At 69.4% G+C, this 55,178-nt stretch carries 54 protein-coding genes, 5 tRNA genes and 2 pseudogenes; 18 read left to right on the forward strand and 43 right to left on the reverse strand.

Annotation, left to right across the window (positions count from 1 at the left end; all coding sequences use genetic code 11):
- Positions 1–34 precede the first annotated feature (34 nt).
- From AC5JJ2_RS02745 to AC5JJ2_RS02760, 4 genes and pseudogenes are all read right to left on the reverse strand, one after another.
- Positions 35–1,012 (reverse strand): WD40 repeat domain-containing protein, encoded by a 978-nt coding sequence (locus AC5JJ2_RS02745; protein ID WP_495856429.1) that lies wholly within the window; start codon positions 1,010–1,012, stop codon positions 35–37.
- 140 nt (positions 1,013–1,152) lie between these two features.
- The gene (locus AC5JJ2_RS02750) at positions 1,153–2,079 is read right to left on the reverse strand and encodes a DUF1559 domain-containing protein (RefSeq protein WP_495856430.1); all 927 of its coding nucleotides are present in this window, start codon (positions 2,077–2,079) and stop codon (positions 1,153–1,155) included.
- 134 nt (positions 2,080–2,213) lie between these two features.
- Positions 2,214–2,513, reverse strand: a pseudogene (locus AC5JJ2_RS02755) (peroxiredoxin); the annotation flags it as partial.
- 18 nt (positions 2,514–2,531) lie between these two features.
- Positions 2,532–2,759, reverse strand: coding sequence for a hypothetical protein (locus AC5JJ2_RS02760; RefSeq protein ID WP_495856431.1), 228 nt, complete (start codon positions 2,757–2,759; stop codon positions 2,532–2,534).
- A 294-nt stretch (positions 2,760–3,053) separates the two neighbouring features.
- Here AC5JJ2_RS02760 and infC point away from each other — a divergent pair, with 294 nt between their 5' ends.
- The 3 genes from infC (at position 3,054) to rplT (ending at position 4,685) form a co-directional block, all read left to right on the forward strand.
- Entirely contained in the window at positions 3,054–3,767 is a 714-nt protein-coding gene (gene infC, locus AC5JJ2_RS02765) for a translation initiation factor IF-3 (RefSeq protein WP_495856432.1), read from the forward strand.
- A 311-nt stretch (positions 3,768–4,078) separates the two neighbouring features.
- A complete protein-coding gene (locus AC5JJ2_RS02770; protein WP_495856433.1) occupies positions 4,079–4,279 on the forward strand; it encodes a large ribosomal subunit protein bL35 in 201 nt (66 codons plus the stop codon).
- A gap of 46 nt (positions 4,280–4,325) precedes the next feature.
- Positions 4,326–4,685 carry a 50S ribosomal protein L20 gene (gene rplT / locus AC5JJ2_RS02775; RefSeq protein ID WP_495856434.1) on the forward strand — a complete coding sequence of 120 codons (360 nt, stop codon included), beginning with the start codon at positions 4,326–4,328 and terminating at the stop codon, positions 4,683–4,685.
- A 66-nt stretch (positions 4,686–4,751) separates the two neighbouring features.
- Here the strand turns inward: rplT and AC5JJ2_RS02780 are convergent, their stop codons facing one another.
- Positions 4,752–6,227, reverse strand: coding sequence for an EF-hand domain-containing protein (locus AC5JJ2_RS02780; protein ID WP_495856435.1), 1,476 nt, complete (start codon positions 6,225–6,227; stop codon positions 4,752–4,754).
- Between the two features lie 122 nt (positions 6,228–6,349).
- Here AC5JJ2_RS02780 and AC5JJ2_RS02785 point away from each other — a divergent pair, with 122 nt between their 5' ends.
- The 4 genes from AC5JJ2_RS02785 (at position 6,350) to AC5JJ2_RS02800 (ending at position 11,671) form a co-directional block, all read left to right on the forward strand.
- The gene (locus AC5JJ2_RS02785; protein ID WP_495856436.1) at positions 6,350–7,168 is read left to right on the forward strand and encodes an HAD family hydrolase; all 819 of its coding nucleotides are present in this window, start codon (positions 6,350–6,352) and stop codon (positions 7,166–7,168) included.
- A gap of 111 nt (positions 7,169–7,279) precedes the next feature.
- Entirely contained in the window at positions 7,280–8,521 is a 1,242-nt protein-coding gene (locus AC5JJ2_RS02790; RefSeq protein WP_495856437.1) for an ABC transporter permease subunit, read from the forward strand.
- Positions 8,522–8,794: 273 nt separating this feature from the next.
- A complete protein-coding gene (locus AC5JJ2_RS02795; RefSeq protein ID WP_495856438.1) occupies positions 8,795–10,927 on the forward strand; it encodes an ABC transporter transmembrane domain-containing protein in 2,133 nt (710 codons plus the stop codon).
- A 183-nt stretch (positions 10,928–11,110) separates the two neighbouring features.
- Positions 11,111–11,671, forward strand: coding sequence for a response regulator (locus AC5JJ2_RS02800; RefSeq protein WP_495856439.1), 561 nt, complete (start codon positions 11,111–11,113; stop codon positions 11,669–11,671).
- On the opposite strand, the gene AC5JJ2_RS02805 is transcribed toward AC5JJ2_RS02800, so the two are convergent.
- The 16 genes from AC5JJ2_RS02805 to AC5JJ2_RS02880 form a co-directional block, all read right to left on the reverse strand.
- Positions 11,655–12,101: a DUF7674 family protein gene (locus AC5JJ2_RS02805; RefSeq protein ID WP_495856440.1), complete on the reverse strand. Its 447-nt coding sequence runs from the start codon at positions 12,099–12,101 to the stop codon at positions 11,655–11,657. The two genes, AC5JJ2_RS02800 and AC5JJ2_RS02805, sit on opposite strands and share 17 nt — an antisense overlap.
- Positions 12,102–12,135: 34 nt before the next feature.
- Positions 12,136–12,336 (reverse strand): hypothetical protein, encoded by a 201-nt coding sequence (locus AC5JJ2_RS02810; protein WP_495856441.1) that lies wholly within the window; start codon positions 12,334–12,336, stop codon positions 12,136–12,138.
- A 39-nt stretch (positions 12,337–12,375) separates the two neighbouring features.
- On the reverse strand, positions 12,376–13,929 hold the full coding sequence (locus tag AC5JJ2_RS02815) for a sulfatase family protein (RefSeq protein ID WP_495856442.1): 1,554 nt from the start codon (positions 13,927–13,929) through the stop codon (positions 12,376–12,378).
- Between the two features lie 9 nt (positions 13,930–13,938).
- Positions 13,939–14,409, reverse strand: coding sequence for a hypothetical protein (locus AC5JJ2_RS02820; RefSeq protein WP_495856443.1), 471 nt, complete (start codon positions 14,407–14,409; stop codon positions 13,939–13,941).
- Positions 14,410–14,593: 184 nt separating this feature from the next.
- A complete protein-coding gene (gene nusG / locus AC5JJ2_RS02825) occupies positions 14,594–15,526 on the reverse strand; it encodes a transcription termination/antitermination protein NusG (RefSeq protein ID WP_495856444.1) in 933 nt (310 codons plus the stop codon).
- 28 nt (positions 15,527–15,554) lie between these two features.
- On the reverse strand, positions 15,555–16,502 hold the full coding sequence (secE, locus tag AC5JJ2_RS02830; RefSeq protein ID WP_495856445.1) for a preprotein translocase subunit SecE: 948 nt from the start codon (positions 16,500–16,502) through the stop codon (positions 15,555–15,557).
- Between the two features lie 140 nt (positions 16,503–16,642).
- Positions 16,643–16,715: transfer RNA gene (locus AC5JJ2_RS02835), tRNA-Trp, on the reverse strand.
- A gap of 110 nt (positions 16,716–16,825) precedes the next feature.
- On the reverse strand, positions 16,826–18,061 hold the full coding sequence (gene tuf / locus AC5JJ2_RS02840) for an elongation factor Tu (protein WP_495856446.1): 1,236 nt from the start codon (positions 18,059–18,061) through the stop codon (positions 16,826–16,828).
- A 148-nt stretch (positions 18,062–18,209) separates the two neighbouring features.
- Positions 18,210–18,281, reverse strand: a tRNA-Thr gene (locus tag AC5JJ2_RS02845).
- A gap of 75 nt (positions 18,282–18,356) precedes the next feature.
- Positions 18,357–18,428, reverse strand: a tRNA-Gly gene (locus AC5JJ2_RS02850).
- Between the two features lie 87 nt (positions 18,429–18,515).
- Positions 18,516–18,598: transfer RNA gene (locus AC5JJ2_RS02855), tRNA-Tyr, on the reverse strand.
- Positions 18,599–18,617: 19 nt separating this feature from the next.
- Positions 18,618–18,690, reverse strand: a tRNA-Thr gene (locus tag AC5JJ2_RS02860).
- Positions 18,691–18,877: 187 nt separating this feature from the next.
- Positions 18,878–19,786 (reverse strand): NAD-dependent epimerase/dehydratase family protein, encoded by a 909-nt coding sequence (locus AC5JJ2_RS02865; RefSeq protein WP_495856447.1) that lies wholly within the window; start codon positions 19,784–19,786, stop codon positions 18,878–18,880.
- Between the two features lie 71 nt (positions 19,787–19,857).
- The gene (locus AC5JJ2_RS02870) at positions 19,858–20,274 is read right to left on the reverse strand and encodes an organic hydroperoxide resistance protein (protein ID WP_495856448.1); all 417 of its coding nucleotides are present in this window, start codon (positions 20,272–20,274) and stop codon (positions 19,858–19,860) included.
- Positions 20,275–20,383: 109 nt separating this feature from the next.
- A complete protein-coding gene (locus AC5JJ2_RS02875) occupies positions 20,384–21,793 on the reverse strand; it encodes a TonB-dependent receptor (protein ID WP_495856449.1) in 1,410 nt (469 codons plus the stop codon).
- Positions 21,794–21,988: 195 nt separating this feature from the next.
- Positions 21,989–22,513, reverse strand: a complete 525-nt coding sequence (locus AC5JJ2_RS02880) for a YkgB family protein (RefSeq protein WP_495856450.1) — start codon at positions 22,511–22,513, stop codon at positions 21,989–21,991.
- A 165-nt stretch (positions 22,514–22,678) separates the two neighbouring features.
- Between AC5JJ2_RS02880 and AC5JJ2_RS02885 the strand changes: the two genes are divergently transcribed.
- The 3 genes from AC5JJ2_RS02885 (at position 22,679) to AC5JJ2_RS02895 (ending at position 26,088) form a co-directional block, all read left to right on the forward strand.
- The gene (locus AC5JJ2_RS02885; protein WP_495856451.1) at positions 22,679–23,401 is read left to right on the forward strand and encodes a DUF4058 family protein; all 723 of its coding nucleotides are present in this window, start codon (positions 22,679–22,681) and stop codon (positions 23,399–23,401) included.
- Between the two features lie 185 nt (positions 23,402–23,586).
- Positions 23,587–25,236 (forward strand): serine/threonine-protein kinase, encoded by a 1,650-nt coding sequence (locus tag AC5JJ2_RS02890; RefSeq protein ID WP_495856452.1) that lies wholly within the window; start codon positions 23,587–23,589, stop codon positions 25,234–25,236.
- A 96-nt stretch (positions 25,237–25,332) separates the two neighbouring features.
- On the forward strand, positions 25,333–26,088 hold the full coding sequence (locus tag AC5JJ2_RS02895; protein ID WP_495856453.1) for a hypothetical protein: 756 nt from the start codon (positions 25,333–25,335) through the stop codon (positions 26,086–26,088).
- A gap of 140 nt (positions 26,089–26,228) precedes the next feature.
- Here the strand turns inward: AC5JJ2_RS02895 and AC5JJ2_RS02900 are convergent, their stop codons facing one another.
- Together AC5JJ2_RS02900 and AC5JJ2_RS02905 are read right to left on the reverse strand one after the other, a co-directional pair.
- Complete coding sequence (locus tag AC5JJ2_RS02900; protein WP_495856454.1) at positions 26,229–26,738, reverse strand: DUF4274 domain-containing protein; 510 nt, start codon at positions 26,736–26,738, stop codon at positions 26,229–26,231.
- Between the two features lie 100 nt (positions 26,739–26,838).
- Positions 26,839–27,621 carry a hypothetical protein gene (locus tag AC5JJ2_RS02905; RefSeq protein ID WP_495856455.1) on the reverse strand — a complete coding sequence of 261 codons (783 nt, stop codon included), beginning with the start codon at positions 27,619–27,621 and terminating at the stop codon, positions 26,839–26,841.
- 278 nt (positions 27,622–27,899) lie between these two features.
- On the opposite strand from AC5JJ2_RS02905, the gene AC5JJ2_RS02910 reads away from it, so the two are divergent.
- The 3 genes from AC5JJ2_RS02910 to AC5JJ2_RS02920 all read left to right on the forward strand — a co-directional run bounded on the left by AC5JJ2_RS02910 (position 27,900) and on the right by AC5JJ2_RS02920 (position 30,777).
- Positions 27,900–29,129, forward strand: coding sequence for a tyrosine-type recombinase/integrase (locus tag AC5JJ2_RS02910; RefSeq protein WP_495856456.1), 1,230 nt, complete (start codon positions 27,900–27,902; stop codon positions 29,127–29,129).
- A 199-nt stretch (positions 29,130–29,328) separates the two neighbouring features.
- Positions 29,329–30,360, forward strand: coding sequence for a DUF932 domain-containing protein (locus tag AC5JJ2_RS02915; protein ID WP_495856457.1), 1,032 nt, complete (start codon positions 29,329–29,331; stop codon positions 30,358–30,360).
- A gap of 96 nt (positions 30,361–30,456) precedes the next feature.
- On the forward strand, positions 30,457–30,777 hold the full coding sequence (locus tag AC5JJ2_RS02920; RefSeq protein ID WP_495856458.1) for a DUF6166 domain-containing protein: 321 nt from the start codon (positions 30,457–30,459) through the stop codon (positions 30,775–30,777).
- 238 nt (positions 30,778–31,015) lie between these two features.
- On the opposite strand, the gene AC5JJ2_RS02925 is transcribed toward AC5JJ2_RS02920, so the two are convergent.
- From AC5JJ2_RS02925 to AC5JJ2_RS02985, 13 genes are all read right to left on the reverse strand, one after another.
- Entirely contained in the window at positions 31,016–31,303 is a 288-nt protein-coding gene (locus AC5JJ2_RS02925; protein ID WP_495856459.1) for a helix-turn-helix domain-containing protein, read from the reverse strand.
- A complete protein-coding gene (locus AC5JJ2_RS02930) occupies positions 31,300–31,563 on the reverse strand; it encodes a hypothetical protein (RefSeq protein ID WP_495856460.1) in 264 nt (87 codons plus the stop codon). Before AC5JJ2_RS02930 ends, AC5JJ2_RS02925 begins: the two co-directional genes overlap by 4 nt.
- Positions 31,564–31,649: 86 nt before the next feature.
- Entirely contained in the window at positions 31,650–31,970 is a 321-nt protein-coding gene (locus AC5JJ2_RS02935) for a hypothetical protein (RefSeq protein ID WP_495856461.1), read from the reverse strand.
- A 229-nt stretch (positions 31,971–32,199) separates the two neighbouring features.
- Positions 32,200–32,460: a type I restriction endonuclease subunit M gene (locus AC5JJ2_RS02940; RefSeq protein ID WP_495856462.1), complete on the reverse strand. Its 261-nt coding sequence runs from the start codon at positions 32,458–32,460 to the stop codon at positions 32,200–32,202.
- A 289-nt stretch (positions 32,461–32,749) separates the two neighbouring features.
- Positions 32,750–32,974, reverse strand: a complete 225-nt coding sequence (locus AC5JJ2_RS02945; protein WP_495856463.1) for a hypothetical protein — start codon at positions 32,972–32,974, stop codon at positions 32,750–32,752.
- A gap of 10 nt (positions 32,975–32,984) precedes the next feature.
- Positions 32,985–33,212 (reverse strand): plasmid related protein, encoded by a 228-nt coding sequence (locus AC5JJ2_RS02950; RefSeq protein ID WP_495856464.1) that lies wholly within the window; start codon positions 33,210–33,212, stop codon positions 32,985–32,987.
- 152 nt (positions 33,213–33,364) lie between these two features.
- Positions 33,365–33,706 (reverse strand): hypothetical protein, encoded by a 342-nt coding sequence (locus tag AC5JJ2_RS02955; RefSeq protein WP_495856465.1) that lies wholly within the window; start codon positions 33,704–33,706, stop codon positions 33,365–33,367.
- Positions 33,707–33,975: 269 nt separating this feature from the next.
- Complete coding sequence (locus AC5JJ2_RS02960) at positions 33,976–34,698, reverse strand: hypothetical protein (RefSeq protein WP_495856466.1); 723 nt, start codon at positions 34,696–34,698, stop codon at positions 33,976–33,978.
- A gap of 3 nt (positions 34,699–34,701) precedes the next feature.
- Complete coding sequence (locus AC5JJ2_RS02965; protein WP_495856467.1) at positions 34,702–35,328, reverse strand: hypothetical protein; 627 nt, start codon at positions 35,326–35,328, stop codon at positions 34,702–34,704.
- Positions 35,325–37,793 (reverse strand): type IV secretory system conjugative DNA transfer family protein, encoded by a 2,469-nt coding sequence (locus AC5JJ2_RS02970; protein WP_495856468.1) that lies wholly within the window; start codon positions 37,791–37,793, stop codon positions 35,325–35,327. The genes AC5JJ2_RS02965 and AC5JJ2_RS02970 overlap by 4 nt, the downstream gene beginning before the upstream one ends.
- Positions 37,786–38,457, reverse strand: a complete 672-nt coding sequence (locus tag AC5JJ2_RS02975) for a hypothetical protein (protein ID WP_495856469.1) — start codon at positions 38,455–38,457, stop codon at positions 37,786–37,788. The genes AC5JJ2_RS02970 and AC5JJ2_RS02975 overlap by 8 nt, the downstream gene beginning before the upstream one ends.
- Before the next feature lie 2 nt (positions 38,458–38,459).
- Positions 38,460–39,101, reverse strand: coding sequence for a hypothetical protein (locus AC5JJ2_RS02980; protein WP_495856470.1), 642 nt, complete (start codon positions 39,099–39,101; stop codon positions 38,460–38,462).
- On the reverse strand, positions 39,098–39,508 hold the full coding sequence (locus tag AC5JJ2_RS02985; RefSeq protein WP_495856471.1) for a hypothetical protein: 411 nt from the start codon (positions 39,506–39,508) through the stop codon (positions 39,098–39,100). The genes AC5JJ2_RS02980 and AC5JJ2_RS02985 overlap by 4 nt, the downstream gene beginning before the upstream one ends.
- Before the next feature lie 102 nt (positions 39,509–39,610).
- On the opposite strand from AC5JJ2_RS02985, the gene AC5JJ2_RS02990 reads away from it, so the two are divergent.
- Together AC5JJ2_RS02990 and AC5JJ2_RS02995 are read left to right on the forward strand one after the other, a co-directional pair.
- A complete protein-coding gene (locus AC5JJ2_RS02990; RefSeq protein WP_495856472.1) occupies positions 39,611–40,657 on the forward strand; it encodes a protein kinase domain-containing protein in 1,047 nt (348 codons plus the stop codon).
- Positions 40,654–42,033 (forward strand): hypothetical protein, encoded by a 1,380-nt coding sequence (locus tag AC5JJ2_RS02995; protein WP_495856473.1) that lies wholly within the window; start codon positions 40,654–40,656, stop codon positions 42,031–42,033. Before AC5JJ2_RS02990 ends, AC5JJ2_RS02995 begins: the two co-directional genes overlap by 4 nt.
- An 8-nt stretch (positions 42,034–42,041) precedes the next feature.
- Here AC5JJ2_RS02995 and AC5JJ2_RS03000 read toward each other — a convergent pair whose 3' ends face one another.
- The 3 genes from AC5JJ2_RS03000 to AC5JJ2_RS03010 all read right to left on the reverse strand — a co-directional run bounded on the left by AC5JJ2_RS03000 (position 42,042) and on the right by AC5JJ2_RS03010 (position 46,059).
- Positions 42,042–43,094, reverse strand: a complete 1,053-nt coding sequence (locus AC5JJ2_RS03000) for a protein kinase domain-containing protein (protein ID WP_495856474.1) — start codon at positions 43,092–43,094, stop codon at positions 42,042–42,044.
- A gap of 360 nt (positions 43,095–43,454) precedes the next feature.
- Complete coding sequence (locus AC5JJ2_RS03005; protein ID WP_495856475.1) at positions 43,455–44,783, reverse strand: hypothetical protein; 1,329 nt, start codon at positions 44,781–44,783, stop codon at positions 43,455–43,457.
- Positions 44,773–46,059 carry a hypothetical protein gene (locus AC5JJ2_RS03010; protein WP_495856476.1) on the reverse strand — a complete coding sequence of 429 codons (1,287 nt, stop codon included), beginning with the start codon at positions 46,057–46,059 and terminating at the stop codon, positions 44,773–44,775. Before AC5JJ2_RS03010 ends, AC5JJ2_RS03005 begins: the two co-directional genes overlap by 11 nt.
- 220 nt (positions 46,060–46,279) lie before the next feature.
- Here AC5JJ2_RS03010 and AC5JJ2_RS03015 point away from each other — a divergent pair, with 220 nt between their 5' ends.
- Entirely contained in the window at positions 46,280–47,425 is a 1,146-nt protein-coding gene (locus AC5JJ2_RS03015) for a PDDEXK nuclease domain-containing protein (protein WP_495856477.1), read from the forward strand.
- Between the two features lie 17 nt (positions 47,426–47,442).
- Here the strand turns inward: AC5JJ2_RS03015 and AC5JJ2_RS03020 are convergent, their stop codons facing one another.
- Complete coding sequence (locus AC5JJ2_RS03020) at positions 47,443–47,814, reverse strand: hypothetical protein (protein WP_495856478.1); 372 nt, start codon at positions 47,812–47,814, stop codon at positions 47,443–47,445.
- Positions 47,814–48,518 (reverse strand): AAA family ATPase, encoded by a 705-nt coding sequence (locus AC5JJ2_RS03025; protein ID WP_495856479.1) that lies wholly within the window; start codon positions 48,516–48,518, stop codon positions 47,814–47,816. Before AC5JJ2_RS03025 ends, AC5JJ2_RS03020 begins: the two co-directional genes overlap by 1 nt.
- Before the next feature lie 508 nt (positions 48,519–49,026).
- Between AC5JJ2_RS03025 and AC5JJ2_RS03030 the strand changes: the two genes are divergently transcribed.
- On the forward strand, positions 49,027–50,433 hold the full coding sequence (locus AC5JJ2_RS03030) for a replication initiator protein A (protein ID WP_495856480.1): 1,407 nt from the start codon (positions 49,027–49,029) through the stop codon (positions 50,431–50,433).
- Between the two features lie 28 nt (positions 50,434–50,461).
- Here AC5JJ2_RS03030 and AC5JJ2_RS03035 read toward each other — a convergent pair.
- A pseudogene (locus AC5JJ2_RS03035) lies at positions 50,462–51,004 on the reverse strand (3'-5' exonuclease); the annotation flags it as partial.
- A 1,504-nt stretch (positions 51,005–52,508) separates the two neighbouring features.
- Here AC5JJ2_RS03035 and AC5JJ2_RS03040 point away from each other — a divergent pair.
- Entirely contained in the window at positions 52,509–53,180 is a 672-nt protein-coding gene (locus AC5JJ2_RS03040) for a hypothetical protein (RefSeq protein ID WP_495856481.1), read from the forward strand.
- A gap of 344 nt (positions 53,181–53,524) precedes the next feature.
- Here the strand turns inward: AC5JJ2_RS03040 and AC5JJ2_RS03045 are convergent, their stop codons facing one another.
- Positions 53,525–55,153: a TolC family protein gene (locus AC5JJ2_RS03045; RefSeq protein WP_495856482.1), complete on the reverse strand. Its 1,629-nt coding sequence runs from the start codon at positions 55,151–55,153 to the stop codon at positions 53,525–53,527.
- Positions 55,154–55,178: the final 25 nt, after the last annotated feature.

The following is a 55,178-nucleotide window of genomic DNA, read 5'->3' on the forward strand; positions in this document are numbered from 1 at the left end:
CCGGCGGCTATATCGAGGAGGTCGCGGCGAAACGTTATCGCGCCGCGTCCCACACCTTGAGCGTGCCGTCGGCGCTCGCCGTCACGACCCGGTTGCCGTCGGCCGTGAACGTCACCCCGATCGCCGTGCCGCGGTGGCCCTGGAGCGTGGCCAGCACCGTCCCCGCCGTCGCGTCCCACACGCGGACCAACCCGTCCTCGTGGACCGTCGCCAGCCGCGCGCCGTCCGGGCTGAGCGCCAGGCTCATCGTCATGCCGGTCGGCCCGGCCCACTCCGGCAGGGCGGCCTTCGTCTGCGGGTTCCACAGCTTCACCTTCGTGCCGCTGCCGCCGGCGTAGACCGTCCGGCCGTCCGGGGCGAACGCCAGCGCGTTGACGTGCCCGCCGGCCGCCTTGACGCCGCCGGTCGTGTTTCCGCGCACGTCCCAGAACCGCACGGCCCCGTCGCTGCTGCCGCTGGCGATCGCCTTCCCGTCCGGCGACACGGCGACCGCGTGGACGTGCTTCGCGTGCCCCTTGAACGCCTGCACGTACTTCTTTTCCACCATATTCCAGACGTGAACCAACCGGTCCGCCCCGCCGACGACGAGCAGCTTGCCGTCCGGCGAGAACGCGACGCACTCCGTCGGCTTCGACGCCTCCGTGAAGCTCGCGACCTCCGTGCCGGCGGCCGCGTCCCACACCTTCACGTCGTGGTCGTCGGAAACCGACGCAAGGAGGCTGCCGGTCGGCGCGAACGCCAACCCGCGGATCACCTTCGCGTGCCCCGGCAGCTCGCGGAGCTTGGTCCAGGTGGCGGCGTCCCAGACGAAGATCGCGCCGTCGTCGGCCGCGGACGCGAGCAGCTTCCCGTCGCGGGACACGGCGACGCACCGCACGACCGTGCCGTGCCCCGTCAGCGTGGCAACGGAGTGGTCCGTCCGCGCGAACGCGAAGTACCCGCCGACGGTCAGGCCGACGGCGAGGGTCGCGAGAAGGAACCAGAGGGACGATTTCGAGGTCGCGGATTCCATGCTCAGCCCGAAGAATTTTCACCGCGGAGGGCACATGAGGGCACGTGAGAAAAACAGAAGAGAGTTCAAAAGACATGCTTTGAAATCTCGTCTTGGCTTTCCTCTCGTGCCCTCATGTGCCCTCCGCGGTGAAAACGGTTTTAGTCCAGTGTCACCGTCTCGCCGCCGGAGCGCGTGCCGATGGCCTCCCACGTCGCGGCCGGGATCGAGTTGCGGACGAACCGGACGCTGCCGTCGCCGAACAGCACGTTGATGCCGCCGGTGTGGAAGCTGCTCGCGTCCTCGACGTGGCCGAGGGCGTTGTTCGGCGTCCGCCCGTCGGCCGCCACGCCGGTGTTCGTCGTGCAGAGGATGTGCGACTCCTCCTCCTCGTAGGCCGGGTTGATCGGCGGGACGAGCGTGCCGGTGACCGCCCCCACCCACGTCGTCTGCGGGGAGAACTTGAACTGCCGCTCGGTCACGACCATCGTGTTGCTGGACCCGTCGGTGATGTCGGTGACGCGGAAGCCCTTGTTCTTCAGCGTCTTGTCCCGGATCATGACGCCGGTGTTCGTGTCCGGGAACCCGCTCACCTCGAACGTCCCGCCGACGCCGACGTAGTTCGCGTAGGCCACGTCGCAGATCGGCGTACCGCCGTTCTCGACGGTGAACTTGTGGTCCTGCGGGGCGATGTCCGACGGGCAGCGGTACGTCGCGAGCGTCTGGATTCGCACGTTCGCGTGGACCGGGTCTTCGATGCCGACGGCGAAGTTGATCTGCCGGTGCAGGTTGTCCTGCTCGATCTGCGGCAGGATGATCGCCGCCCACCCCCACCCCGGCCCGAGGCTCTCGCCGTCCACGCTGGTCGCGGTCGCGTTGAACCCGCACGTGAACCGCTCGAACGAGCTGTGGTGGTTGTGGAACGCCGTGCCGATCTGCTTGAGGTTGTTGCTGCACTTCATCCGGGCCGCGGCCTCCCGCACCTTCTGCACGGCGGGGAGGAGCAACCCGATGAGGATGGCGATGATGGCGATGACGACGAGCAGCTCGATGAGCGTGAACGCGGACCGACGATTCGGGGATAACATTGACGAACCCTCGCGATGAATTGCGACGACAGTTATTCAACGTATAACTTCGTCATCGGGTTCGCAAGATTCTTTTGAAAGCGCGGAGAGCCACAGGCACGGCCGTGCCTGTGGCTCTCCGCGAAAACTCTTCCTTACTTCTTCGCCAGCTCCTTCACGAACGCCAGCACCTCCTTCGGGTGGTCCTTCGGCGTCACCTTGTCGTAAATCTTCGCGACCTTGCCGTCCTTGTCGATCACGAACGTGACCCGCTGCGCGACCTTGCCCTTCGGCGACTGGATGCCGAGCGCCTGGATGAGCTTCAAGTCGGGGTCGCTGAGCAGGGGGAACGTGTACGAATTCTTGTCGGTGAACTGCTGGTTCAGTTCCACCTTGTCCGCGCTCGCGCCGAACACGACCGTGTCGGCCGGGAACTCCTTGAGGAGGTCGCGGAACCCGTTGCACTCGACCGTTCAGCCGCCGGTCAACGCCTTCGGGTAGAAGGCGATCACCGCGATCTTGCCCTTCAGGTCCTTGACGCTCACCGTCGTGGCGTCCTTCTTCACCTTGTCCAACTGCGTGCCGCCGACGGCCACGTCCGGGAACGGGTCGCCGACCTTCACCTTCAGCATCGTGTCGTCGGCCGCGGCGAACCCGACGGCGACGGTCGCGGCCGCGGCCGCGAGCAGAATCCGGAACATCCGAGAACCTCCGGGGCGGGAAACGGGTCTATCGATGGAACACCACGCCGGGTACCGAGTACCCGGTACTGAGTTTACGGAAATGCCGGCGAAAGTGCGGCAAGGGCCGGGGGCGGAAAAAATAGCACCTTCCCCGTTGACGGCCCCTGAAAACTCAGGTAAGCATGAGACATTCTCCCGTTCTTCTCGGCCGCAGACCGGCCGAGGGCCGGGCCTCCCCGCTTCCTTACCAGGAGTCTTGGCATCCCACCGTTCGATCGCAACGCCCCGTCCCGCGGCCCGACCGGCCCGCGCATGAACGAGCAAATCCGCATCAGTCCCGTCCGCTTGATCGGTGCCGACGGCGAGCAGCACGGCATCGTGCCGACGATGCAGGCCATGGACATGGCCCGCGAACTCGGCCTCGACCTGGTCGAGATCGTGCCGACCGAGCGGCCGCCGGTCTGCAAGATCATGGACTACGGCAAGCACAAGTACGACCAGTCCAAGAAGGCCCACCAGAAGACGCACCAGCAGAAGCTCAAGGAACTCCGCGTCCGGCCGAAGACCGGCACGCACGACATCGAAACCCGCCTGAACCAGGCCCGCGACTTCCTCAAGCACGGGGACAAGGTGCAGCTCAAGGTCCAGTTCCGCGGCCGGGAGATGCAGCACATCGAGGAGGGGCGGCGGATCATCGACGGGATGCTGGAGCAACTCCAGGACGTGTGCAAGGTGGAAGCCCCGCCGCGGATGGAAGGCAAGCAGATGACGGCGCTGCTCGCCCCGAAGGGGACCACGACGGCGAAGAAGCCGGAGAAGAAGCCGGACCCGAAGCCGAAGCCGCCACCGCCGCCGGCCGGCGAGGCGAAGCCGGCGGCCCCGCCGACGGCCGCCCCCGCGACGCCGGCCGCCCCGCCCGTCGCGGCGAAGCCGGCGGCCGCGCCGCCGAAGCCGGTCGTCCCGCCGGCGACCGGGAAGCCGCCGACGCTGCAACCGCCGCCGAAGCCGAAGCCGCCGGTCGCGTAACGGTCGGCCGCGGCCGCGATTTATTTATATAGCCGCCGGCTTGCCGGCGGGGTTTTGGGGATCGCAAAACCCCGCCGGCAAGCCGGCGGCTATATAGAGAGCGGCCACATAGTTTGGCGGATCGACCTACCCGTCCCGCCACCTTCTCCCTAGACTGATCTGTCCCAGTCGGGACGACCGCACGACACCTGGGCAACCGGGTGTCGTTCCGTTTTCCCGCCCGCGCCGCCGGACGGTCCGGCGACGCCCCAGTGTCCGAGGGTCCCGAAGTCAGCGGCCTAGCCGCTGCCCCTCGTCACGGAGAGTTGACCATGGCCAAGAAGAACAAGACGAACAAGTCGGTCCTGAAGCGGATCAAGCGGACCGCGACCGGGAAGCTGAAGCACGGCATCTGCGGCAAGCGGCACTTGAACGCCCACTTCAACGCGAAGCAGCGGCGGCAGCTCCGCGGCACGGCGACCACCACCGGGGCGATCGTCAAGAAGTACCTCATCGCGATGGGCGAGTACTAACCCCCGACTTGTTCCTCACCAACACATCAACACAAGGACATAAGCCATGGTTCGCGCGGGAAGTGGGAAGACGACGGCGCTCCGCCGCAAGCGGCACCGCAAGCTGACGAAGGGGTTCCGCCTCAGCCGGCACAACCTGTACCGGCAATCCATCTCGACGCTGCTGCGGGCGCGGGCGTACGCGTTCCGCGACCGCCGGGTGAAGAAGCGGGAGTTCCGCAGCCTCTGGATCGTGCGGATCAACGCCGCCTGCCGGATGCGGGGCCTGCGGTACAGCGAGTTCATCCACGGGCTGCAACTGTCGATGGTGATGCTCGACCGCAAGAGCCTGTCGGAAATCGCGATCCACGACCCGGCCGCGTTCGACCAACTCGTCGAACTGGCGAAGAAGGCGATCAAGAAGTAACGCCGGCCTGAAACGAAACGAGCCGCGACCCGTAGGTCGCGGCTCGTTTCGTTTCAGGCCGTTGGCTTACCGCCGGAACGGGTTGCCGCCGCTCGGTGGGCCGCCGCGGCTGCGGTCGCGGTCGTTGCCGCGGTCGCGCCGCTCGTCGTCCTTGCGGTCCTTCCGCTCCTCCTTGCTCGACGGACCGTTCTCGCCCCGCGAGTTGAACGGGTTGCTACCCGGCTGGGCGGCTTCGCCCCGCGTGTAGGAACTGCCACCGCTCGGCGGGCTACCCCACGGGCTGCCGCCCGGCGGGCCACCCCGCATGTCGCGGCCGCCGTCCCGCCCGCGGGGGTCGCCGCCGGGGGGCACGTTACCGCCGAAGTCCGGTTGCTTCGGGGCCAGCGACGCGAGCGTGAAGTTCGGGTTCTTGAACTTCAGGTACTCCTCGGCCGTCAGCAGGCCGTCGGCGTTCGCGTCCATCGTCACGAACTCGGCCGACTGCCGGCCGTCCTTCCGCCACTCGTACATGCCGACCTGCCCGTCCTGGTCCGTGTCGAGGCTCGTGAACCACCCCGGCAACTCCTTCGGCAGCTTCCCGTACCGCAGGACGAGCGGCTTCGGCTCCTCCTGCGGAACCGGCGGCCGGCCGTCGCCGCCGGGTTGGCCCCAGTTCGGTTGGCCCCAGTTCGGTTGCCCCCAGTTCTGGCTCATCGAGTTCTGGTCGTTGCCGCGGCTGGACATCCGGGCGGTCACGTACACCCGGTACTCGGCCGTGTCCATGAACCCGTCGCGGTTCGCGTCGTACTGCTCGAAGCTGCCCCGCAGCCGGTCGGACTGCTGGGCCTCGGCCGCGCTGATCCGGCCGTCCTTGTCCTGGTCGTACCGGGACATGAACTGGCGAATCTGATCGTCGCTCATCTGGCTCGGGTCGCTGCCGCCGGGCGAGCCGGGGAACCCGCCGGGGGAACTCGGGAACCCGCCCGGCGAGCCGGGGAACCCGCCCTGCGGCGTGACGCTCGTCGTCGTCGGCGAGGGGGACGATCCGGGCGCGCCGAACGTCATGACCGTCGGGCTGCCGCCCGGCCCGCCGCGGCTCGACCGCATCGTCTCCATCCGCTTGGCGAACTGGTCGCGGTACTGGTCCTTCGTGATGACGCCGCTCGTCGGCATCGGCTCGCCGCCGAACCGCTGGGCCATCGCGTTCGTCTGCTCGCGGGTCTGGGCCGGGATCCGGGAGTAGTCGAGCGAGTCGCCGCTGCCGCCGTAGGACGCCTGGAGCCGCGAGAAGCTGCCGTCGGCCATGGCGCTCGGGTTGAACCCGCCGAACCCGCCCGGCGTCATCCCGCCGGGCGACGTGCCGAAGCTGAACCGGCCGCGGTCGCCGCCACGATCCCCGCGGTCGCCGCGATCACCCCGGTCGCCGCGGCTGCCGCGGTCCCCGCCGGGGAACCCGCCACCGGACGGCGGGAATTGGCCGCTCGACGTGTCGGGATTCACGCTCAACGTCACGACCGCGAGGCCGACCGGAGCGAGCAGTTTCAGCAGTTTCACGAGCCGCATGGAGCGGACCCTCGGACGGATTTTCGTAACGGTATACTAGCCTTCCGGCGGCCCGGCTGTCACGGCGCTTCCGCGCAGCTATCATCCGGCCCTCATATTCCGTAAACGGAAAACGCGCCCTCATGGGACAACCGTTCGAGATCGTCCGTCCCGCCGCCCGCCGCGGGCCGTTCCGGGCCGCCGTGCTGGACTTCGACGGGACCACGTCGCTGTTGAGGGAAGGCTGGGCGCGGATCATGGCCGAACTCGGCCGCGACCACCTCGCCGACGCGCAGCTGGTCCGCGAGCCGGAGGCCGAACTGCTGGGCTACCTCGAGCGCGAGATGCTGATGCTGAGCGGCAAGCCGAGCATCTTCCAGATGCGGCGGCTGGCGGACGAGGTTTCCTCCCGCGGCGGCCCGACCCTCGACCCGGACGCGATGCTCGTCGAGTTCCTCCGGCGGCTGACGGCGAACATCGCGACGCGGATCGACGACCTGAAGGCCGGGGCCGTGCCGACGGCCGCGTGGACCGTCCCCGGCACGCACGCGCTGTTGGACGAGTTGCTCCGTCGGGGCGCGAGCCTGTACCTCGTCAGCGGGACCGACCGCGGGTTCGTCGAGTCGGACCTGGAGTTACTCGACCTGGCCCGGTACTTCGGCCGGCACGTCTACTGCCCGTCGATCGACACGCCGAACTTCAGCAAGCGGGACGTGATCGCGGCCCTGTTGCGGGACGAGGGGTTCGCCCCGGCGGAACTGCTCGGCTTCGGCGACGGGTACGCGGAGACGGTGGAGGTGCGGGCGGCCGGCGGCGTGGCCGTCGGCGTGGCGAGCACGGAACCGCCGGCGCGGCTGAACGACATGAAGCGCGAGATGCTGATCCAGTTGGGGGCGGACGTGATCGTGCCGGACTACCGCGACCACGCGGCGCTGTTGGCATGGCTGTGGGGCGAAGATTAAACGGGTTCGGGCGCGGGAATTAAGGCACTTTCCCACCGAACCGCCGCTCGCCGGGGGGCGTAGGGTCGCTATAAGATTCCTTCCGGCCCACCGATCCCGCGGAAGTTGCTCATGGCGTGGCTGACGAACCCCCAAGTCCTCATCGCCGGGCTGCTCCTGGCCCTCTACCAACTCGTCGCCGCCCTGCCGTGGCTGCGGGCCATCGACCCGAAGGGGTTCGACCGCGGCTTCCGGAACCCCGTGTCGCTCAGCTACGCCGTCCTCGCGCTCGTCGCCGCCGGCCTCGGGTTCGCCGCGTTCCTCGGGTACACCGGCCAGAGCACCAGCCTGACGCTCTACGGCAAGGTCTACGGGGCCGTCCTGCACCTGCAACTGATCGTCGGGGCGTTCATCCTCATCCCGCAACTGCTCGCCATCGTCTTCCCGAAGACCGGGGCCGTCGCCCTCGCCGCGTTCCGCGAGGGCTGCCGGCAGCCGATGTTCTGGCTCATCGGCAGCTTCGCCGTGCTGCTCATGGCGATCGCCATCGTCACCCCGTACTTCACGTTCGGCGACGACTACAAGATGATGAAGCAGATCGGGTTCGACATCACGAAGCTGGCCGCCATGCTGTTCGGCATCCTCGCCGCCAGCATCTCGATCAGCGAAGAGATCGAGGGCCGGACGGCGATCACGGTCATGTCGAAGCCGATCAACCGCCGGCAGTTCCTGTTCGGCAAGTTCCTCGGCATCCTGCTGGCGTGCGCCGCGATGACGCTCGTGCTCGGCTGGTTCCTGAACTGGGCGCTGCTCGTCAACCCGGCCTACGACAAGATCAACGAGGCGTCCGACCCGCTGGCGGAACAGGCCCGCGTGTCGATCGTGCCGCCGATCAAGGCGGCCGTCACGAGTTCCATCGGGCAGGTCTTCTCCGAGGGGGCCGGGCAGTGGCTGGCCGACACGGTGGCGCACTCCGTCGGCCTGGTCAACGGGTTCGGGCAGGTCATGATCCTGGTGGCGATCACCGCCGCGCTGGCGACCCGGCTGCCGTTCGTGCTGAACATCGTCATCGCGATGATGGTCTACTTCCTGGGGAACCTCGCCCCGGTCGTGGTGAAGGTGACCGGCACGATGGAGGCGACCGGCGAGGGCGGGGCCGGCGTGAGCCTGATCCGGTTCTTCGGCCAGCTGTTCGACACGTTCCTGCCGGCCCTCGACTCGTTCAACATGAGTCCGGCGATCGTCCGCGACACGCCGCTGGACCTGTGGGCGTTCACCAGTTACGTCATCTCCGTGTTCGGGTACGCGACGCTGTACACGACGATCGCGCTGCTCGTCGGCCTGCTCCTGTTCGAGGACCGGGACCTGGCGTAAGCCCCTGACTTCCGAAGTCCGGCATCGACTTCGGAAGTCGAGTCACGCGGGGACACGAACATCATCCGCACACGCCCCATCTACCCCCTCGACTTCCGAAGTCGAAGCCGGACTTCGGAAGTCGGGCGATCTCGTCCGGCCGTTCCGATTATTCCGCCCGCGCCCGCCGGGGAACCGGCGGTTGACCTCCCCGCGGCGGCGGTACGTCTGGTAGGCTGAACGGAGATTCCTCGCCCACTTCATCCGCGTTCGCGACCCGTACCGAGGCCCCCCGTGGACGACGCACCCTCCCCCCAGCCGACACCCGACGCCCTCGCCGCATCCCCCGGCCACGCCTGGGCCGCCCGCCTCGCCGCGACCCTCGGCGCGGTCCTGCTGGCCCTCACCATCCCGGTCGTGTACCTGTTCGTCGACCTCCTCGTCGCCCGCGGCCTTGTGCCGGACTACGCCGACCTGCCCGCCGGCAAGCAGGAAGCGTTCCGCCAGGAGTGGGACCACTCGCTCGGCGCGAACGCGGACATCGCGAACGTGCTGGCGAAGGTCCGGCCCGCCGACACCGAGACGAAGGCCGACCCGGTGCAGCACTGGCAGTGGCGGTGGCAGGCCGTCACGTACCAGATGCTCGCCGACCGCGTCGGGCAAGAGGCCGCGGACGCGTACCTCGAACTGCCGTCGAACGGCGGACAGGCCGTGCCGACCGGCCGGCGGCTCGGCGTGCTGTCCCTGCTCGCCCGCGAGCGGCCGCGGTGGACGACGACGTTCCTCGCGCCGCTCGCCCGGTCCGCCGGGTGGAGCTGGAAGCCGGACGAGAACGGCACGAACACGCCGTACCTCGGCGGGCTGTTCGTGCTGCTGTTCCTGATGACGGCCGGGCAGATCGCGCTGGCGTTCGCCGCCGGCCACTGGGCCGCGGCCGCCGGCCTCGCCGCCGCCACCCGCCTCCGCCGGTCGGTCTTCGGCCACGCCAACCGGTTGAACCAGGTCGTCGTCCGGCCGCAGACCTCGGAGGAAGTCGCGACGCTGCTGACGACCCGGCTCGAAGTCCTGGCCGAAGGGCTACGCACGTCGCTCCTGTACGGGTGGCGGCTGCCGGTGCTGGTCGGCCTCGTGCTGCTCATCCTCGTGTCCGTGAACGTCGGCGTCGCCCTCTGCTTCCTGTTCCTGGCGGCCGTCATCTGGTTCGCCGTCGGCCAGTTCGCCGCCCACTTCAGCCGGGACGGTCGGCTCGCGTCCCGCCGGGCCGAGGCCCGGCTGTCGCAGATGCGGGAGTCCGTGTCCATCCTGCAACTGGTGAAGTGCTACCTGATGGACCGGTTCAACCAAACCCGCGTGGAGCGGCAGCTGACGGACTACTCGCGGGCCGAGTGGCGGCGGCTGCGGGGCGAGGCGCTGTCCCGCCCGGCCGTGTCCGCGGCCGCCGTCCTCGCCGGCGTCGGCGTCCTGTACCTCGCCGGCCGGGCCGTGCTCCTCGGCGACATGAGCGTCGCCGGGCTGGCGGCGAAGCTGTTCGGGATCGGCGTCCTCATCTGGGCCGTCGGCGTCTGGACGCGGGTGGCCGTCCGCGCCCGCCGGGCGGCCGTCGCCCGCGGCGAGATCGCCGAGTTCCTGAACCGCCGCACCGACATCGGCCAGACGATCGACGCCGAGTTCCTCCAGCCGATGGAGCGGAAGCTCGAAATCCTCGAGCTGAGCATGCGGGAGCCCGGCAGCGGCCGGATGCTGCTCGAGAACGTGACGATCAACGTCCCGGCCGGGGCGCGGGTGGCGGTCGTCGCGTCCGACCCGGAGGAGAGCCACACGCTGGCGTACCTGCTCACCCGGTTCCTCGACCCGACCGGCGGCGAGATCCGCATCGACGGGAAGAACACCCGGTGGGTGACGCACGAGTCCCTCCGCACGCAGGTGGCGATGGTGATGCAGCAGAACCTGACGTTCAGCGACACGGTGGCGAACAACATCGGGTGCGGCGACCCCGGCTACACGCTCCCGCAGGTCATCGAGGCCGGGAAGATGGCCCACGCCCACCAGTTCGTCCAGCGGCTGCCCTACGGGTACGAGACGCTGATCGGCGACGGCGGCGTGGTGCTGCGGCCGGGGGAGAAGCTGCGGGTGGCGCTGGCGCGGGCGGTTTTGCGGGACCCGTCGGTGATCGTGGTCGAGGAGCCGGAACTGCCGATGGACGAGGACTCGCGGGTGCTGCTGGACGACGCCTACGAGCGGCTGGCCGGCACGCGGACGCTGCTGTTCTTCTCCCGCCGGCAGTCCGTCCTGCGGCACGCGGACCGGGTGGTGATCCTGCACCGCGGCCGCGTCGTGGCGGCCGGCAGCCACGAGGACCTGCTGCGGACGAACGACCTGTACCGCCACCTCCTGTTCAAGGAAATCACCGTCCCGACGGCGGCGTGAGCGGCCCCCTCCGCGGTCGGGAGTATTCCCGACAACGGGCCAAAACATTCCGTGGCCGCCGGCCCGTCGAACTACCATAATCTACCTGCCCGATCGCCACCCCCGGTTCGCCGGGCGTCCCCACTGGCACGGCCGTTGCATCCCGTGACCTGACCCGTCCCACCCGGACGGTGGGGATCGCCCGTGGCCCTCCGCGTTCTGATTGCCGACGACAACCGCGACGCCGCCGACACGCTGGCCGAGCTGGTCCGGCTGTGGGGCCACGAGCCGACGGTCGCCTACGACGGCGCGGCCGGCCTGCGGCTGGCCGCGGAGACGCGGCCGCACGTCCTGCTGTTGGACGTGAACATGCCGCTTTTGAACGGGTACGAGCTGGCCCGCCAGGTCCGCCGGGACGCGGGGCTGGCCGGGGCGAAGCTCGTGGCCCTGTCCGCGTACTCCCACCCGGACCACGTCCGCCGGGCGGAGCAGGCGGGGTTCGACACGTGGCTGGTGAAGCCGGCCGCCCCCGACGAGATCGAGAGGTACTTGGCGATGATCGACCACATCAAGGAACTGGCGGAGAAGGCGCAGTCGCTGGCCGAGCGGAACGCGGCGGCCGCCGCCCGGACGGAGGCCGTGGCCGGCGAGACGAAGCAGCTGCTCCAGGAGGTGAAGGAGGACATCCGCGAGGTCAAGGCGGACGTGCAGGAGATCAAGGAGGAGCTGAAGGAGGTGAAGGACAAGGTCAACGGAGCCGGTTGACCGGTCCGCGCCGGGCGCGGCCGGTCAATCGGGCATGCTCGTACATGGGCCGGTCGCAAGCAGCGATGAGCCGCCGTACCTCGGCCATCTCTTCCGGCGTGAGACGGTACTCCCACAACTCCCGGCAGTCCGCGAGCACTCGCGGCGACAACCACCGCACGATGTCCGGCCACAGTGACCGGTGGCCGTCGAACAGGTGCTCGTAGAACGACACCCCGGCCGGGTTCCACAACTCCTTGGCCGGCTGCGAGAGGCACCACTCGGCGAAGCCATAAATCCGCCGTAACGTCTCCGTGTCGCCAGACTCGTGGGCCGTCCGGACGCGGGGCAGTAGTTCAAAGAAGGCGCTGTAGGCGTTGAAGTCCGGCCGCTCGGCCTCGCGCCGCAGGTCCGGGAACAGAGCTAATACCTTTCGCCGCCAGTTGGCCACGCTCTCACCCCCGTCGCCCGCCGCTCGCCGGCACTCAGCGGTCCCGACCTTCGACTCTCGGCACGCCGTCAACCCATCCGGCGATCCGGAACTCGCCGTTGGGCCGCCGGGCCGCGGGCGGAACCCACGACTCCGGCCAGTCCTGCTCCGACCCGCCGTCCATCATCCCGACGCCGGGGCCGACGACCACCCGCCACCACCCCGGCGACAGGCTGCCGATTACGCGAACGAGCATCGCCATACCAACTCCTTCGCCGCGGGTAGACCATCTCCGTCACGACTTCGGCTTCTTCACCACTGTCACCGGCACGTCGTTCTTCTGCTTCTCGCCCGGCGTGCTGCGGCCGGCGGCGATCAGACGCTCCAGCAACTTCGTCAGCCGCTCGACCTCCGCCGGGTGCGCGGCCGACACGTCCGTCGCCTCGGCGAGGTCGGCCGACAGGTCGTACAGGTGCGGCTTCGCCGCCGCCACCGGGCCGTTGCCCGGCCCCAGGATCAGCTTCCACTTGCCGGACCGGATCGCGAACACGCCGGTGCTCGCCTGGTGGACCACCCCCTCGTGGACGGCCGCGTCGCCGCCCCGCAATAGCGGCAGCAGGCTCACGCTGTCCTCCCCGGCCGTCGCCGGCAGCTTCTCGCCGAGCACGTCGGCGAGCGTCGCCAGCAGGTCCACGGAGCCGACCGTCTGGCCGCAGGTCGTGCCGGGCTTCACCGTGCCCGGCCACCGGACGACGAACGGGACGCGGTGGCCGCCCTCCCAGGCGTCCGCCTTGTACCCGCGGAGCGGGCCGCTGGGGAAGTGCCCCTTCGCCTCCAGGTCCTTCGCCCCGATGTACGCCGCGCAACCGTTGTCGCTGGTGAACACGACCAGCGTGTCGTCCGCGACGCCGGCCGCCTTCAATGCCTCCAGCACCCGGCCGACGACCGCGTCCGTCTGCATCACGAAGTCGGCGTAGGCGTGCCGGATCGCACTCTTGCCTTGCCATTCCTTCGCGACGGCGATCGGCGTGTGCGGCGCGGTCAGCGGCAGGTACAGCAGGAACGGCGTCCTCGCTTTCGCCCGGTCCGCGATGATCGAGCAGGCCCGGTCCGCGAGCGCCGGCAGCACGGCGTCCAGCTTCCACCCCGGCAGCGCCGGCCCCTGGAGGCTGGCCTGGTTCTTCGCGAAGTCCGCGGCCGGTTGCAGCGTGGACGGGACGCCGACGGTCCGGTCGTTCTCGATTAAGCAGTACGGCGGCCAGTTCGGCACGTCGGTCCCGAAGTAGGCGTCGAACCCGCGGGCGGTCGGGCCGCCGGGGATCGGCTTCGCGAACACGGCCTTCCAGGTGGCGACCTGTTCGGGCGTGGGTTCGGTCTTCACCGTGCCGCCGCCGCCGGCCTGCCCGCCGAGGCCCTGGAAGTGCTTCTTCTGGTCGGCCGCGATGGGCCAGTCCCACCCGAGGTGCCACTTGCCGACGCACGCCGTGTGGTAGCCGTGCCGCTTCGCCAGCCCGGCGATCGTCAGCCGGTCCGGGGCGATGAGCGGCGGCCCCCAGACGCCGACGATGCCCTGCTGGAGCCGGGTCCGCCACGGGTAGCGGCCGGTGAGCAGGCCGTACCGCGTCGGCGAGCAGACGGCGGACGCCGCGTGCGCGTCGGTGAACCGCAGGCCGTCGGCCGCGAGCCGGTCTATGTGCGGGGTGGGGATCTTGCCGCGGCCGGGGTTGTAGCAGGCCACGTCGCCGTACCCGAGGTCGTCCGCGAGGATGACGACGACGTTCGGCGTGGCCGCACACGCGGCCGGCATCTGCCCGAGCGCGAGGAACAGGGGGAGGAAGAATCGGGACACGGAACGCCCTCAGCCGGAGTTCGCGTCTGGGCCTCCGCCCAAACGCTCCGCCACCAGGCCCATCCGGGCGGCCAACTGCTCCCACCGCCCGATGACGGCGTCCAGGCGGTCGAGGAGGTGATCGAAACGCTGGTCTTGTCCGTCCCGCGTGTCGAGCGCCCGCCGGGCCTGCTCGAGCTGGCGGGCCGCCTCCGCGAGTTGCCGCGCGTACTGCGCGTCCTGTTCGTCCCGCTGGTCAAGCCCCCGCTGGGATTGCTCGAGCTGGCGGGCCGCCGCCGCGAGCTGCCGCTCGTACTCGGTGAGGTTCCGCTCGGCCGCGGCCTCGTCGAGTTCGGCGGCCGTCGGCGGGCGGCTCAGATCGGGCACGTCCACCCAGCCGCCGCAGTGCGGGCAGTCCGCGACGCGGCCCTGCTCGTCCGCGGCCACGTGGAACGGCCTGTCGCAGCCGGGACAAGTCACCTCGATCCGTGCGTCGGTCATGGGGAGGCCCTTCGTCGGTGTGTGGCCGATGCCGGCAGCGGGGTGCGGGAACGGATGACTCAGCGTATCGCCCGCCGCCGGCGGACGCAAAAGTGAAACCGACGATCCCGACGAGAAGTGGTTGCAAAAAGCACGGGGCCGCGGGCATGTCGCCTGCGGCCCCCGCGATGGTTCGGAAGTCGGTCTACACCTTGTCCACCTGCCAGAACTCGAGGTTGTCGATCTTCACGTCGCGGCCCCAGAACTGGACCTTCACCGTGATCTTCGGCGTGTCCGTGTCGTCCTTCGGCATCACGATCTCCAGCACCTCGCCCTCCGTGCCGGCGAACGCCCCGTCCCGCAGCCGGACCTTGTCGCCGCGGTCCAGGTCGATCTGCACCTTGATCTTCTTCGGCCCGCCCTTGATGTTCGGCGCGTCCTTCGACGACACCTCGTTGCCGAGCATCCGCTGGACCTCGTAGTCCGTCATCGGGGCCGGCGGCTTGTTCGGCCCGCCGCCCACGAAGTCGCCCACGCCGGGCGTCTCGCGGAACAGGTACAGCACCGCGTCGTTGAACTCGACCTCGGCCATCAGGTAGCCGGGGTACTTCTTCCGCTCCTTGACGACCCGCTTCTCCTTCGTCACCTTCTCGCCGTCCTCGTTCTTCTTCGTCGTCTTCTTGATCTCCGTGATCCGCTCGACCGGAATCACGATCTGCGCGACGTACTGCTCGAGCGACTCGACCTTGATCTTCCGCTCGAGCCGGGCCTTGATCGAGTCCTCCTGGCCGCTCGCCACCTTCACCACGTACCACTTCTTGTTGCTCGGCTCGCCGGTCGGCGCGGCCGCGGCGGGGGCCGCCTCCGGTTCCGGGTCCGCGGCGGCCTTCGCCTTCTTCGACCGCGACGGCTTCGCCGGGGTCGGCTCGGTCGGCGGCTCGACGACGCCTTCCTCGACCGCCTCGGCGGCGGACGCGGCGGGCACGGCCGGCGCTTCCTCGATGGCGGCCGCGACCGGCGGCGCGTGCGCGGCCGTCGCCTCCTCGACCGGGTCCGGGGTCGGGTCGGCCGCGGGTTCGGACGTGGGTTCGTCGGCGGTCGGGTCGGCGGGGGCGGTCGTGGACTCTTCGGTTGTCATGATTCACCGTGGAACTGGCCACGTGGCGTTACCACGGGCGCGACAGGCCGGTCACGTCGGGCTTCTTGACGTTCGGGTTGGCCTTCGGCAGGATGCCGAGCAGGTCCGACAGGAACCAACCCCAGAACAGGTCGATCACCAGCAGGAACAGCGTCAGGATCAGCGTCGTCACCAGCACGACGATCGTGTCCTGGATCAGCCGCTTGCGGGACGACCAGGACACCTTGTTCATCTCCGCTTCCGTCGCGATCAGGAAGTCGGCGAACGTCGGGATGTTGATCGCCCGCCACGCCAGCCACACGACCGCGAGGGCGAGGAGCAGCGGGACGGCGAACTTCTGGTCCGTCAGGGCGGTGAAGTTCGGCAGGCCGAACGGCAGGCGGAACACGAGGTCGCCGGAGCCGAGCATGTCGTGGCTCATGATCGAGTAGACGCCGCTGAGGCCGACGATCAGCAGCCCGATGAGCGTGTACTGCCGCATCTTGCGGCCCTGGGACCGCTTGTAGCTGTTCGTGTGGAACCAACCCTGTTCTTCGAGGGCGTGCATCCAGTCGATGCCCCGCGGCCCGGTGAGCAGGCGGAACAGGCCGAACGCGAGCGCCGCGGCGACGACGGCGGCCGGGATGTCGCCGAAGTTCAGGCCGACGGCCCGGACGACGAAGAAGAACGTGAACGCGGCGGCGATCATGAGGCCGATGCCGCCGCGGAGGCCCTTCGGCGGGTTCGCGCCGGCCAGCTTCCCGCCGACGTAGGCGAGGCCGCCGATGACGGCGAGCTGCGCGACGACGCGGACGAACGCGGTGACGAACGTGTTGCCGAGGCTGACGTTCTTGAGCAGCATCGGCACGCCGTACCCGGCGAGGACGATGCCGGCGAGGACGAACGCGGCCCCGACGACGCTGCCGACGAGCAGTTGGCTCTTCGCGCTGGCGGGCGGCGTCTGGGTCGCCGGGGGTTGTACGGCAGTGGTGGCCATGGTCCTGTGGTCCGTCCTGGGGCTTCCGGCCCGACCGCTCCCGCGGCCGGTGCGAACGGTTGTTCTAGGTCAAATGCCCGCCATAGGTGGGCAAAAACCCCGCGGACCGGGGGCCGCGGGGTCGAGCGGAGTCTTCGGAGCAGGTGCGGCAGGAATCGAACCTGCAACCTGCGGTTTTGGAGACCGCTGCTCTGCCAGTTGAGCTACGCACCTGTGACAGTTGGTAGTTGTTGGTTGGTCGTTGTTAGTAAAGACAACGGACGCCGCGGGGGACGAATCCCGCCGCGGATTCCGACTACCAACCGTCAACTACCAACTGCCAACTACTTCTTCTTCTCGACCGGCGTGTCGGCGAGGATCTTCGTCACGACGCCCGACCCGACGGTCCGGCCGCCCTCGCGGATGGCGAACCGCAGGCCGTCGTCCATGGCGACCGGCATGCCGTCCATCAGGTTGACCGTCACCTTCACGTTGTCGCCGGGCATGCACATTTCCACGCCCGCCGGCAGCGCGATGCTCCCGGTCACGTCCGTCGTGCGGAAGTAGAACTGCGGCTTGTACCCGGTGAAGAACGGCGTGTGCCGGCCGCCTTCTTCCTTCGACAGCACGTAGATGTTGGCCTCGAAGTTCGTGTGCGGGGTGATGCTGCCCGGCTTCGCGATGACCTGGCCCCGCTCGATCCCGTCGCGCTCGATCCCGCGGAGGAGGACGCCGACGTTGTCGCCGGCCATCGCGTAGTCGAGCGTCTTCTGGAACATTTCGACGCCGGTGATCGTGGTCTTCACGTTGTCCTTGCGGAGGCCGATGATCTCGACTTCGTCGCCGACCTTGCCGCGGCCCCGCTCGACCCGGCCGGTCGCGACCGTGCCCCGGCCCTTGATGCTGAACACGTCTTCGACGGCCATCAGGAACGGCTTGTCCTCTTCCCGCGTCGGGATCGGGATGTAGCTGTCCAGGGCGGCCATCAGCTCGTCGATCGACTTCGCGCCGGGGCCGCTGTCGTTGCCGGGGTTTTCCAGCGCGTCCTTCGACTGGCCGCGGATGATCGGCGTGTCGTCGCCGGGGAAGTCGTACTTCTTGAGCAGTTCCCGAATCTCAAGCTCGACGAGTTCGAGCAGTTCCGGGTCATCGACGGTGTCGCACTTGTTGAGGTACACGACGATCTTCGGCACGCCGACCTGGCGGGCGAGGAGGACGTGCTCCCGCGTCTGCGGCATCGGGCCGTCGTTGGCGGCGACGACGAGGATCGCCCCGTCCATCTGGGCCGCGCCGGTGATCATGTTTTTGATGAAGTCGGCGTGGCCGGGGCAGTCGATGTGGGCGTAGTGCCGCGTGGCCGTCTCGTACTCGACGTGCGACACGGCGATGGTGACCGTCTTGTTCGCGTCCCGGACGGTCCCGCCCTTGGCGATGTCCGAGTAGGACTTCACGGCGGCCAGCTTCTTGTGCGCCTGGCGGGCGAGGATCGCGGCCGTCGTGGTCGTCTTGCCGTGGTCGATGTGGCCGATCGTGCCGACGTTGACGTGCGGCTTGGTCCGTTCGAATACACCCTTCGCCATCGCTCTTCTCCGAAGTAGTTGACCCGTGGAGGCTGGTCGTCCTGGTTGTGTTGGCCGCCGCCCCACGCGGTGGCCGCTACCCGCCTTAGTGAACGGCTGTCGATCCGGTGGCCCGGTAGACCCGTCGCCGCCCGCGCTCAGTCGAGAGAGCTGCTGATGGGGCTTGAACCCATGACCTCCTCATTACCAATGAGGTGCTCTACCACTGAGCTACAGCAGCGAAGGAGGGGTAATGCTCCCGCGGCCGGTTTTATCGGCCCTGAGCGTCTTACGAGGGGCTTGGCCGTTCGGCCAGAGCGGGCGATGGGATTTGAACCCACGACATCTTGCTTGGAAGGCAAGAGCTCTACCGCTGAGCTACACCCGCCTGGGGAAGTTGGTAGTTGACAGTTGGTCGTTGGTAGTCAGAACCGTGGTTTTCACTACCAACGACCAACTGTCAACTACCAACTATTGGGTAGGGAGGGATTCGAACCCCCGAACTCCGAAGAGGCCAGATTTACAGTCTGGTGCAATTGACCGCTCTGCCACCTACCCGTGAATGCCCTTCGGCCAGAGCCAGCTGTGGGACTTGAACCCACGACCTACGGTTTACAAAACCGTTGCTCTACCAGCTGAGCTAAGCTGGCGGGGATGAGCCGCCGGACTGCTAGAGTAGGCCCCGCGCCCCGCGTCAGCAAGGGCAAATCGCGGCCGGCGAGCCGAGCGGCGTAAGCCGCCGGGTGAGTCGCCCGACACCCGGCGGCTTACGCCGCTCGGCTCGCTAAGATCGTCGCCTCCCCCGAAACGGACACCCGCGACGGCGTGAGGGTTCGCTCACGCGTCCAACCACTCCAACCGCCGGGGCCGGAAGTTCAGCGTTCGCTTCGCCTTCGCGTTCGACGCGCCGCGGAGCCGCGTGCCGTAGTACACGGCGTCTTCGCCGAGCCGGTCCCGCGCCTCCCGTTCCGCGAGCCGCGGCGGCGGCGGCGCGTGGACCCGCCGGGCGAACGCCGGCAGCCACCGGGCGACCGGCAGCGGGTCGTCATCGACGACGTGGTACACCCCGGCCGGGGCCGTGAGGGCGGCGACCGTCGCGGCCGCCGCGTCGTCGATGTGGACCCACGACCAGACGCCGCCGCCGTCGCCGATGATCGCCAGTTCCTGCTTGCGAACTTGGTCCGCGGCCGCGCCGGCCGGGTCGTACCACGTTCCCGGCCCGTAGAAGAACCCGTACCGCAGCGCGACGCCCTCGATGTCGTCCGCGGTCAGCACCCGCGCCTCCAGTTCGGCGTAGGCCCGCGCGCTCGCCGCCACGCGGGGGCTGGCGTCGAGGGCCAGGCCCTCGGACTCGTCGGCCAGCCCGTCGCCCGGCTTCAGGAAGAAGCCGCTGGCCTGCTGGGCGTACCGCCGCACGCCGGCGGCCCGCGCCGCGCGGTGGAGGTTCCCGCCGCCCACGAGCCGCAGTTCCCGGTCGCCGGCGGCGGCCGCGGCCATGTCCCGCGGGTGGGCCGGCAGCGCCGTCAACTGGTCGATGACGACTTCCGCCCGCGCCTCCCGAATCGCGCGTTCGACCGCCGGGGCGTCGAACGCGCTGACCCGCGCGACGGCCGCCCCGAGGCCGGCGAGGGCCGCGGCCCCGGCGTCGGACCGGGTCATACCGGTGACCGCGTGGCCGTGGCGGACCAGTTCGGCGATGAGCGGCCGGCCGATGGCCCCGCTCGCGCCGGCGACGAAGACGTTCATGGTGAAACCTGCCGATTGGGGCCGTTGTGAGAAGTGACGGCCCGCCCGGTGCGGGCGGGCCGGGGGGCGGCTTAGATCAGGTTGATCGTCACGTCGATGTTGCCGCGGGTGGCCTTCGAGTACGGGCAAATCTGGTGCGCCGCGTCCACGATCTCGCGGGCGACCGCCGGGTCCAGCCCCGGCAGGCTGACGTTCAGCCGGGCGCGGAGGACGTACCCGCCGGCGTTCGTGCCGAGGTCCACCTCGGCATCGACGGCCCGGTCCGCCGGCAGCGCCACCTTCTTCTGGGCGGCGGCCACGCCCATCGCGCCGAGGAAGCAGGCCGACCACCCGGCCGCGAACAGTTGCTCCGGGTTCGTCCCGTTCCCCGGCGCGCCGGGGGACGTGAGCTTGACTTCGAGCCGGCCGTCGGCGCTGCGGCTCGCGCCGTCCCGCCCGCCGGTGGTGTGGGTCTTCGCCGTGTACAGGACTTTGTCGATCGCGGTCATGACTGGCACTCCTTCGGAGAAAGTTGCGAATTGCAACTGACGGTCTATACCGACCTGTCACTTGCGTTTTGCAACTAAAGTTCGGATTCGCCGAACCGGGCGGCGGCGTTCACGGCGCGGGCCGCCACCCGAACAACGCCCCGGCCTTGATCGTCGCCGCGACGGCGGCCGGGACCAGCCCCTCCCACGACGGGTCGCCCCGCTGGAGCCGGGCCAGCACGTCGTGCGTGTCGATCGACAGGAACGCCGCGTCGTACCCGCGGACCGGGACGACCCGGCCGAGGTCGAGGAGCAGGTCGCGGAGGTGCTGCCAGGGGGCCGGGACCGGCACGTCCGCGGCCGTCCGGACCCGCCCGGTGTCCGGGTCCCGGGTGGGGTGCGCGTACACCGTCACGGACCGCTTGAACAGCCGCCCGATGGACTCGAGCGCGCCGCCCGGCAGGTCGCGGTGGTGCGCCTCGTCCAGGAGCTGCCGGAGGGCCGGCAGCGTGACCGCGATGCCGACCGGGGCGTCGGTGGACCGGGCCAGGTACTCGGCCAGCTCGTGGGACGCCCCGAACCGGGAGACGAGTACGTCGAACCCGAGGGCCCCCAGGATGTCCGCCCGGGCCAGGAAGTCCGGGTGGCCGACCGCGTGCTCCGGGTCGAGGTCGCGGAGCGTCATCTCGGCCAGCACGACGGGGCCGGCGGCGCGGACGCCCGGCACCCCCAGGAACTGGTCCCGCGCCCGGCCGAGCAGGTCGGCGGTGAGGTTCGTGACCGGCCGGAAGGTACACCGCTCGACCAGGACCGGCCGCTTGCGGAGCACGTCGGCCGGCTGCACGACCTCGCCGGCGGCCGTGAACAGGGCGGCGTCCGTCAGCCCCTGCTCGACCAGCTCCAGGGCCAGCAGCCGGTGGTCCACGCCGGGGAACGCCGGCCCGGACAACTTGATCATGTCCACCTCGACCCGCGGCCGCGGCAGGTCGTCCCGGAGGGCGGAGATCAGGTCGGCCGGGTCGCCGCGGCGGAAGAAGGCGGCGTGGATCAGGTTGACGCCGAGCACGCCGAGCGCCTCCTGCTGGCCGGCCGGGGCCGGGTCGAGCAGGTGGGCGTGGACGAGGACCTCGGACGGCTCCTCGTGCGGCCCGCCCTGGAACCGGACGCCGAGCCACACGCGGCCGGGGCCGGGGTTGCGGTGGCCGCCGGTCGCCACCGTGTCGGCGAACGCGAAGAACCGCTTGGCGTCCCCGCGGGCCGGCCCCAGCAGGTCCCGGAGCGAGGCGAACTCGTGGGCGAGCATGGCCGCCAGCCGCTCCCGGCTGACGTACCGCTTGGTCGGCCCGTAGTGGGCGTCGCTGACGGCCATGTCGTAGGCCGACACGGTCTTCGCCACCGTCCCGGCCGCCCCGCCGGCGGCGAAGAACCACCGGGCCACCTCCTGGCCGCCGCCGATCTCGGCGAGCGCGCCGTACGTCGAGCCGTCGAGGTTGAGCGCCAGCGCCTTCTGCCGCGTCCCGAGGGGACCGTTCGCGGACATGACTGCCTCCCGTGCGAGGGCCGGGCGTCGCCCCGGCGGGTTGCGGGCCGTACAGGAAAAGGTGTTGCGTCGTGCGGATCGAAGTCGGGTTCGGAAGAGGGCCGACGAAGTGGGCGGGGTTCGCCTCGTCCGGCTACCGGCTGGAAGTGTTGTACGGAACGGCGGCGGCGACGCCGTTCCCGTGGGCCGGTGGTGTTACCGCCGGTTCGGGCGGGCGGCCAGCGCCTCCCCGGCCGTCCACAGCGCGGCCCCGAGGAGCACGAGGTCCTTGAGCACGAACTGCCCCGGCATCGCCGACAGGGCCGGGAACCCGCCGAGGCTCGGCTCCCAGACGCCGGGCGTGGTGACCAGGAACGTCAGCGTGGTGACGAACATCCCGGCCGCCAGCCCGCTGCCGACGGCCGACGCGGTCGGCGACACTGGCCGCAGGGCGATGAGCAGCCCGACGACGATCTCGACAACGCCGAGCAGGGCGGCGAACGCGGTGACGCTCAGGATATCGTAGGCCCAGCCCATGAACGGGCTGTTGGCCACCAGCGGGAGGATGCCCTCGGCCTCGTAGGCGGTGAACTTCATCCCGCCGATCCAGAGGAGGACGACGACCAACCCGTACCGGGTGGCGTGCGTGCCGACGGCCCGCAGCTTGTCGCCGACGGCCCCCAGGTCGAAATCGGCGGGGCGGGTTTGGGTCGTGGAGGGCACGTTCTCGATGGCGGTCATGACTCGGACTCCTTCGCGTGGCTTAGTTGCGAATTGCAACTGACGGGGTATAGCGGGGGCCAGGGGGCGTCTTGCAACCGAATCCGAACTTTTCCGTCATGCCACACCGGAATCGACCCCCTTGAGGCCGCCGTTTATACTGAGGGGAATCCCGGAGGGCTGCCGATGCCGATGCACGACTGGACACGGGTGAAGGCCGGGATCTACCACGCCTTCCACACGTCCTGGATTCAGAAGATCCACGAGGAGTTGTTGCGCCTCCTCCCCCCGGATTACTACTGCCTACCGGAACAGCAGGCCGCCGGGTTCGGACCGGACATCCTCACGCTGAAGAATCGAGACGACGAAAGCTCGCCCGGCGGCACGGCCACGGCCACGCGACCGAAGACGCGGTACACGTTCGAGACGGACACCGAGTTCTTCCTGCGAAAGAAGCGATCCGTCGTCATCCACCACACGACCGGCGACCGGATCGTCGCGATGATCGAGATCGTTTCCCCAGGCAACAAGAACGCCGCCCACGCCATTCGCCAGTTCGTGGAGAAGGCGAACGAACTGTTGCAACAGCGCATCCACCTACTCATCATCGACCCGTTCCCGCCGAGCAAGCGGGACCCGCACGGCATCCATGCCGCCATCTTCGAGCAGGTCGAGGACGACCCGCTCGCGCTGCCGCCGGAGAAACCATTGACGTTGGTTTCCTACGAGTGCGACGACCGCGTGCGCGGCTACCTCGAACCGGTCGCCGTCGGCGACGAGCTGCCGGACATGCCGGTCTTCCTGCTGCCGGGCCTGAGCATCGACGTGCCGCTGGAGCGGACGTACATGGCCGCGTGGGACGCCGTACCGAAGCGGTGGCAGGACGTGGTCGCGCCGCCCGCGCCCTAGTCCGCCGAGTCACCGGCGAGCGTCGCCAAGCCCGCCGGCGCGACGAACTTACCCGGCGGCTTACGCCGCTCGGCTCGCCACGCGATCCCCCTCGTCATTTCTTCCCCATTTTTCAAATCCCTTCCCATACCCCGCGAATAGTACAACGACAGACATTGATGTCTCTTTGCTGCCGAGGCTCCCCCATGCGGTTCACCTACCGATCCGGCGAACGCCCGCTCGCCGGGTACACCGTGAAGCGCGGCGTCGGCAAGGGCGGGTTCGGCGAGGTCTACTTCGCCGTCAGCGACGCCGGCAAGGAGGTCGCCCTCAAGCTCCTCCGCGGCAGCTCGGACGTGGAGCTCCGCGGCGTCGCCAACTGCCTCAACCTCAAGCACCCCAACCTCGTCCACATCTACGACCTCAAGGAGGACGCCCACGGCGACAAGTGGCTCGTCATGGAGTACGTCCTCGGCGAGAGCATGGCCCAGGTCCTCGACCGCCACCCGACCGGGCTGCCGGTCAACCTCGCCGTCGAGTGGTTCCAAAGTCTCTCCCGCGCCGTCGCGTACCTGCACGACCACGGCGTCGTCCACCGCGACCTGAAGCCGGCGAACATCTTCCTCGAACACGGCAGCCTGAAGGTCGGCGACTACGGCCTGTGCAAGGCGATGAGCCTGACGAACAAGCAGCAGACGCGGACCGTCGGCACGGTCCACTTCATGGCCCCGGAGATTTCCAGCGGGTCGTACACGAAGTCGATCGACATCTATGCGTGCGGCGTGATGCTGCACGAGATGCTGACTGGCAAGCTCCCGTTCGACGGGGAGAGCGACGCCGAGATTCTGATGAAGCACCTGACGGCGACGCCGAACCTGGACGGCGTGCCGGAGCCGTTCAAGCCGGTCATCGCGAAGGCGCTGGAGAAGAACCCGCTGAAGCGGTACGCGACGATGGTAGAGATGGCGAAGGCGGTGGACGCGGCGTACCCGACGAACCCGGTCGTCCCGCCGCCGCCGCTGGCGAAGTCGGTCCACGTGGCGGAGGTCGTCGCCGTGCCGGAGCCGCCGCCGATGGCCCCGGCCGTGCCGGTGGCGGCGGAAGTGCCGAAGGCCGTGCCGGTCGCGCCGCCGGTTCCGCCGCCGGTCCCCGTGAAGCACGTCCCCGTCCTGAGGCCGGTCGTGACGGTCCCGACGCCGGAGCCGGGCGTGTCGTACCGCGACCGGCTGACGGAGCTGCTCGGCGGCATGTTGCAGGCCCCGGCCGTGGTCGCGCTCGGCGTCGTCCCGTGGCTGGTCGTCACCCGGACCGGCGACTGGGCGAGCATCGGCAAGATGGGCCTCGTGTCCGTCGCGCTGGCGTGGGCCGTGCTCCTGGCGGCCGGCCGGGCGCGGTACAAGACCGCCGACAGCTGGGGCCGCCGGTTGCGGTTCGCCGGCCTCGGTGTGCTCGTCGGGGCGCTCTCGTTCTGGCTCGACGGCTGGATCGGCCCGACGTTCGACGCCGTGGAGGACGAGTCGCCGACGGCGAATTCGTACCTGTTCGGGTGGATGAACATGCCACCGCGGTCGGTCCCGGTGGCGTCCGGGTACGTGCTGTACTTCGCGTGCGTGCTGGGGGCGGCCCGGTGGTGGCGGATGGCGGCGAAGGACCGCAAGGACCGGTTCAGCCTGTTCCCGCCGTTCGTGGCCGCGTTCTGGGGCGGGGTGCTGTCGTTCCTGTGGCCGTGGCAGGCCGGGACGCTCGAGTTCGGCATCCTCCCGCTCATCCTGGCGACGGTCGCCGTGCAGTGGGTCGCCCCGTGGGTCCCGCCGCCCCCGCCGCCGGCGAAGAAGCTGCGGTGGCGGTCGCGGTAAGCAGAAGTCAGAGATCAGACATCAGAGGTCAGAAGACAGATACGGGTCGGGTTTTCCTGACCTCTGACTTCTGACCTCTGCCCCAGGAGCAAGCCCATGAACCGAGCGCGAACGATGCTGGCCGGCCTGTTGGTCGCGGTGGTCGCGTTCGGCCTCGTGGGGTGCGACGGCAAGCCGCGGCCGCCGAAGACGGCGAGCAAGAAGACCGACAAGCCGGCCCCGCCGAAGGAGGAGCCGAAGCCGGCCGAGCCGCCGACGGCCCCGGAGCCGCCGGCGGAGGCGAAGCCGGCGGACGCCGCGAAGCCGACGGTCGTGGTGTTCGCGCCGCCGATCATCCGCGAGAAGGTGGCCGCCGCGCGGACGGCGGGGGGGCAGGTGGCGCTCAAGCTGCCCGCGATCCGCAGTAGCAAGCCGCACGGCTCGAAGGACCAGGCGCTGGCCGACGCGCTCGGCGTGGCCCGGATCGAGCTGATGAAGCAACTGGAGGCGCTCGACCCGCCGATCCACGCCCGGCCGTCGATGGCGACGATGAAGAACGAGTACGTGAAGGGGGACGTGCGGGAGCTGCCGCTGTCGGAGGACGAGAAGAACCTCGTCAAGAGCAGCAAGCTGAACCCGAACGTCCGGTACGTGGAGATCGACCTGGAACTGACGGAGCACCAGGTCCAGCAGCTGCGGGCGACGGAGCGGGTGACGATCGGCTTCCGCGTCGGCGGCGTGCTGTTCGCGCTGGTGGCGGCCGCGTACGCGTTCCTGCGGCTGGACCAGTGGACGAAGGGCTACCTGACGACGTGGCTGGGAATCGGGGCCGCGGCCGTCGTGCTGGTGGTGGCGCTTGCCGTGTTCGCGTAACCGCCGGGGGCGACGCCTGAGCGGCGGCGGCCCGTCGTTCGGGTGAAAGTAATCACCTCTCGGATCACGTCGTTTTTTTAGCCCCGCTTCGGGGCTTCCCGCGGAACGGTATTAGGCCCGCCGTCCACGGCGGGTGTTGCTTAGCCGGGGATCGGCCGGTACAGGACCTCCGGGATGGGCCGGGCGAACTCCGGGCGGCGGTCCGACATCGTGACGTGCCCCGTCGGGTCGAACGGGACGGCCGCGGTCCGGTACTCGGATTGGGTGATCCGGCGTTCGACGGCTTCCAGCGTCGTAACGATATCGCGGTCCGTGCCGGCCTCCGCCTCGGCGGCCGAGCGGTATTGCGAGTAGTAGTACTCCGGGTCCGAGTACCAGAACAGCCGGAGCAGCGTCCCGGCGTCGGCGTGCGGGTTCGCGACCAGCGCGTGGATCGGCTTCTCCCGGCCGTCCCGCCCCCAGTTCGCGGCGAAGAAGTCGAGTTCCTCCGGGCTGGTGCAGGCCCGCAAGAAGTCTTCCCGCGCCCGGTGCAGCTCCCGGAGGTGCGGCTTCTCCGCGTCGAGCGCGAACCGCTCGTCCTGTTCCAGGTCGCCGGACCCCTGGCCGACGAGCTTCAGAATCGCTTGCCGCCGCCCTTCGGACAACGCCATAGGAAATGCCTCCGTTCCGCCGAACGAGACGGATAAGCTGCCGGGGCCACCTGCAAGACCTTCATGCCGCGCGAAACGAAGAGGGCCGCCCCGGTCAGCTTCATCCGTTGGTTCTGCCTTCGTCGTCCCAGCGAAAGGGCCGGTGCGTTTGCCCTTGAACGCGCCGAAACTCTTCCGCATACGGGCGTGCTTCTTCATCCGTCGATACCGACTCCGGGCACCAAGGCGGGCCGAGATCGACAATCACCTCCGGCACGCCCTCCGAGACTCGCACGATGAAGGAGGGCGGCTCATCATCGTCCGACGGCCAAAGGAAGAAGGCGTCGCGAAGAAGGCCGATCGAGCAACGCATCGGGAGACGAGCCTTCTCGCACGTCTCGTTCTGCTCGACCCGGATCATCTCTCCGAGCAACTCCTTCAACAGCAGACGCTGACACGTTTCACCCGCGCCGACCCGCACGCTCTTGGCTCTGTCGGCAAGGCCGCGCCGGGCCAAATGAACGCAGAATTCCCGTGGAAGACAATCTCTCAGGGACGTAACGACCCGGCAGCGCAGCATCGCCGACCCGCCGTCGAACAATCCCTCCAGGGCCGCCAAACCGAGTGCGTGTCGTCCTCCAACGCGACACAGCATACGCAGGCCGATGTCCCAGACTCCATAACGCGAGGACCGGGCCGCGGCCAGGATTGGCTGCAGGTCGTCGTCCGTCAGCGACTCGGTGGCGCGCTCGCGGTCGTAGGCAGCCAGCGCACCACGAGCCAGAGCCTTTTGTTCAGGGGGACCGTTCCAGCGATCCACCCAATCGCGATACTCGGATGTCGGCAACCCTTCGACCGAGTAGACCGAGTAGACACCCAGGAACTCGGATGCGTCGCTAGACACGAGCATTCCTCCTGTGGCCGAACGACCCCCCTCACCGGCCCGGCGGGGCGCTATGAGCTCCCAGAAACCAATCATGCCCTGCCGGTCAGGTGCAGCGACTAAGCTGGGTTCGGGGGTCATCGGCACAGGCCGGTTTCCCCGAAGCATTTCCCGGTAACGAGTTGCGATGACCTCCCTGGCGTCATCGATCTCTCGGTACAAACCCGTCGCGAGCGTTTTGCTAACACTGCTGCTGTCGTAGGGCAGTCGTGCGGCAAACCCGACGGGGGATGCCTTTCATGGCTAGTTTACAGCAACGGAGCGGGTGGTTCCACCTGCTCTACCGGTTCGACGGCCGGCAGTTCAGTCACGCGCTGAAGACGCGGGACAGGCGGGAGGCGGATGCGATTCGCGGGTCGGTGGACCGCGTCCTCATCCGCGTCCGCAACAAGGAACTCCCTCCCCCGCCGCCGGACGCCGATGTGACGGCGTACCTGCTCGCGGGCGGCAAAGTCGTGGACGAGACGCGCCCGGCGATGCCCGTGCTGACGCTCCGCGAACTGAGCGATCGGTACATCCAGACGCACGGCAACGGGGCGTTGGAGCCAAAGACCCTCGTCATGTTGCGAATCCACTTCACCCACCTGATCCGACACTTCGGCGAGCGGATCGTTGTCGCCCAGTTCACAACCGGGCGTCTCCAGGAGTACGTCACCGCCCGCTGTCGGATGAAAGGCAAGCGGCAACAGCCGGTCTCTCCGGTGACAGTGCAGAAGGATCTGGCCACCCTCCGGGCGGCCTGGAACTGGGCGGTGCGGGGCGGGCTGTTGACCGGGACCTACCCCGGCCGGGCGCTCATCTACCCGAAGACGGACGAGAAGCCGGGGTTCCAGACGCGGGCCGAGATCGAGCGGAAGATTGCCCGCGGAGGGCTGTCCTCAGATGAAATCGCGGACCTGTGGGCTTGCCTGTTCCTGGGCAAAGAGGAACTGACCGCGTTCCTCACGTTCGCCCAGTCGAAGGCTCATCTGCCTCACCTCTTCCCGATGGTGGCGTTCGCTGCGCACACGGGGGCACGCCGGTCGGAACTGATGCGGATGCGGATCGACGACGTGGACCTGGACGCCGGCTCGGCCGTGGTCCGGGAGCGGAAGCGGGTACGGGGGCAGCGGTCCACCCGCCGGGTGCCCGTGTCGAGGTTCCTTTGCGGGGTGGTCCGCGACTGGCTGGCCGTCCACCCCGGCGGGCAGCACCTGTTCTGCCAGACGATCGACGCCCGCGGGCCGCGGCCGATCACCCCGACGACGGCGTACGAGCACTTCCGGCAGTTGGTGGCCGGGTCTGAATGGGCGGTGCTGCGGGGGTGGCACGTCCTACGGCACTCGTTCATCAGCATCTGCGCCGCCGACGGGGTGGACCAGCGGGTGCTTCAAGGGTGGGTCGGGCACCTGTCGGCGGCCACCCACAAGCGGTACACGCACCTCTTTCCGAGCCGCGAGCAACAGATCATCCGCGGGGTGTTCGGCTAACCGGCCGGGCCGGTTTGATTCCCGACGAAACGTGTGGTAATTCCGGTTTGCTCGCTCTGGTCCTTCCCCTCCTCGGCTGCGGTAGCCATACGCCCGGCCTCGCGCCCCGCCTGATCCGACTCGGGCCGGGCGGGAGGCCGGTGGTGCATCCATCAGGTTCTCTCAAGTCCCACATTCCGTTCCCAAACCGAGGACTGACATGACGAAGCAGAATCTCACCCGCGCGAGCGGGGAACTGTTCCGGCGCGCGCCGGACGAGCGGTTCCCCACCCTCGACGCCCTCGCCGCCCACTGTCGGCGGGAGAAGGACGAATCGGCCGACCGCTGGGTCGCGCCCTCGTCGCTCGTGCCCGAACCGACGGCCGATGCGCGGCTCGGTCTGCGGGCAAACACCGACGGACCGTTCGGGCTGAACGACTGGAGCTTCGGCCAACTGTGCGGGCTGGCCCGCGTCGGCAAAGACACGATCAACCGGCTGACCCCCGACACGGCCGCCCGCGCCTTCCGCGAGACGATGCCCGGCGGCACCAAGCCGTTGCAACTGTTCACCCGCGGCGACACCGTCCGGTCGGTCCACGGCACGGCGTACACCCGGCTGCACAACGCCGATCTGGTGGACGTGGTGCGGGAGGCCGCGACCGACTTCACCCCGCCCCAGACCGGATTTAACGGGGCGACCGGCCTCTACTGCGGGGAGCAGGACCTGTTCTGCTTCCTGATCGACCCGTCCGGGTGGGCGGAGATCGACGGGGAGGCGTTCGCCCCCGGCTTCTTCGTCTGGAACTCGGAGGTGGGCAAGCGGAGCGTCGGCATCCAGACGTTCTGGTTCCAGCAGGTCTGCGCCAACCACATCGTCTGGGACGCGGTGGAGGTGATCGACTTCACCCGCAAACACACCGCCCGCGTCGGCGACGCGCTCGGCGACATTCGCAAGCACATCGAGCAACTCGTGGCCAAGCGGGACGAGCGACGGGACGGGTTCGCACGGGTGATCCGCAAGGCGATGACCGAACGGTTGGGCGACGACGCCGAGGCGGTGATGAAGGAACTCGCCAAGCACGGCCTGTCCCGCGGGCTGGCCAAGCAGGCGGTCGAGTCGGTGGGCGGCGGGCGGTTCACCATCTTCGCTCTAGTAGACGCCCTCACCCGGCTGGCCCAGCAGGTCGAGTACGCGGGCGATCGGACGGCGATCGACGTGCAGGCGGCGGCCCTCCTGGCGCTGGCCGCGTAACGCGACGGGCGGCCTTGCCCACCCATTCCAGTCTGCTCTCGACGGCCGCGGCGCTCTGCCGCGGCCGTTCCCATTCCCACCAAACAGGACATCCCGATGAAAGTGTACTCGGGTTCGCGGACGGACCACGGTTGCGTTGTGACGGTGTCGGACGAGGACGGGTGTCGCGGGCTTGACCCGCGGTACGACCTCCGCCGGCACGGCGACGGGTTTGAGTGGGGTTACGCGGGCAGCGGCCCGGCGCAACTCTCCCTCGCTTTAGCGGCCGACGTGCTGGGCGACTACGAGATGGCCGAGGCGATCTACCAGCGGCTGAAGTTCAAGGTCGTCGCCAAGCTCCCGCCCACGGAGTGGACGCTCACGGCCGACGAGTTGTCCCGCGCCATCTGGTCCCTCGGGGTCATCCCGGCGGACTGACGCTACAGGTTCGGCCGGAAGGTTTACGCACCACCGGCCGACCGTCATCGCGATCCGACCGCTGGTCGTACCTTCACCTCCCATCGTGGCCATAATACCCGCCACGTCCGGTTTCGGGATTCTGACGTCCGCTTTCGCTCGTACTTATGAACCGACGACTCGAACCCCAGCGGAAGAGTATTCCGTTGCGGATGAGGTCCGCTCCGAACCCCCGACGAGTGAGCGGTCACGCGGCCTCTCATCGCCGCTGCGGGAGTGGCCGTAAGCCCTCCGCCTGGACGCGGGCCAGTTCGCCGTGGGCGATCACCCACTCCGGGTGCGGGCCGCGGGCGTGGTCGTGCTTGCGGGCCTGGATTCGGCCGAGCCGGCACCACTCGCGGACGGTGTACCGGGCTTTGCCCAGGATTGCCGCCGCCTCGTCCACCGAGTACCAGTCCTTCGACGCCCGCTGCTCGGCGAGCGAGCGGAGGACCGCCTCGATGCGGTCGAGCCGGTCCAGCACGGCGGTCACGTCGTCGCGGGTCACTCGTCTGCCTCCCGGTCGTCGCCCTGTCGGTCGTCCGCGGCGGCGGCGTGCGTGTGAATCCAGGTGTGGGCGAAGTCGAGCACCTTTGCAAGGGTGAGCAAGTCATCCCGGCCGAAGTGGGTGGACTCCCGCCACAGGTCGCCGTCCTTGTAGAGCCGGCAGACGGTGACGTTGTGCCGGTCGCCGTACCGGGATTTGTTCCGCCAGATGTTGGCCTTGATAAAGCCGAGGCGGATGGTGTGGACAGGAGCCTTCGTCATGGTCGTCTCCAGCTACAACAGAGCGACTGGCTGAAAGAGGCGGGTCGAAGAACTCGACCCGCCCAAAACCTGCACTGCTAAACCGCTCAGTACTCGTCCGCCAAATACACGTTGGTGTTCGGGGTTCGCTCGTCGTCGTAATCGGCGTTCGTGATGACCAGCACCTCGCGGCCCCGGCTCAACCGGTACGCCGAGAAGGTCCGATCACCGTTGATGAACGCCTCGTCGTTCCGCTGGCGGTAAACCGGGCACACGTTGCCCCAGTCGTCCGCCCGGTGTCGCGCGAGACAGCGATCGATCTCCCGGACCGCCACGGACTCGTACACCGCGTCCGTGACGTACGTGTCCACCAACCCACAAGCGGCTCGGTGCCGCTCGATGTGGGATTGGCCGTTCTTTCTTCCCATACACCTCCTCTCCAAGCGGGCCGGTTGACAACGCGGGCCAGGCGTTGCAGACTCGGCCCTGGTTATTTGCCCGCCTCGGCCGAATTGCCGGTGCGAGCGTCCGCGGGGCGGCTCGGCCCAGTTCGCATGAGTCGCTCCGTTTTTCCCTTCCCAACACAACAACAGAACAAGCCCTGCTGTTCTTCGCCGGCGGTCCGGCGAGACGGTTGGTGGTACGAGCGCGGGCCGCTCAGCACTCGCGGGGGAACAGCATCCGGGTGCGGCGTCGCCGCCCGTCGTCCCCCGTCGCGTCGGTGATGACCCAGAGCGTGCGGCCGTCACTGATCTTGTGCTCCGAGAAGACCCGCCCGCCCGAGAGCAGCGCCCGTTCGTTCGCCTCCCGGTCGAGGGGGTCCAAGTCGCCCCACTCGCCGCGACGGTGCCGCAGCAAGCAGAGCAAGATGTCCTCGGCCGAAACGAACTCGTGAACCTTGCGGGTCACATACGTCATTCCCGTCTCGAACCGCGGCCGTGCGGGCTCGGAGTCGGGTGGGATCGTGTCTCGTCCCATACACCTCCATTCCAAATGGCCGACGGGCAACGCGGGCCGGGCGTTGCACAGTCGAGCCGGGTTCATCGCTCGTGCCGGCCTCATTGCCGATGCGAGCATCCGCAGGCGACTCAGCCTGGATCGCGTGTGTCGTCCCGCTACACCTTCACCGTCAACCGCATCGAAACTGATCCCGATCCGCCCGCGATCCGGGGCGGAACGACTCCTGTCAAGCCGATCCGATTCGACTTCACTCCTTCACCCACCGCAGGCGGTGGTCTGCCGGTCCCGGCGGCAGGTCGCTGAGCCACTTGATCAGCATCACCAAGTTGACCAACGGGTGGTCGGGCCTGGGGTACTCGACGAAGTCGCGGAACTGGGCGTTGACCTGGGCGTACAGCACCTCGGTCAGGGTCTCGATGGCCAAGTGGTCCGAGACTGACGGGAGGTTCTGGATGAAGTTCTTCGCTTCCATGTCCACCTCCTCAGTACTCGTCGGGGAACAGCACCGTCGTGTGACTGCGCCGTTCGTCGTCATCCTTGGCTTCCGTGATGACCCACAGCTTGCGGCCGTCGTCGAGCCGGTACGCCGAGAACAGCCGACTCCCGTCCACCAACGCTTCATCGTTCCGCTGTAGGTCGTCGTCGCACAAATCGCCCCAGTCGCACCGGCTGTGCCGCGACAGGCAGCGAAAAATGTCCGCGGCCGACACCGACTCGTGCACTCCGCGCGTGACGCACGTTTTCCCCATCTCGAACGCGGTTCGGGGCCGCTCGGGTTGGGGGTGGGTTTTCTGTGTTCCCATACACCTCCGTTTCCAAAGTGGAGGGGAGACGACGAGCCGTTCGTCGCCCCCCTTCCGGGTTATTTGCTCGGCCGGCTGAATTGCCGGTGCGAGCGTCCGTGAGCCTGACCCCCGGCTGGTGCGGGTGGGGCGGCTCGGTTCGAGTCAAAACCGTTGGCTAACCTCAGCCCACTGCGGACCGCGTGGCTCCGCTTGTGGGTGAATTCGCGCGCGAGCGCGGCGACCTGGATCAGGTCGTCGAGGTCGTCGTGCGGCACGAACTCGGACAGCTCCAGCCTCCCCTTGAAAGGGGCCTTCCACCGCCCGAACCGCACCACGCAATCCCCGCGACGCCAGTTCCCGGCGGGGTACACGACGGCTCCGATGTTGCCGACCGTGATCACCTTCTGGGAATTCGGCATCGGACCATCGACGAACTCCAGCCCGCAGCCCTTGCAGAACCGGGCGTGGAGGGAAGCCGGGGGCTTCCTCTGTTTCCTCGGCCGCCAAAAGCGCCATCGGGGCCGTCCATAGCTGACGCGAAACATACACGTTCTCCTTCACATGATTCGGCGGGGCGCTGGCATCCCAGTCGCACCGCCTACGGTTGCCAAACATCCAACGCCCGTTGTTTTTTCGTGCTCCCGGGACCAGGAGCGGAGCAAAACCCGTGTAGGGGAGTTGGGGTCGTTCAGCCCGGCGGCGGGCGTGGCGAACGGATCGAGCCGACGAGGGCGAGCAGCCGGGGGACGGCGGCGAAGTGGACCGGGATCGGCGGCTCGCCGGCGTCCGTCAGGCACGCCCGGAGTCGCTCCGCTTTCTCGCGAGTGGCGGTCACGAGCGTGACCTCGAACGACCCGCCGCGGACGAGCGGCCGGAGGGCCGGCTCGCCGGCGAAGCGACGCACATCGGCGGCGAGCGTGGCCAGGATTCGGTCCCAGCGACCGGTCCCGCCGGCGTCGTTCCGGGCGAACCCCAGGACGCGACGCGATTCAGATCGCTCCGCATAGAAGGTCGATGGCATCCCGCCAGTATCCAGCCCCGGCACGAGGCGACGGAGGTCGTCGGCCGACAGCCGTTCCCGGTTGACGCCGATGAGCCGGCAGAACGCGAGCAGCGCGAAGGCCCGGAGCTTGGCCGGCTCGGACAGCGGACCCGACTGATGTGTCAATTCTGAGCCGATGACCTCCCTCCCACCCTTCGGAGTCAGGTAGAAGTAAGGCCCGTGCCGGTCGAGCGGGGCTTGACCGAGCAACCCTTCGGTGGTGAGCGTGCGAAGGAGTGCGAGGGCGCTGGCGGTCGTGGCTAGCCGGAGGGCCGCCACGGCCTTGAGCGCTTCCGGCGTGGTCAGCCGGTAGCGGGCAACGTGCCCGAGCGCGAGGCGAAGGCGTTCCGGGTCGGGTCGTGGGGTCACGGGTCACCAGAATTCATAGGGGAGTTCGCGGTCGGCGCAGTGGGCGTGAAACGCCTGCACCTGGTCGGGCGTGTAGCCGCCGGCGCACTCGACCACTCGGTAGGTCCGCCCGGTCGCGTCCACGAGCAGCGCGTCGGGGTCTTTGACCCGGAACCCGGCCTTCGGCCGGGCGTCCTCGCCTACCCAATCGGCAGCCTCGTTCGGGCGGCGCTCCCGGTATGCGGCGTACACCGCCCCCAGGTGCGCGTCGTGGTCGCGGTGGTTCACGGCCGGGAGGCGGCCGGCGGTGCTACCGTACACGTTGGCCGCCCGCCGCCCGGCGATGACGACGGCGCTCGGGACAGCCGCACCCGACCACCGCGACCGGGCGAGGTGCGACACGACTTCGGCGTCCGGGTCGGGTTGTCCGGGGGACCACACGAACAGTGGGTCGGTGGCCGGGACCGTGCGGAGGTTGAGCCGGCCCAGTTGGACCCAGTCGCCCCTGGCGAGTTCCCGAAGGCGGTGCCAGGCGGTCTGGTAGGAGTAGCTGTCCGCCCACCAGACGCGGACGAGGTCGTCGAGGGTCATGAGCCGCACCCGGCGGGCCAGTGTGACGGCGATGTCGAGGTCGCGCGGCGTCAGGGTCATTGATCCAACTCCTTCCGCCGGGGCGTCCGCGGGGGAGGCGAGCCGGGAATGCCGAACAGGTCGTCCAGCCCGGCCAGCGGGTCGCCGCCGAGGACTTCGCCGGTCACCCGCGGGCCAACACGGGTCGGGTTCGGCCTGCCGGCGGCCGGCTCGGTCCGCGGCACGAACGCGCCGCCGCCCGGCCCCGGCCAGGGCACCACCCGCCGCCGCCGGTACTCTTGTTCGGGGATGTGGAAGCGGGACTCGACGATGAGGGGCAGGCCGCCGTACTGGGCGTAGCCGGCCCCGCGTGTGACAGTGAGCACGCTGCGGAACGGGTGGTCGGTGGCCAGCAGGATGTCGTTCTCGGACAGCCGCGGCTTCACTTCCTCGCTGAACGTCGCACTCGGCCAGACCAGCTTCCACAGCCACGTCCAGTCCGGGCGGAGGGGGCCGTAGTCGAAGCTCCCCTTCTGCTCGACGGTGAGGCCGCTGCCGTCGGACAGCCGCTTGCGGTCGGCCGACGAGGAGACGGCGAACCACTGGCGGAACCGGCAGTTCGACTCCAGGGTGGGGATCATGTCGAGGTCGGGCTGCTTCAGGTCTTGCATCGTCTGGTTGGCCAGGATCACGCCGACGTTCATGCTCCGGGCGAGTTGCAAGAGTGCCTCCAGGTTGTGGGCGACGACCCGCTGGAACTCGTCGATGACCAGGTACACCTGGCGGCGGTTGGCCGGGTCGATGGTGGCGGCGGCGGTCAGGAGGGAGGCGATGGCCAGCCGGCCGACTTCCGGGGCGATGCCGGGGGTGAGCGTGGACGGGAGCTGGAAGTAGTAGACGCACGGGTCGCGGAACGGGGCGGTGAAGTCCAGGGCTTGTGTTCGGATGTCGGCGTCGCCGGCGTCCGGCCCGACGTTCAGGGCCTCGCACGCGGCCAGTCGATCGAGCACCATGAGCAGGTGGATGCCGGCCGACTTCACCTCCGGCCGCAGGTCGCGGGGGCTGGCCGTGGCGACGGCGTGCCGGGTGCGGTCGGCCAGTTCGCGGAAGGTGCGGACGTTCGGGTGCTTCGTCAGGACGTAGTGCAGCAACGCCCCGATCGCGGAGGTGAAGTACCCGGGGCCGTACCCGGTGCCGTAGAACATGCCCGCGGCGTTCTGGACGTGGTCGGTGCGGGCGAGCGGGTCGAGCCGGTCCCAGAACGGCTGGGTGAGCGGGTTGTAGGCGAACGTGCTGTGGTCGGTCCGGGTGCTGAAGTGCTTGACCGGGACCGCCCGGCCGGTGTGGTTGCGGGCGCGGTCGGCGGCGGCGTGGAGGGTGGCGAGCAGTTCGGCCGAGTCCCCCTTCATGTCGAGCACGACGAAGCTGCTGTCCCCGAACGCGACCATCTGTTCGAGCCACGGGAGCAGGCCGAGCGACGTTTTGCCCGACCCGGAGTCGCCGAGGAAGTGGGCGTGTTCGGTGAACACGCCGCGGGGGACGAGGACCGGGCTGCCGTCGGCCACCGCCCAGCCGAGGTACAGGCTGTCCCGCTCGATCGGGCAGGCGGACCGGCGGACCGCCAGGACGAGCCGCTCCCACTCGCCCGGGGAACGGGGGTCGGCGCGGCCCGCGTCGGCCTCCACCAGCACCGGCAGCGCGAGCAGGGTGGGCACCGCGAACGTGACGAGCAGATCGACGGCCAGATCGGCGACCCAGAACCCGCGGTCCGGGTGATGGGCGTGCGCCCGCGCCACCAGGTAGAGGGCGGCGAGCACCCACACCAGCCGGCCGGTCAGCCGCCGCCAACGGATGCGGAGCAGGCCGGGCGCGGCGTGCCGGTGCGGGTTGTAGGTCAGCCATGAAGTCCACACCGACCGGGCAACCCGCCAGCAGGCGGCGCGGCCGGCCGCCAGGACCGCTTGCCCGCCGCTGACCAGGCTCCAGGCGGCGAGGAAGACGAGGGCGGCGTGCGGGTACGGGACGAACTCGGCCAGGACCGACGCCAGCGGGACCGCCGTCTGGGTGGCCAGGGCGTAGTAGTGCCAGCGGCGGCGGGCGGCCTCCCGCGGGACGCGGGGGACCGGCGAACAGGTGCAGATCAGCCCCCAGTGGGTCATCAGTTCGGCGGCCAGTCCGCCGAGCAGCACGCACGCCACGGTCCGCCACGCGGCGAACGGGATGGGCAGGGAGACGAAACAGGAGACGAACACGACAACAACAAACAGGATGCAGAAGACGGAGTACTGGAACTCGGTCATCCGAAGGCTGGCGAACAGCAGAATGATCGCGGCGACGATGACGTAGCTCAGGTGCTCGCCGGACGGGATGTCCAACAGCCGGCCGAAGCACCAGACGATGACCAGCAGCATCGCCGTGTAAACGGCGGTGGCGACGGTGACCGACCGCGAGGCGTCGGGCACGGGGAACTCGGTGTCCGGCAGGGTGTCGGGCAGGCGGTCCGCTTGAACCGGGTTGCCGGGACTTTGGTGGTACGACTCACGCACGGTAACGGGCCTCCAGGTGATACAGGTCGGGGACGACGGCCAGGTGGACGGCCAGCGTGTCCGGCAACTCGCGGGCGGCGAGCGACTGGCGGATGGCGTCCGCCTTCGCGGCGGTCGGGGTAAGGACGACGAGGCGGAGCCGGCCGGCCTGGACCAGCCGCTCCCCCTCGGGGACGGCCAGCCGGCGGACGACATCGACGCGGCACTTGCGGGCGACGTGGTCGGCCGGGCCGCCCAGATCGACGCGGATCAGTTCGAGCGAGCCGTCGGCATCGACCGCGTACGGGGACGCCCGGAGCCGGGCAGGCAGCCAGGGCAGTCGGTCCGCCAGCTCCCGGCCGGTCAGCCGGTGGCGGCGGCGGGGGCCGGACAGGCAGTACTCCAGTACGGCTGCCTCGGTGGGCAGCGCCTGGGGGCCGAGCGGGGCGGCCCGGTCCTCCCCCACCCCACAGAGTCGCGCCGCGGAGCGGGACAGGACGAAGTAGGTCCGCGAGCCGACGAGCGGGAAGGACTGCAAGCACCCGTCACGGACGAGCCGGGCGAGCACCTTCGTCACCGCGTTCGGCTGAACGTCGGGCAGCAGCGTCGCCCGGACGACGGCGACGGTGGTCAGCCGGTAGCGGGCGGCCTGGTCGAGGATGCGGCGGTCGCGGTCGGGCGGCATGGTCACCACACCTCGTACGGCAGGCCGCGGTCGGCGCAGTCGAGGTGGAACGCCCGCACCCGGTCGGGGTCGTACGCCCCGCCGAACTCGACGACGGCCTGCACCTCGCCGGTGGCGTCCACTAGGAATGCGTCGGGACACTTCTGCCCCCGGCGAGAGGCGGCTATCAGGTCTTCGCCGCGCCACGCCTCGGCCCGCCGGGCGTCGGTGCGGTGGAAGTGCAGGTAGACGGCGGCAACACCCAGGTCGTGAGTGGCCTGGGTCTCGCGGGCGAGTTGCCCCGACGCCCGCCCGCCGGTGAGCCGGGCGGCGTGGGCCGTGGCCAGGACGACTCGACACTCGCGGGCGGGGCGGTTTCGCCACCGGGCCTTGAGCCGGTTCGACACCACTCCGGCGTCCGGGGTCGCGTCGCCCGGCCGCCAGGCGACGACCGGTGTAAGCAGTACGGGGAGCGGGCGGGCGATGACGGTGGCCCGCACCAGCAGCCCCGCCGCGACCAGTTGCCGCAGCCGCCGCCGGGCGTTGGCTCGCTCGCCGTCGTAGTAGTGGTCGGCGGTCTGGCGAAGACTGAGCAGCCGGACCTTGCGGGTGAGCGTGTCGAGGTAGTCCCGGTCGCGGTCGGTGAGAAGCAGGGTCGAACTCACGGCTGGCCCTCCTCGCTCGCGGGCGGCGTGGATGGCAGCGTGAGCTTGCGGCGGCCGCCGGTCTTCTGTGCCGGTGGCGTGGCAGGTGGGGCCTCAGGGAGGGCCGGGTGGTGTTGAGAGGTCGGCGGTAAGGCCGGCGCGGGAACGGTGCCGAGATGATCGAGGAGGGCCGCGCCGAGTGCGAGCGGGTTGTCGCCAGCGAGTGCCCGCGCCCGCTGCCGCAAGGTGGCGGCGACTTCCGGCTGCCCGTCGGCCTCGTACTTTCGAGCCAACTCTTCGAGCCGGCTCTGACACTCGGCTTCCTGCTCGGCGTGAATCGCCTGGACGTGGGAGGTCATCAACTTGCCGAACACGGCGGCCATTCGCTCCGCCAGCCGGTCGTACAGGGCTTGTAGCAACTTGCTCACCGCAGTCACCTCCGCGAGAATGGGAAGAGATCGACCACGGTCAATGTTCTTCGGGGGACGAGACTCCGTAAGAGGACAGGTGGGACAGTCCCGAGAAGACCCATGAAGAAGAAGCGACGCCCCCGCCACCTCGAACCGATCCCGGACGTGCTGAACGCGACACGGGTCGAGCGGGACATCGGGGTCGAAGAACTGGCTCAAGCGGCGGACATGAGCCGGAAGACAGTGCAACGGGCCGAAGCGGGTCAACCGATTTCCGTCCGCTGTGCGGAAGCGATTGCGAAACGCCTGGGCGTCCCGCTGCACTCCGTCTTCCGCGACCCGAGTCCGGCGGCCGTCCCACCGGATCGCGTCTTTCACCTCCCGCGAACGGACGAGTGGCAGGTGGAGGAACTGGGTCCGTGCGTCACAGCCCCGAACGGGCTGCAATACTTCGTCTGCCGGATGAAGCACGCATTCGAGGAGGGCGTGCTGGCCCGAGGGAAGTACTACCTGTTGGCCGGCATCCGTGCGGCGGACCGTTCAAGGCGTCAGCACGAACTCCGGCGTCACCGCGAAGTGTGTCGGCGGGTTGGCGGCCATCCGAACATCGTGCAGAACACGGGTTTTGTCTGCACGCCGGATCAGGCGGGCTGGTGGGTGATCGACTTCTGGGTGCCAGGCGAGACGCTGGAAGAACGGTTGAGCAACCCGTCGCCCTCCCCCATCGACGTTCCGCGACTGGCACGCGACGCGCTCGCCGGGCTGGCGGCGCTGCACGAACACGGCATCGTGTTCCGAGAACTAGCCCCGGCCCGCATCATCCTGGCGGACGACGGCCGAGCCGTGCTGACCGATTTCGAGCTGGCCAAGTTGACCATCGGCGCGCCGACGGTGAAGCCGGCGGTGTGGAAGGACGAACTGTACCGCGCCCCGGAACTCGACAGCGGGGAGATCGACGGCCGGGCAGACCTGTACAGTTGGGCGCGGGTGCTGGCCCGAGTCGTGCTTGGCGAGTTGCCCTCGCCGACTGATACGTCCGAACGGCTGGCTCGGGCTAAACTGCCGAAGTCGGTTCGCAACATCCTGGCCCGGTGCGCCGACATCGAATCGGAGCGCCGACCGGGGTCGGTGCGAGAGGTGGCAACGGCAATTGGGGGGTGGACGTGATTTCGTACGACGCGGGGCACGACCTGCGGCCGAACGGCCGGGCGTCGGCGTGGGAACTTGCCGAGTTCGCCTTCTGCCCCCGCGCGGGGTGGATCGCCCGGCGGGCCGGGCACACCGGCGACACGTTCGTCGAGGACGACGACAGCTACGGTTCGCTCGGGTTCTTGCCGGACTACGACGCGGACGTGCTCCGGGAAGTACTCCGGCGGATGGCAGGACAATTGATTTTCAGCGTCGGGCTGGCCGGCGTTCTTGGCGTCACCTTCTTGGTGTTACACGACTGGGTCTGGGCCGGGTTTCTGTGGACCGGGGTCGGCCTCCTTCTGCCACTGGTTTGTTGGTGGGTCGTCATGGTCCGGCGGTGTTGGGGGGTGTGGTGGTATCTCCGCAAGCACCTCGGCCGCGCCGTCGCCCGCGAGGTGCCGGCCGACCTGAACCGCGCTGTCGAGTGGAACTGGTGGGACTTCCACCGGGCGGGGTTCGCGGTGGTCAAGCCGAAGGCCGCGTACCTCGACCCCACTCTCGACCTGGACGGTCGCCCCTGGCGGCTGCTCGTCCGCGGGTCACTCCGCGTCCCGGTGTTCCGCAAGCATAAGGGCGGCCCGTCGGCCGGGCCGTCGCAGTTCGCCGCGCTGGCGGCGTACTCACACCTGATCGGGGTGTGCGAACGGGCCGAGTCGCCGTTCGGCGTGATCCTGTTCCCGGACCGGTGGACCGTTCTCGTCGTGCCGACCGGCTACAGCGTCCCGCCGACCCCGGTCGCGGTCGAACAATTCCGACGCACGTTGGCGGACGCGAGTCCGCCGGCCGAGCCGTCGAACGCCGGATCGCGGTGCCGCGGGTGCCCGCACGGCGAGCCGCGGGAGTTGGTCACGGATCGTCCCGCTTCGTCGGCCGACCGGAACGGCGGGTGGGACGCCTCGTCGCCGCCCGCGCCGTCCATCCACGTCATCGACGGCCGGTCGGTTTCGCCGCACCCGTCGAACGCGAACAACGGCTCCCGCTACCACAGCCTGTGCGGCGACCTGTTCCGGTGGGTGCCGCCGCACGACCGGGCCGTGCGACTCGCGCTCACCCTGGTCGAGCCGGCCGAGCCGGTCGAACCCGACCCGGTGCCCCAGGTCGTGACCCCGATTCAAGTCGTCGTCAACAACAACTTCCCCGGCTCGACCCACCCGGCCGCCGCGGCAATCATCCAGCCGATGATCGAGACGACGCAAAACCCGGTTCCCTTCCCGGCCGGCCCGCCAGCGGTTCACCCACGAGCGGAGACGCCGCGGGTCGCCCCCGCCGGCACCGACCCGTCGAACAAGGAGGCCTCGAAGCGCCCGGAGGTACCGGACGACGACGAGGCGTTCGGCGCGGGCATCCTGTGAGCGGCCGGTCAGCGGCCGCGGAAGTAGCGGAGCAACCGGGTGACGACCCCGGTCGGTGGCGACGGCGGCGAAACGGGGTCGAGTTCCCGCCAAGCGTACTCGAGTGCGGCGGCCCATTCGCGGTCGGACGCGAACCGCCGGTCCGGGTCGAACGCGACCCCGGTGCCGACGGCGTGGTCGATGGCCGCCCACGCCCGGTCGGTGAGACGTACTCGACCGGCGACCAGGACGCTCGGCGGCCGGTAGGTCTTCGCCTTGACGGCCGCGTACTCCGGCCGGCCGGCCTTGCCGCCCCACCCGTAGGGCAGTTCGCCGGTGAGCATCTCGTACAAGACGACCGACGCCGAGAACTGGTCGGCCCGGCCGTCCACCACTCCGCCCGCCCCCTGGAGTTCGGGTGCCCCGTAGCTCGGGGTGCAGCCCTCCCCGCCCCGCCGGGCGGTCCGCTCCATCGGCCAGGCCGAGCCGAAGTCGATGAGCACCATCCGCCGGGCTTTGCGGTTCGGGACAAGGTTCTCTGGGGTCACGTCGCCGTGAACGAGCCAGGACTCGCGGTGATACCAGTCGAGGCCGCGGGCCAGCCCCTTCACCAGTCGGACGGCCTGGTGCGGGCTGATCGACCGACCGGGGTCGGTCTTCGCCCGGTCGAGGTGAAAGCGGAGCGAATCGCCGGCCACCCACTCGTGGACGAGGACGACCGCATCGGGTCGGTCCTCCCAGGCGAGTACGACCGAGAAGGCGTCGTTCGTCCGGCGGGCGCGCAGCAGGGCGTCGAAGTGCTGCCGGCCGTCTTCGGACTTGGGCAGGACAGTCAGCCGACGGAGCTCCCCACGGAATCCGGCGTGCGGGTCGAAGGCCAGATACCGCGGCCGGTCGGGCGAGCCGAGTTCGCGCAGCAGCAAGAACTCACGGCCGCGAACCCGTTCCATGCCGATCACCGGATAGGTGTGGCCGCGGTGACGGATCGTGTGGCGGGGCCGGCGACGGGCCATCGGCGTCTCACGGGAGCGGAGGTCGGCCCGCCCGCGGGTGTCGGGGCGGGTGTCGGCGGCAACGGGCACCCGACACTCTCGGCGGCAAGGCCGCCGAAGCCCCGCGGATTCGAGTGACGGCACGGCACTTCCACCGGCCGCTCGCGGGGTCGCCGGACGTGCCGTCGCCGGGTCCGTGGGGCGTGGGGGTCGGGTGCCCGGCCCCGAACCGCCGTCCAGGCGGGCGGGGCGGCCGGAGCGTCCAGCGGAGGCGAGGGCCGCGGCCGGTCCCGACCGGCCCGGCCCCGACGCGAGCCGCCGAGGCGAGCGGGAGGCGTTCAAGCCGGGCCGGCGGTGGCCCCCAGGCCACCCCGGCCACGCCCGTCCAGGGCGGCGAGCGTCCAGCGAGCGGCGCGGCCCGGACACCACGGCCGCCGCGTAATCGCGTTCCTACTCGCCGAGAAGGCCCTTCTCGACCATGATCGTCCCGTACTTGCGGATCAACCCCTGGGCCTTGCGAACGGTGTCCTTGTCGAGGTTCTGCCAGTCGAATTCGCTGCCGAGGAAACTGGGGATCGGCCCAGACTGACGGTCCTTGACCTGGTGGGCCATGTGACAGAACGCCTTCATCCCCTCGCGGGAGTCTTCCAGCGCGCGCTTGCTCTGGATGACCGTCAGCGAGACGGGACCGTTCGAGGTGTCCTTGCGGTGCGTCTTCCCGTGGGTGATGAACGCGGGGAGCGTGGTCTTGATCGTCGGCAAGTCGGCCTCGTACTCGACGAGGAGTTGAGCCCGCGCGCGAGCCGCCTTCTGCTTCTCCTCCTCCGCCTTCTGGGCGATCTCGGCCAGCTTCTTGTCGTGTTCGGCCTTTTGGAGTTTTGTCAGGGCGTCGGCCTTAGCCGTCGCACCTTCGGCTTCGATCTTCTTGGCTTCGATGGCAGCCAGTTCCTCGGCTTGCTTTTTCAAGGCCGCTTGCCGGGCCTCCTCGACCTGGGTCAACTCGGCCGTCCGCTCGGCCGCGGTTCGCTGCTCCAACGCGGCCGCCAGCGTGTGTGCGGCGGGCGACCGGGAGGAGGTGGCGGTTTTTGCGGTTTCGACGACGGCCCGGTCCGCGGCCAGTTCCTTCTCGGCCGCCCGGACGGCGGTGAGGAGCCGGGTCATCTGGGCGAGCGTGTCCTCGGCGACAACGACTACCGCGGTCGGATCGCGGTCGGCGAGCACGACGGGGACCATCAGTTGCTGGAACTGCTCGTCCCACCCGGCCCGCTGGCGGGGTGTCACCCGGTCGCGGGTGAGGGCCGTGGCGACCGGGGTCAGTTGGTTCGGATCGGCGGCGAGCTTGCGCCCGGCCTCGTCGGTACGGAGCGATGCGATGCCGGCCTTCCATGCCGCCGCCTGCTCGTCGAACCGGGCGAGAGCCTCGCGAACCGTCTCCCCTTCGGCCTTGAGTGTCGCCACCCGCGCGCGGCGGGCGACCGCTTCGGCTTCGACCTCCGCCCGCCGTTTGGCGTCGGCGAGTTCTTTGGCGCGGCGGGCTTCGGCGGCGGCCTCCTCGCCGCCCGTACCGGGTGCCGATGGGGTCGTCCCGTTCGTGCCGGCCGTTGCCGAACCGGTCGCCGGTGTTCCGGGCGACGGCCGGAACCCGGACCAGAGGTAAGCCGCACCGGTGAGCAGTGCGGACAGCACCAGACCGACGCCGACCGTCATCAGCGTGGCCGGGCGGTTCGTCCGGGGCGGGAGCGGGCTGGTCGGCGGGATCGTGGTCGGGTCAACGCTCATGGGTGGCGTCCCTCCGGCGGGCCTCGGATTCGACAGTTGGGGTTATTGTACCAGTCGCGGTCGTCGGCCGCACGCCGGTCCGAGCGAAGGCCGCGACGGTCACGACCGCGGTCGTGAGTGCGGCGACGACCGAGGGCCAAGCGGAACCGGATGTGGCGTGACCGACCGCATCGACGGCCAGTAGGACGGTCAGCACGCCGCCGAACAACGCGACGACTTCCCCGAGCGTGTTGCGAGCCGGTGCGGACGACCGGGGTGCAGTGAGTACGGAATCCGATGCGGCGTGGTTCTCCGGTTCGGACCAGCCGGCCAGCACGAACTCGCCCAGGGTGAGCGCCGGGTCGGGGGCGTAGACGGGCACGTCCCGCTGGTCGAGAATGCGGTCCGAGGTCTTGTTCGACTCCCAGGTGACGGACCGCTCGACGATGCGCGTGCCTTCGACGATCAGCAGGTGGCGGCGGACCCAGTCCGGGGCGGACTCCATCAGATGGAGAACCCGGGACGGTACGGCCCAGCGTGTGTAGCCCGTTGCGGCGGCGGTCGCGTCGGCGAGGTGGTGTTCGTGTTGCGTCCACCGGCGGTGGTCGGTCGTGGTCTCGACCTCGGTCACGGTGTCGATACGCAGGACGCGACGGCCGGATGGTGAATGCGGCGGGTTGCCCTTCTTCTTCTTGCGCTTGCGGGTCTTGGTCACGGTCCGGCTGAGCGACTCCTCGTAGTAGGTGAACCGGCACAGGTCGGGCCGCGGCCAGTCGATCCGCCCGCAGACGCGGGTGGCGGCGAGAGCCTGAAGCGTCAGCACCACGCCTGCGGCCAACCGGGCAGCGGCGACCCGGACCGCGGTGGTGAGGTCTCCTCCGGGGTCGCCGTTCCGGGCGAGGAGTTCGGCCGACAGGACGTTCTCGGGGGGCGCGAGAGGCGGTAGCGCCCGGCCGAGTTCGCTCGCCCGCTCCGCCCGCACGGCCGGGTCCGGGCTGTTGGCGAGGTAGTGGTCCAGCACGCGGCGGATGAACCGGTCGGCCTCCTCGGTGGCGCGGTGCAACCGGCCGATGTCGGCCCCGTAACCCCGGATGGCATCGTCCGGTGTGGGGTGATCCTGGAACGGGAGTGTGAGTTCCGCCATCAGCGACGCGAAGAGCGTGCGGACGAGTTCGTCCGCGTGGCCAGCCCCGGCCTCGTTCCGTCGGGGTTGTGTAGGTACGGGCTGGCGCGGGGCTACACGCGGGCGGTGTTCGACCGAAGGCGTGGGCGGTCGGACCGGGGTCAGCAACTTCATGGCGGGTTCTCCGTGAGGGACATATATCCCCCGTCACGCGACGGGAGTCGCGCCATGTTACGTCTCCGGGCGGATGGCACGGGGGTCGATGTCGTTGTCCACGGGCGTGCCCGCCGGAGTCCCTCACGCACTCCCGGCGGGTCCGGCGGTGGGCCAACGACGGTCGATGACCTTCCTCGCCGGACGGACATCTGATACGGTTCGCGCTCGGGAGGTTCCGATGGGCAAGAAGAAACCGACGCCGAAGAAGCTCGTCCCCGTGGTGGGCGGTGCTGTCCTTCCGTCCGACTACACGGCGTTCCTCGCCGATTTGAAGACACGGGTCCGCTCGGCCCAACTGAAGGCGGCCGTCGCGGTCAACGCGGAAATGATCCGGCTGTACTGGGACATCGGGTTGGCCATCGTTCAGCGGCAGGGGGCGGCCGGCTGGGGGGCCAAGGTGATCGAGCGGCTCGGGGTGGACCTCCAGACCGAGTTCCCCGGCCAAAGCGGGTTCTCCCGGCAGAACATCTACCGCATGAGGGCCTTCGTCCTCGCCTTCGCGCCCTCGGCCGAAATCGTCTCGCAGCCTGCGAGACAATTCGACCCGCCCCCGCCGTTCCTGGCCGTCCCGTGGTTCCATACCGTCACCATCGTCGAGCGGGTGAAAGACCCGGCGGCCCGCTTGTGGTACGCCGGAGCGGCGACCGAGTTCGGCTGGTCGCGGGCGGTACTCGACCACCAGATCGACACCGACGCCTACGGTCGCAAGGGAAAGGCGGTCAGCAACTTCTCGAAGGCGCTGCCGCCGGTGCAGTCGGACCTGGCGCGTGAGACGTTGAAAGACCCCTACTCGTTCAGCTTCCTCACCCTGGCCGAGGACCACGCCGAGGTCGAGTTGCAGCGGGGGCTGGTCGATCACATCCGCCAGTTTCTGCTCGAACTCGGGGCCGGGTTCGCGTTCGTCGGCGAACAGGTCCATCTGGAAGTCGGCAGCGACGACTTCTACCTGGACCTCGTCTTCTACCACCTGAAGTTCCGGGCCTTTGTGATCTTCGACTTGAAGGCGAAACGGTTCACGCCCGAAGCGGCGGGGAAGATGAACTTCTATCTGTCGGCGGTGGACGACCTGATGCGGCACCCGGCCGACAACCCGTCCATCGGCATCATCCTGTGCCGGGCGAAGAACCGGGTGGTGGCCGAGTACGCGCTGCGGGACATCGAGAAGCCGCTCGCCGTCTCCACCTACGTCACGCAACTGATCGCGTCGCTGCCGGAGAAACTGGCCCACGAACTCGACCCGCCGGACCCGGAACGTCATCGCCCTCAACAGGTTGTGAAACAGGCTCCCGTGAAATCAAAGATAAGGCGGAAGAAGGAGGGTTGATCGGGACGGGTTGATGGTTACGCGAGAAAGCCGTTCTCGCGAAGCCACGGTTCGAGCAGTTGCTCCACGAGTTCCTGCTGGGTGAACGGCTCCTCGCCGGCCAGTTCCCGCTCCAGCGACGCCCGCTTCAGCCCGCCCGCGACCTCCGGCCGCAGCCGGACGGTGACCGGGATCAGGCCGACCGGGGCGATGCCCGACGGTCGGGTCCGCTTGGCCGGCTTCCGTGTCGTCTCGGACGCAACCGGACGGGCCGGGGGCGACTTGGTCCGGTCCGCGGCTCGACTGTTTTCTGGCGGCGATTTCTCCTGGGTGACGAATGCGCGGGCAGCGGCCGGGTCGATGTTCGGCAGGTCGGTCAGGGTGGCGGAAAGAGAACGGCGGTCGGACATCACACCCCCGTTCCGTCGGCGTGGGCGGGCCGCAACGCCCCCCGCCCCCGGCGGCCCGGCAGGGCGATCGAGGTAGCGGCGAGCGGGAGCAGTTCGCGGAACAGGGCGTCCGCCTCGGTGGCGGCGTCGCGGGCGGCGTACCCCATGTCCCACACGAACGCCGCCTGCCCCGGCGCGTCGGCGTATGCCTGGCGGAGGGTGAGCGGGGTGACGGCGAGCTTGAGCCGGAGCGTCTCGGCCGCCACCCGCATGTCCTTGGTGAGCCGGAAGTCGCGGCCGACCATTGACAGCACGGCGACCGCCTCGGGCACGCCCCCGCGGATGTCCTGGGCTTGGCGGACGAACGCCGTGTTGATGGCCAGCGCCCGCGCCTCGAACATGCTCGCCTTGCACGGGACGACGGCCAGGTCGGCCAACAAGAGCAGCGACCGGCTGATTTCCGTCTGGCTGCCCGGCCCGTCGGCGACCACGTACTCGGCCTCGGCGGCGAGCGCCGGCAGCTCCTCGAACACTTGGTCGGCGGTGGCCAGCCGGGCGAGTCGCACGTCCGGGGCGGCTTCGCGGAGCCAGTCGGACGACGACTGCTGGGTGTCGCAGTCGGCGAGTGTGACGCGGCGGCCGTGGGCGGTCAGCCACCCGGCCAGGTTGCCAGCGAGGGTGGATTTCCCCACCCCGCCCTTAGAATTGACGACGGCGATGATCATGGGGGCGACCGTGCCACACCGGGCGGCCGGTTAGCAAGAGGGTATTTCACGCAGCGGCGGACCCGGCCGGCGGGTCACCAACCGACCACGCCCGTAACCCGGCCGCGCGGCCGGATCGACGCGAAGGCGTCCGACCGGGGCGCCTGCCTGTCAGCAGGCTGGCCGGCTGGCATGACGGCCGGCCCTCCTGGTGGACGACCGGCCCCATTGTGGGAAAGGGGGTTGCGGGAATGCCGGCGGGGTGCCAGGGTGCGGGCTGGGTTTAACTCAGTTGAAGTGACGGGCGATGGGCACACAGGCGGCTACCGGGAAACGACACAGGGTCCACCGGGAAACGACACAGGGAACCAGCGGGAAGCGAAACAGCTTTCTACCGGGAAATGACACAGGGAACGGGGTCAGTGTCACGGGAAATGACACAGGTTTCGAGGGGCCAAGTGCGCGGGAACACACGCGAATTCCGCCCCTGTACTCTGGATCAGAAAGAGAAGAAAACAACAACACGGCGGTGGTGAAGGTTCAACGCGAGTGGGAGTCGTTCGCAGACGGCCGGGACGAGATGAACCTGGTCGAGTGCCCGCTGTCCTCGGTCGCCGACCGCTTCCTCGACGGCCGCAAGACGGTGGTCTTCCGCGACGAGGTGTTCGACCCGGAGCGAGGGGCCATGGTGAAGCGGGAACTCGCCGTCTCCGGCAGCGACCGATACGGCCTGCCCACGGCCCGCGACGAGGACGTGCTCCTCGCCTGCGTGCAACTCTCGGCGATCCAGAACTTTGCCAGCCGGGAGGTGCGGTTCAGCCGGTACGAGCTGCTGAAGCTGCTCCGCTGGGCGGACGAGGGGAAGAGCTACACCCGGCTGGCCACCGCCCTGCGGCGGTGGAAGGGGGTGACGGTCTACTCCGACCGGGCGTTCTACGATCACGCCAAGAAGAGCTGGGTGACGCGCGACTTCGGGGTGTTCGATTTCCTGGCCCTGTATGAGAAAGAAAGCTCGCAACGGGCCTCGGCCCCGTCGGTGTCAAAGTTCGTCTGGAACGACGTGTTCTTCGAGAGTTTTCAGGCCGGCTATCTAAAAAAGCTCGACTGGAACCTGTACTGCCAACTCCGCGACCCGGTGGCCAAGCGGCTGTACCGGCTGCTCGACAAGCGGTTCTACCGGGCGAGCGAAGTCACTTTCGACCTGCGGGAGTTGGCCGTCCGCAAGGTGCGGCTGTCCGACACCTACGACACCGCCCAGATGAAGCGGGCGTTGGCGGGCGGCATCCGCGAACTCGAAGCGGTGTGGGAACTGCACCCGCTGCCCACCGAGCAACGCTTCCGCAAGGTGAACCGCGGGCGGTGGCGGGTCATCTTCACGCGAAAGAAGTCTCGTGCGAATCCTTCAATCGCACCCGCACCCGCTTCAGACCTCGCCGCGAAACTGGTGCAGCACGGTGTCGTCGCCACCACGGCGGCGAAACTCGTCGAAGCACACCCGGCCGAGCGGGTCCAAACCGCGGTCGAACTGTACGACTGGTCGAGCCGGTCGGGGACGGCCCGCGGCCCCGGCTTCCTGGTCGATGCCGTCCGTCACCCCGACAAGTACCCGCTGCCGCCGGGGTTCGAGTCGTCGGCCCGGCGGCGGGAGCGGAAAGCCGCGTCAGAATCCCGAAACCGGGCGGAGCGGGAATTGCGGGCGCGGCGAGAGGCGAAGGAGCGGAACGAGGCGGAGGCCCGCTGGCGGGCGTTTACGGCCGTCTGGGAGGCGTGGCCGGCGGGCGAGCAGGCCGCGTTCGAGGGGGCGGCTCTCGCCGCCGCGGTGACGACCAAGCGGGACGGGTACCGTCGGCTGCAACCCGTCGGCGGCCCGCTGTTCGAGGACTACCGCCGGATCGTCCTGCTCGACCATTTCGAGCGAACCGGCGGCGGTCGCTGAACGCCGTCATTGCCTGGTACAACACGACCGCCGCCCGCGCGTCGTAGAGTGCCTCGTGCGACCGGTCAGTGTCGAAGGGTACTCCGAAATGCCGGCAGAGGGTGCCGAGCTTGTAGTCGGCCGGCGGGTCCAGGTGTGGGGCTTCGCGGAACAGCCACGCGGCGCGTTGCAACGTGCAGAGGGTGCGGAAATGCCCGGGCAGGAACAACCCGGCCCGGTCGAACCACGCCCGCAGCATCGCCCCGTCGAATTCGGCGTTGTGGGCGACCACCTGGGCCACCCGGTACGGGCGGCCCCGGACCGGCGTCACCAGCACCGTGGCGTGGCCGCGAAGGAACGTCCCGAACGCCTGCGCCACCTCGGCGGCCGGTCGCGCCTCGCGGCCCCACACCGCCGGGTCGAACCGGCTGTGCCGGACGGGTCGGGAGACCGACACCTTCGCCTCGAACGCGGCGAGTTCCCGCAAGCGGCCGGACACTGCGACGGCGGCCACCTGGATCACCGCCCACCCCGCGTCCGATTCGGCGGTCTCCACGTCTACGAACACGAGTCGGTCTGCGGCGATTCTCACACCCCCTCCGTCAAGATTGATTCCGACTGGGTAGCACGGCCTCGGACCGGATTGCAACCGTTCGGTAAGGTTCTGGTAATCTTCCGGGTCGTACGGTATGCACCCCGAAGTGGTCGGGAATCGGAGGCCCGGCCGCGGCTGTCGTTATCGTCAAACGTGTCGTTCGTCTGCGTGCGGTCTATCCCGTACGCAGCGGGCGGCAGCAGGACGCCACGCAGTCCACGACCACGCCCGGTAATCCCGGCCTCACCAGCCGGGGATAAGGGGACGGCCTCACCAGCCGTCGGGTGGTCGGCCCGTAGAGCCGGATGCACGGAGACGTGCTCGTCCGGTTCGACGGAGGCTCCAGTGAGTAATCCGATGCGGGGTCAAGCTGGCGTTGTAAGTCAGAAGACCCTGAGCCGAGTAATCCACTGGTTCGATCCGATGGCGTGCGTCCTCAAGAGTGGGGGCGACGCGGACAGACTCGACTTCGGTCGAGCCGTTGTCGTTCAAAGCGGGTGAGGCGGCCACAAGCCGCGTAATCCCGCCCGCGGGGGGTCGAGGTCACGCACCTCGTCCAACCCGGCCGGCGTGGGGAGTTCCGAGCCTGGCGACAGGCCGGACCGGGTCGGACCGACCCGGCGACCCTCGGCAAAACCGAGGGCGATGAACAGCTCAACCACGAAAGGCCCGCGAGGGCTTGCCGGTGAGTGCCGTGCGGAGACGGAGCCGAACCGCGAACGACTGACGCCGCAGGGTAAGGGGACGCTTCTACATTCGGTCCCCCGAAATCACGCCGTAACCCGGTGTGCAAACAGCGCCCGGCCCGGAAGGGCGGGGCGTGCGGCGGCGGTCCCACGGGGTAACACCCGTTAGCGACGTGACCCACGGTGCGAAGACGACGACTAACGCGGGAAAGGCTGCGGGAGCCGGGCTGGTCCCCGGTGCCTCGACCTGGTCATCGAGGTGCTTGAAACCCCGTAGTCCGGGAGAGTGGCCCGAGTAGGAGCCGACCGGGAGGTCGGGCGGTCGCCCTGCAAGGCAGTGGTGCGGCCGTTGGTGTGCTCACGGGTGGTGCCGGGCACAGAACCACGACGAAAGGGCTGACGGGCAGTATGGATTGGCGGAGTTGGCGTGCCGGCCGGCCGGGAGGAACCCGGCCGGGTCGGTCCCTGGCAAGGCGCGAGCGGTTCCACGAGAGCCGTCCGGGAGGACGGGTGTCTTGGAACGGCGAACCGGCGGCGGACGCCCGACGTGTATCCACATTTTGGGCGGACCGCCAGAGGTTGTCCGGGCTGACGGGCAGTATGGATTGGGCGGGGCGAACTGGAGGAATGTAGTTCGCCCCGCGGTCGGACGGCGAGCTTGCGTCGGACGTGCCTGGTACGCACGACGACGGTCGCCACCGCGAGATCGGTGCGTGTCGGTCCGGGTTGGTGCCGAGTCAGGTTTCGTGCGGCTTTCGGGGAGTTGTGCCGCGAACAACTCCCCATCCTTGAGGTGTTGTAATCAGCGGAGGCACATGCGGTATCGGGCCGAGGCGACGAGTGTGGAGGGGTTCGTGCAACAGATCGCGTGCTGCTACCTGCGGCACGGCTACATCTTTTATGTAACCGGCGTCGTGCCGGGGCACAAAGACCCGGCGGCGGTCGATGCGAAGTTGGTGGCCAAGTATGGCATCGCCGTGTCCGAGTCTACCCGGCTGCGGCGGAAGCGTGCGGGGCACGCCAATCTCCAACTCATCCGCCACGGGCGGTTCTTCGCGGTTCTGGCGACGAAGGGGGCGCATCCGTTCTTCGCGGAGGAAGGGGAGCGGGTGCGGGATGTCCGCCGGCACCCGATTACCTACGCCGGGTACTCCATCAGCTATCGCCGCGGCGGGCGGACGCGGGCCGGCCAACCCGACCCATCCTGGCACGCGCATGTGACCATCGAGCGGGCCGCGTACTTGGGGCTACGAGCCGCACTGCTGGACCGCGCCCACGACCGGGCCGCCGACCTGGCCGTCGCGTTCTATCATGTCCCGTTCGAGCGGTACGCCCCGGTCCGCCGCCAACTGCTGCTCCTGCTCCGACGGGTGAACGACGTGCGGAAGCAGGCCGGGCTGTCTTCCGTCCCGGTCGAGGTGTTGGGGCTGCGGCGGCGGATCGTCCGGCCGTTCGGGGACACGGCCCCGCCGGCGAGGGCGGCGTGACGGCCGGGTATGTGGTGTTGGGCGCGCTCGCGCTGGCTTACCCGGAGGCGGCCGGCGTCATCCTGCTCGTCCTGAACGCCCGCCGCCTCTGGCGGCTCTTGGCCGGATAATACCAACGACTCGTGAGCTACACGAATCCAGAGGATCGGCGATACGCGGTTGGTGCCTAAGCGCGCAGAGACGCCAAGCCCGCCAAGCCGTTTTGAGGGCAACCGGTGCTGTTGTTGGTCGTGCGTCGTAAACGACCGGCTGAGGATGATTCCCGATAACTCGCAGCGGAAGTCGTCCACCATCGCGTTCCCCGTTACTTGATAAATCTCCGGCTCGTCCGTGCTGGATCGCAGCTATCTCGTTCCCGCATCCCCGCCACGCCGACCGGCGTCGAGCGGCAGCCCGATAGCTCGAAGCAACTGCATCTGAGCCTGGTTGTATTCGACCACGCTCGTCAGGTACTGGGCCTGCGCGGCGGCGAGTGCCTGAACCGCCTGCTGCCCTTCGATGGCGCGCAGGTTGCCGCCGACGATCCCCTTGAAGTTCAACGGCAGCGCCTCGGCCGCGGCGGCGAGTTGGCGGCGGGCGGCCTCGATCTGGTCCCGGCGGGACTTCACCTGGCTGTGGGCGCGGGCGATCTCGGCCAGGATGTCGTCGTGCGTCTGCTCGGCCGTCAGGTTCGCCTGGGCGAGGAGGCTCGACCGCTCCCGCTGGAGGGCGCGGTTGCCGACGCCCAGGTTGCGGAACTCCCAGGCCAGCACCGCGTCGAAGTCCCCCCGGCCGCCGAACCGCCCGAACTCGTTCCCGGTCCCGCCCCCGAACCCGCCGGCGCTGTACCCGACCGCCACCGACGGCACCCACGGCCGCCACTTCTCTTGCCGCAGCCGCTCCAGGCTGGCTTTGACGAGAGCTTGATTCCGCGCCATCTCAGGCCGCTGCGTCAACCCTTGCTCGGCGAGCGCGAGGAAGGGGGTGTCGGGATCGACAAGGTCAATCGCGGCCGGCTGCGTTTCGGCGGTGACAAGTATGACCGCCGGGTCGAGGCGGAGCAACCGCCCGAGTTCGGCGGATGCGACCCGCACCCACTCCTCGGCGCGGCGGGACTGGCGTTCCCGGTCCGCGAGTTCGGCCGTCGCCCGTAGGCCGTCGGCCGGCAAGGTGGTGCCGGCCTTCACCCGGCTCTCGACAAGCCGAACCAGTTCCTTCGCGTTCGCCTCCGCGTCCCGAGCAATTCCGGCCTGCTGGTGGGCGGCCAACAGGTCCAGGTAGGCCAGCCCGACCCGGAGCAGGTTGTCGTTCAGGGCTGCGGCGGTATCGGCCCGGTTCGCGGCCACCTGTTGCCGCTCGGCCAGGCGGGTGAACACCGCGTCCGCCAGGGGTATGCCCATGAACAGGCGGGGCGGTGGCCCGGCCCCGCCGGGGAGCGGGAAGTTGCCGACCACCGGCCCGCCGCCGACGAACAGCGAGTCCCGCCGCACGTCCAGTATCTGCCCGGTCGTGTCCTGGATGCGGCCGGCGTGCGAGTTGTACCCGGCCCCGACGTTCACGCTCGGCAGCCAGAGGGCGTTCGCCCCGTCGAGCCGGGCCTCGGCCGCCCGGAGGCGCTCGGCCGCGAGGGCGATCTGGAGGTTGTTCGCCCCGGCCAGCCGCAGGGCGGTCGGCAGGTCGATCGGGCAGGACTCGGTCGGCGCGGGCAACGGCCCAGGCAGTTTGGCGACCGAACCGGGCACGGCGGCCGAATCCGCCTTCGGCTCGTCGTGGCGGACGGGTCGGATCGGCGACTTGGCCGGATTCGGAAGGGGAGAGACGGCGGCCGGCTGCGGCTTCGGGTTCAACCCGTAGTAGGCCGTCGTTTCCGCGGCGGGCGGACCGGCCGCCGGCCCCACGACTTCGCCAGTCCCAGTCGCGCAGCCGGCGAGCGTCAGGGCGAACAGGGCCGGGGGGAGCCATCGCCCGGAGCAACAATTCGGATTCCGTTCCATCGACTCGACCCCCGTCCGTGAGACG

It is taken from the genome of Limnoglobus sp. (assembly GCF_059499385.1).

Excerpts from the sequence above, each read along its gene's own strand:
- AC5JJ2_RS02745 (WP_495856429.1), bottom strand. The coding sequence starts at position 1,012 with ATGGAATCCGCGACCTCGAAATCGTCCCTCTGGTTCCTTCTCGCGACC.
- AC5JJ2_RS02750 (WP_495856430.1), bottom strand. The coding sequence starts at position 2,079 with ATGTTATCCCCGAATCGTCGGTCCGCGTTCACGCTCATCGAGCTGCTC.
- AC5JJ2_RS02760 (WP_495856431.1), bottom strand. The coding sequence starts at position 2,759 with ATGTTCCGGATTCTGCTCGCGGCCGCGGCCGCGACCGTCGCCGTCGGG.
- infC (WP_495856432.1), top strand. The coding sequence starts at position 3,054 with ATGAACGAGCAAATCCGCATCAGTCCCGTCCGCTTGATCGGTGCCGAC.
- AC5JJ2_RS02770 (WP_495856433.1), top strand. The coding sequence starts at position 4,079 with ATGGCCAAGAAGAACAAGACGAACAAGTCGGTCCTGAAGCGGATCAAG.
- rplT (WP_495856434.1), top strand. The coding sequence starts at position 4,326 with ATGGTTCGCGCGGGAAGTGGGAAGACGACGGCGCTCCGCCGCAAGCGG.
- AC5JJ2_RS02780 (WP_495856435.1), bottom strand. The coding sequence starts at position 6,227 with ATGCGGCTCGTGAAACTGCTGAAACTGCTCGCTCCGGTCGGCCTCGCG.
- AC5JJ2_RS02785 (WP_495856436.1), top strand. The coding sequence starts at position 6,350 with ATGGGACAACCGTTCGAGATCGTCCGTCCCGCCGCCCGCCGCGGGCCG.
- AC5JJ2_RS02790 (WP_495856437.1), top strand. The coding sequence starts at position 7,280 with ATGGCGTGGCTGACGAACCCCCAAGTCCTCATCGCCGGGCTGCTCCTG.
- AC5JJ2_RS02810 (WP_495856441.1), bottom strand. The coding sequence starts at position 12,336 with ATGCTCGTTCGCGTAATCGGCAGCCTGTCGCCGGGGTGGTGGCGGGTG.
- AC5JJ2_RS02820 (WP_495856443.1), bottom strand. The coding sequence starts at position 14,409 with ATGACCGACGCACGGATCGAGGTGACTTGTCCCGGCTGCGACAGGCCG.
- nusG (WP_495856444.1), bottom strand. The coding sequence starts at position 15,526 with ATGACAACCGAAGAGTCCACGACCGCCCCCGCCGACCCGACCGCCGAC.
- secE (WP_495856445.1), bottom strand. The coding sequence starts at position 16,502 with ATGGCCACCACTGCCGTACAACCCCCGGCGACCCAGACGCCGCCCGCC.
- tuf (WP_495856446.1), bottom strand. The coding sequence starts at position 18,061 with ATGGCGAAGGGTGTATTCGAACGGACCAAGCCGCACGTCAACGTCGGC.
- AC5JJ2_RS02865 (WP_495856447.1), bottom strand. The coding sequence starts at position 19,786 with ATGAACGTCTTCGTCGCCGGCGCGAGCGGGGCCATCGGCCGGCCGCTC.
- AC5JJ2_RS02870 (WP_495856448.1), bottom strand. The coding sequence starts at position 20,274 with ATGACCGCGATCGACAAAGTCCTGTACACGGCGAAGACCCACACCACC.
- AC5JJ2_RS02875 (WP_495856449.1), bottom strand. The coding sequence starts at position 21,793 with ATGTCCGCGAACGGTCCCCTCGGGACGCGGCAGAAGGCGCTGGCGCTC.
- AC5JJ2_RS02880 (WP_495856450.1), bottom strand. The coding sequence starts at position 22,513 with ATGACCGCCATCGAGAACGTGCCCTCCACGACCCAAACCCGCCCCGCC.
- AC5JJ2_RS02885 (WP_495856451.1), top strand. The coding sequence starts at position 22,679 with ATGCCGATGCACGACTGGACACGGGTGAAGGCCGGGATCTACCACGCC.
- AC5JJ2_RS02890 (WP_495856452.1), top strand. The coding sequence starts at position 23,587 with ATGCGGTTCACCTACCGATCCGGCGAACGCCCGCTCGCCGGGTACACC.
- AC5JJ2_RS02895 (WP_495856453.1), top strand. The coding sequence starts at position 25,333 with ATGAACCGAGCGCGAACGATGCTGGCCGGCCTGTTGGTCGCGGTGGTC.
- AC5JJ2_RS02900 (WP_495856454.1), bottom strand. The coding sequence starts at position 26,738 with ATGGCGTTGTCCGAAGGGCGGCGGCAAGCGATTCTGAAGCTCGTCGGC.
- AC5JJ2_RS02910 (WP_495856456.1), top strand. The coding sequence starts at position 27,900 with ATGGCTAGTTTACAGCAACGGAGCGGGTGGTTCCACCTGCTCTACCGG.
- AC5JJ2_RS02915 (WP_495856457.1), top strand. The coding sequence starts at position 29,329 with ATGACGAAGCAGAATCTCACCCGCGCGAGCGGGGAACTGTTCCGGCGC.
- AC5JJ2_RS02920 (WP_495856458.1), top strand. The coding sequence starts at position 30,457 with ATGAAAGTGTACTCGGGTTCGCGGACGGACCACGGTTGCGTTGTGACG.
- AC5JJ2_RS02930 (WP_495856460.1), bottom strand. The coding sequence starts at position 31,563 with ATGACGAAGGCTCCTGTCCACACCATCCGCCTCGGCTTTATCAAGGCC.
- AC5JJ2_RS02935 (WP_495856461.1), bottom strand. The coding sequence starts at position 31,970 with ATGGGAAGAAAGAACGGCCAATCCCACATCGAGCGGCACCGAGCCGCT.
- AC5JJ2_RS02940 (WP_495856462.1), bottom strand. The coding sequence starts at position 32,460 with ATGACGTATGTGACCCGCAAGGTTCACGAGTTCGTTTCGGCCGAGGAC.
- AC5JJ2_RS02945 (WP_495856463.1), bottom strand. The coding sequence starts at position 32,974 with ATGGAAGCGAAGAACTTCATCCAGAACCTCCCGTCAGTCTCGGACCAC.
- AC5JJ2_RS02955 (WP_495856465.1), bottom strand. The coding sequence starts at position 33,706 with ATGCCGAATTCCCAGAAGGTGATCACGGTCGGCAACATCGGAGCCGTC.
- AC5JJ2_RS02965 (WP_495856467.1), bottom strand. The coding sequence starts at position 35,328 with ATGACCCTGACGCCGCGCGACCTCGACATCGCCGTCACACTGGCCCGC.
- AC5JJ2_RS02975 (WP_495856469.1), bottom strand. The coding sequence starts at position 38,457 with ATGCCGCCCGACCGCGACCGCCGCATCCTCGACCAGGCCGCCCGCTAC.
- AC5JJ2_RS02990 (WP_495856472.1), top strand. The coding sequence starts at position 39,611 with ATGAAGAAGAAGCGACGCCCCCGCCACCTCGAACCGATCCCGGACGTG.
- AC5JJ2_RS03005 (WP_495856475.1), bottom strand. The coding sequence starts at position 44,783 with ATGAGCGTTGACCCGACCACGATCCCGCCGACCAGCCCGCTCCCGCCC.
- AC5JJ2_RS03010 (WP_495856476.1), bottom strand. The coding sequence starts at position 46,059 with ATGAAGTTGCTGACCCCGGTCCGACCGCCCACGCCTTCGGTCGAACAC.
- AC5JJ2_RS03015 (WP_495856477.1), top strand. The coding sequence starts at position 46,280 with ATGGGCAAGAAGAAACCGACGCCGAAGAAGCTCGTCCCCGTGGTGGGC.
- AC5JJ2_RS03020 (WP_495856478.1), bottom strand. The coding sequence starts at position 47,814 with ATGTCCGACCGCCGTTCTCTTTCCGCCACCCTGACCGACCTGCCGAAC.
- AC5JJ2_RS03025 (WP_495856479.1), bottom strand. The coding sequence starts at position 48,518 with ATGATCATCGCCGTCGTCAATTCTAAGGGCGGGGTGGGGAAATCCACC.
- AC5JJ2_RS03040 (WP_495856481.1), top strand. The coding sequence starts at position 52,509 with ATGCGGTATCGGGCCGAGGCGACGAGTGTGGAGGGGTTCGTGCAACAG.
- AC5JJ2_RS03045 (WP_495856482.1), bottom strand. The coding sequence starts at position 55,153 with ATGGAACGGAATCCGAATTGTTGCTCCGGGCGATGGCTCCCCCCGGCC.